The organism is Vibrio sp. Hep-1b-8 (genome assembly GCF_006124995.1).
GTDB lineage: Bacteria > Pseudomonadota > Gammaproteobacteria > Enterobacterales > Vibrionaceae > Vibrio.
Genome location: NZ_QEWN01000111.1, coordinates 1 through 57,671, shown reverse-complemented (window position 1 = coordinate 57,671; position 57,671 = coordinate 1). Strand labels below are relative to the sequence as shown.

The 57,671-nt window shown below is 44.7% G+C and carries 38 protein-coding genes and 3 pseudogenes (1 of these 41 running past the window's edge); 24 read left to right on the top strand and 17 right to left on the bottom strand.

Annotated features, from left to right (window positions below):
• From DA100_RS13410 to DA100_RS13390, 5 genes are all read left to right on the top strand, one after another.
• Positions 1-6,423, top strand: the 3' portion of a protein-coding gene (locus DA100_RS13410; protein ID WP_138972606.1) for a DUF11 domain-containing protein. 4,587 nt of this gene lie to the left of the window's left edge; the window shows 6,423 of its 11,010 coding nt (coding positions 4,588-11,010); its start codon lies off the left edge, out of view; its stop codon occupies positions 6,421-6,423.
• A 46-nt stretch (positions 6,424-6,469) separates the two neighbouring features.
• Positions 6,470-10,003 carry a hypothetical protein gene (locus tag DA100_RS13405; protein WP_138972605.1) on the top strand — a complete coding sequence of 1,178 codons (3,534 nt, stop codon included), beginning with the start codon at positions 6,470-6,472 and terminating at the stop codon, positions 10,001-10,003.
• Between the two features lie 15 nt (positions 10,004-10,018).
• Positions 10,019-10,909 (top strand): OmpA family protein, encoded by an 891-nt coding sequence (locus DA100_RS13400; protein ID WP_138972604.1) that lies wholly within the window; start codon positions 10,019-10,021, stop codon positions 10,907-10,909.
• A gap of 72 nt (positions 10,910-10,981) precedes the next feature.
• Positions 10,982-11,842 (top strand): mechanosensitive ion channel family protein, encoded by an 861-nt coding sequence (locus DA100_RS13395; RefSeq protein WP_138972603.1) that lies wholly within the window; start codon positions 10,982-10,984, stop codon positions 11,840-11,842.
• 253 nt (positions 11,843-12,095) lie between these two features.
• Positions 12,096-14,132: an EAL domain-containing protein gene (locus tag DA100_RS13390; protein WP_138972602.1), complete on the top strand. Its 2,037-nt coding sequence runs from the start codon at positions 12,096-12,098 to the stop codon at positions 14,130-14,132.
• Between the two features lie 67 nt (positions 14,133-14,199).
• Here DA100_RS13390 and DA100_RS13385 read toward each other — a convergent pair whose 3' ends face one another.
• Positions 14,200-14,541: a winged helix-turn-helix domain-containing protein gene (locus DA100_RS13385; protein WP_138972601.1), complete on the bottom strand. Its 342-nt coding sequence runs from the start codon at positions 14,539-14,541 to the stop codon at positions 14,200-14,202.
• 165 nt (positions 14,542-14,706) lie between these two features.
• Here DA100_RS13385 and DA100_RS13380 point away from each other — a divergent pair, with 165 nt between their 5' ends.
• Positions 14,707-17,457: a M16 family metallopeptidase gene (locus DA100_RS13380; RefSeq protein ID WP_138972600.1), complete on the top strand. Its 2,751-nt coding sequence runs from the start codon at positions 14,707-14,709 to the stop codon at positions 17,455-17,457.
• A gap of 32 nt (positions 17,458-17,489) precedes the next feature.
• On the opposite strand, the gene DA100_RS13375 is transcribed toward DA100_RS13380, so the two are convergent.
• The 5 genes and pseudogenes from DA100_RS13375 to DA100_RS13355 form a co-directional block, all read right to left on the bottom strand.
• The gene (locus DA100_RS13375) at positions 17,490-18,107 is read right to left on the bottom strand and encodes a triacylglycerol lipase (RefSeq protein ID WP_138972599.1); all 618 of its coding nucleotides are present in this window, start codon (positions 18,105-18,107) and stop codon (positions 17,490-17,492) included.
• A gap of 151 nt (positions 18,108-18,258) precedes the next feature.
• A complete protein-coding gene (locus DA100_RS13370) occupies positions 18,259-19,047 on the bottom strand; it encodes a PhzF family phenazine biosynthesis protein (protein WP_138972598.1) in 789 nt (262 codons plus the stop codon).
• Between the two features lie 159 nt (positions 19,048-19,206).
• Complete coding sequence (locus DA100_RS13365; RefSeq protein WP_138972597.1) at positions 19,207-22,056, bottom strand: FAD-binding and (Fe-S)-binding domain-containing protein; 2,850 nt, start codon at positions 22,054-22,056, stop codon at positions 19,207-19,209.
• 100 nt (positions 22,057-22,156) lie between these two features.
• Positions 22,157-23,296, bottom strand: a complete 1,140-nt coding sequence (gene lldD, locus DA100_RS13360) for an FMN-dependent L-lactate dehydrogenase LldD (RefSeq protein WP_138972653.1) — start codon at positions 23,294-23,296, stop codon at positions 22,157-22,159.
• 278 nt (positions 23,297-23,574) lie between these two features.
• Positions 23,575-23,835: pseudogene (locus DA100_RS13355) on the bottom strand (L-lactate permease); the annotation flags it as partial.
• Positions 23,836-23,988: 153 nt separating this feature from the next.
• Between DA100_RS13355 and DA100_RS13350 the strand changes: the two are divergent.
• Positions 23,989-24,888 (top strand): LysR family transcriptional regulator, encoded by a 900-nt coding sequence (locus tag DA100_RS13350; RefSeq protein ID WP_138972596.1) that lies wholly within the window; start codon positions 23,989-23,991, stop codon positions 24,886-24,888.
• Between the two features lie 110 nt (positions 24,889-24,998).
• On the top strand, positions 24,999-25,301 hold the full coding sequence (locus DA100_RS13345) for a hypothetical protein (RefSeq protein WP_138972595.1): 303 nt from the start codon (positions 24,999-25,001) through the stop codon (positions 25,299-25,301).
• Between the two features lie 377 nt (positions 25,302-25,678).
• Here the strand turns inward: DA100_RS13345 and DA100_RS13340 are convergent.
• Both DA100_RS13340 and DA100_RS13335 read right to left on the bottom strand, forming a co-directional pair.
• Positions 25,679-26,122, bottom strand: a pseudogene (locus tag DA100_RS13340) (ATP-binding cassette domain-containing protein); the annotation flags it as partial.
• Between the two features lie 13 nt (positions 26,123-26,135).
• Complete coding sequence (locus DA100_RS13335) at positions 26,136-26,630, bottom strand: hypothetical protein (RefSeq protein WP_138972652.1); 495 nt, start codon at positions 26,628-26,630, stop codon at positions 26,136-26,138.
• 206 nt (positions 26,631-26,836) lie between these two features.
• On the opposite strand from DA100_RS13335, the gene DA100_RS13330 reads away from it, so the two are divergent.
• Positions 26,837-29,197 carry an ATP-binding protein gene (locus DA100_RS13330; protein WP_138972594.1) on the top strand — a complete coding sequence of 787 codons (2,361 nt, stop codon included), beginning with the start codon at positions 26,837-26,839 and terminating at the stop codon, positions 29,195-29,197.
• Between the two features lie 48 nt (positions 29,198-29,245).
• Here the strand turns inward: DA100_RS13330 and DA100_RS13325 are convergent.
• Positions 29,246-29,428: pseudogene (locus DA100_RS13325) on the bottom strand (2-hydroxyacid dehydrogenase); the annotation flags it as partial.
• Between the two features lie 165 nt (positions 29,429-29,593).
• On the opposite strand from DA100_RS13325, the gene DA100_RS13320 reads away from it, so the two are divergent.
• The 6 genes from DA100_RS13320 (at position 29,594) to DA100_RS13295 (ending at position 36,402) form a co-directional block, all read left to right on the top strand.
• Positions 29,594-30,061 (top strand): GNAT family N-acetyltransferase, encoded by a 468-nt coding sequence (locus DA100_RS13320; protein ID WP_138972593.1) that lies wholly within the window; start codon positions 29,594-29,596, stop codon positions 30,059-30,061.
• Positions 30,062-30,122: 61 nt separating this feature from the next.
• Entirely contained in the window at positions 30,123-30,641 is a 519-nt protein-coding gene (locus DA100_RS13315; protein WP_138972592.1) for an NUDIX hydrolase, read from the top strand.
• A 211-nt stretch (positions 30,642-30,852) separates the two neighbouring features.
• A complete protein-coding gene (locus DA100_RS13310; protein ID WP_138972591.1) occupies positions 30,853-32,673 on the top strand; it encodes an extracellular solute-binding protein in 1,821 nt (606 codons plus the stop codon).
• A gap of 11 nt (positions 32,674-32,684) precedes the next feature.
• Positions 32,685-33,773: a microcin C ABC transporter permease YejB gene (locus tag DA100_RS13305; protein ID WP_138972590.1), complete on the top strand. Its 1,089-nt coding sequence runs from the start codon at positions 32,685-32,687 to the stop codon at positions 33,771-33,773.
• The gene (locus DA100_RS13300) at positions 33,773-34,807 is read left to right on the top strand and encodes an ABC transporter permease (RefSeq protein ID WP_138972589.1); all 1,035 of its coding nucleotides are present in this window, start codon (positions 33,773-33,775) and stop codon (positions 34,805-34,807) included. The genes DA100_RS13305 and DA100_RS13300 overlap by 1 nt, the downstream gene beginning before the upstream one ends.
• Before the next feature lie 2 nt (positions 34,808-34,809).
• A complete protein-coding gene (locus tag DA100_RS13295; RefSeq protein ID WP_138972588.1) occupies positions 34,810-36,402 on the top strand; it encodes an ABC transporter ATP-binding protein in 1,593 nt (530 codons plus the stop codon).
• 72 nt (positions 36,403-36,474) lie between these two features.
• Here DA100_RS13295 and DA100_RS13290 read toward each other — a convergent pair whose 3' ends face one another.
• On the bottom strand, positions 36,475-37,779 hold the full coding sequence (locus DA100_RS13290) for an insulinase family protein (protein WP_171052220.1): 1,305 nt from the start codon (positions 37,777-37,779) through the stop codon (positions 36,475-36,477).
• Positions 37,780-38,029: 250 nt separating this feature from the next.
• Positions 38,030-39,805, bottom strand: a complete 1,776-nt coding sequence (locus DA100_RS13285) for an EAL domain-containing protein (RefSeq protein ID WP_138972587.1) — start codon at positions 39,803-39,805, stop codon at positions 38,030-38,032.
• Between the two features lie 384 nt (positions 39,806-40,189).
• Between DA100_RS13285 and DA100_RS13280 the strand changes: the two genes are divergently transcribed.
• Positions 40,190-41,080 carry a LysR family transcriptional regulator gene (locus tag DA100_RS13280; protein WP_138972586.1) on the top strand — a complete coding sequence of 297 codons (891 nt, stop codon included), beginning with the start codon at positions 40,190-40,192 and terminating at the stop codon, positions 41,078-41,080.
• Here DA100_RS13280 and DA100_RS13275 read toward each other — a convergent pair.
• Positions 41,061-41,693, bottom strand: a complete 633-nt coding sequence (locus DA100_RS13275; RefSeq protein ID WP_138972585.1) for a response regulator transcription factor — start codon at positions 41,691-41,693, stop codon at positions 41,061-41,063. The genes DA100_RS13280 and DA100_RS13275 overlap by 20 nt on opposite strands.
• Positions 41,694-41,845: 152 nt before the next feature.
• Complete coding sequence (locus DA100_RS13270; RefSeq protein WP_138972584.1) at positions 41,846-42,631, bottom strand: transporter substrate-binding domain-containing protein; 786 nt, start codon at positions 42,629-42,631, stop codon at positions 41,846-41,848.
• Between the two features lie 107 nt (positions 42,632-42,738).
• On the opposite strand from DA100_RS13270, the gene DA100_RS13265 reads away from it, so the two are divergent.
• Positions 42,739-43,170, top strand: a complete 432-nt coding sequence (locus tag DA100_RS13265) for an RNA-binding S4 domain-containing protein (RefSeq protein ID WP_138972583.1) — start codon at positions 42,739-42,741, stop codon at positions 43,168-43,170.
• A 59-nt stretch (positions 43,171-43,229) separates the two neighbouring features.
• Here DA100_RS13265 and DA100_RS13260 read toward each other — a convergent pair whose 3' ends face one another.
• Positions 43,230-44,966 (bottom strand): methyl-accepting chemotaxis protein, encoded by a 1,737-nt coding sequence (locus DA100_RS13260; protein WP_138972582.1) that lies wholly within the window; start codon positions 44,964-44,966, stop codon positions 43,230-43,232.
• A gap of 81 nt (positions 44,967-45,047) precedes the next feature.
• Positions 45,048-49,004: a response regulator gene (locus tag DA100_RS13255; RefSeq protein ID WP_138972581.1), complete on the bottom strand. Its 3,957-nt coding sequence runs from the start codon at positions 49,002-49,004 to the stop codon at positions 45,048-45,050.
• 110 nt (positions 49,005-49,114) lie between these two features.
• Between DA100_RS13255 and DA100_RS13250 the strand changes: the two genes are divergently transcribed.
• The 5 genes from DA100_RS13250 (at position 49,115) to vctC (ending at position 54,025) form a co-directional block, all read left to right on the top strand.
• Positions 49,115-50,209 carry a two-component system response regulator gene (locus DA100_RS13250; protein ID WP_138972580.1) on the top strand — a complete coding sequence of 365 codons (1,095 nt, stop codon included), beginning with the start codon at positions 49,115-49,117 and terminating at the stop codon, positions 50,207-50,209.
• A 189-nt stretch (positions 50,210-50,398) separates the two neighbouring features.
• Entirely contained in the window at positions 50,399-51,310 is a 912-nt protein-coding gene (locus DA100_RS13245) for a siderophore ABC transporter substrate-binding protein (RefSeq protein WP_138972579.1), read from the top strand.
• Positions 51,311-51,381: 71 nt separating this feature from the next.
• Positions 51,382-52,317 (top strand): iron chelate uptake ABC transporter permease subunit VctD, encoded by a 936-nt coding sequence (vctD, locus tag DA100_RS13240; RefSeq protein ID WP_138972578.1) that lies wholly within the window; start codon positions 51,382-51,384, stop codon positions 52,315-52,317.
• Positions 52,310-53,260, top strand: coding sequence for an iron chelate uptake ABC transporter family permease subunit (locus DA100_RS13235; protein WP_138972577.1), 951 nt, complete (start codon positions 52,310-52,312; stop codon positions 53,258-53,260). The genes vctD and DA100_RS13235 overlap by 8 nt, the downstream gene beginning before the upstream one ends.
• A gap of 9 nt (positions 53,261-53,269) precedes the next feature.
• Positions 53,270-54,025, top strand: coding sequence for an iron chelate ABC transporter ATP-binding protein VctC (gene vctC, locus DA100_RS13230; protein WP_138972576.1), 756 nt, complete (start codon positions 53,270-53,272; stop codon positions 54,023-54,025).
• A gap of 37 nt (positions 54,026-54,062) precedes the next feature.
• Here vctC and cueR read toward each other — a convergent pair whose 3' ends face one another.
• Positions 54,063-54,455 carry a Cu(I)-responsive transcriptional regulator gene (cueR, locus tag DA100_RS13225; RefSeq protein ID WP_138972575.1) on the bottom strand — a complete coding sequence of 131 codons (393 nt, stop codon included), beginning with the start codon at positions 54,453-54,455 and terminating at the stop codon, positions 54,063-54,065.
• 344 nt (positions 54,456-54,799) lie between these two features.
• Between cueR and DA100_RS13220 the strand changes: the two genes are divergently transcribed.
• A complete protein-coding gene (locus DA100_RS13220) occupies positions 54,800-55,993 on the top strand; it encodes an acetate/propionate family kinase (protein WP_138972574.1) in 1,194 nt (397 codons plus the stop codon).
• A 467-nt stretch (positions 55,994-56,460) separates the two neighbouring features.
• Positions 56,461-57,069, top strand: coding sequence for a hypothetical protein (locus DA100_RS13215; RefSeq protein ID WP_138972573.1), 609 nt, complete (start codon positions 56,461-56,463; stop codon positions 57,067-57,069).
• Here DA100_RS13215 and DA100_RS13210 read toward each other — a convergent pair.
• Positions 57,050-57,671: IS3 family transposase (locus DA100_RS13210; protein WP_138972572.1), on the bottom strand; the 622-nt coding region annotated here is incomplete at its 5' end. The two genes, DA100_RS13215 and DA100_RS13210, sit on opposite strands and share 20 nt — an antisense overlap.

Sequence of the window (57,671 nt, the reverse complement as noted above, 5' to 3'; positions counted from 1 at the left end):
ATCTTTGATGATATTCAGGGAATCTCAACCGAATATTTCGATGGCACAACAGGTCCAGCATTTACGAGTTGGACGATCAATACCGACGTTGATGGTTCATCGCTGTCAAACGCGGGTTCTGTCGCCAACAACACCAATATAGATACGGTGTTTGACCTCGCTGCGAGCAGTTTTGAACCTTCAGGCACCTTCGTTAAGTACACGATTAAGGCGCATGTGTCGGATAAAGCGGTCGGATCCATACAAAATATTGCTAAGGTTGATGGTAAGCATAATCTCCCGTCAGAGAGGGTAGATATGCTGCCAGCCAATGTTGAAAAACTGCATAAATCCTACACGGATGCTAGTTATGCAACGCAAAAGGGAACCTACAACCATACTGTTGATGGGCAGAAAGTGGTTTACCGTCTGCGTCTTGAAAACAAAGGTAAGGGTACTGAGTACAACGCGAATCTGAGTGAAGAGTTTAGCAAGCTGAAATCAAAGCTCGCGCAAATTGCCGCAGGTCAACCAGACAACCAGCAGGGCGTGGTTTACCAACCTGCTACTTGGCTTGTCTCGGTTGCAAAATCTGATGAAGTGACGACCGATATTGGTTCATTCGTAGGTGGCACCGATGTGGATATTGATATTCCTAAGTTGTCGATTGCCGCCAATGGTTGGATTGATATTAAGATGGAATCCCGGATCCGCGATGATGCAGTGACTGCGGTGACCATTCAGCCTAAATACAATGGTGCTGGGTTTGGTAAGTCGCAAATCAATCCAGAAACATCGAATCTAGATGTCAGCAAAGAGATTGTATCGATTGGTGGTAGACCCTATTCGAATGGCGATACATATAAACCGGGCGAAGAAGTCATTTATCAGTTTACTGTCACCAATACGACGCCAGTGTGGCGCGACAATGCTGTACTGCGTGACCTATTATCGAACATTACCGTAGAAGTGCTCGGTGGCAATGTTACCCAAGCATTGTTGGACACTGAAATCACGCATACGATTTCTACAGGTTTAGATGGTGACATCGATACCTATCTACCTCCGTATGACAAAACAGGTGATCTCGACATCGTCGCTGATATTGCACCGAGAGAAGAGATTCAGTTCTTGATCAAGGGCACTATCAGACCAGACGCACTGGGTACCATTGACGCGAACCAAGCAACGGGTGGTAATCACCAAGTCGCAACACCAGAGATACCTCCAGTGGCTCCTGATCTCGTGTTCGAAAAACTGGTTACCAATACCACTGCGGATGGCAGTAGTTGTAGCTTCCCATCGAACAGTGGCAGCGGTTGTGAATACAATCCAGCTGGTCAGGTGAGTTACACCATTACGGTCGAAAACCGTGGTGAAGGTATTGCCAATGACGTCGCGATTATCGATAAGCTCAATGCCATTAGTACATCGACTGGTGCCAAAGCATTCAGTGGACTTTCGACCACCATCATTGAACAACCGAGTAGCGATCGTTTCTTTATTTCAGGTAACTACTCAGGCAATATGCCTCTTGATGCCACTTTCGACCTGATGCCAGGCGATAAAGTCGTGTTTGGTCTGATAGGTATTGTCGATGCCGATGCGACCGGTACCATCACTAACATTGCGAAAGTTGACAGTCAGGACTCGAACTCAATAGTACTTGGCCAAGGTGACGCCGATATTATCGCGGCTAAGTCGACTGATACTCCAAGTTACACGCCAGGTGGTGAAGTGCGTTATACCATGTACGTTGCCAACCGAGCCGATTCGAATGCAGATGTGCGTGTTCAAGATGAGATTTCGAAATTTACGGTACTGACCGCTGATGGTTCAATGCAGACCGCACTTAAATCTTGGACGACTAACGCAACGTTTGTGTCGAATATCAGCGCTGCGCACAACGATGCGAGTACCATTCAGACCAGCGGCGATATTGATGCCGTCGTCAAATTAGGTGCGGCCGGTACCGAGCCGACAGTGCTTAAAATCGAAGTGGTAGGTCAAGTTAGAGACGATGCGATTGGCAAGTTTGGTAACACGCTATACGTCGACAACAAACAGTACGATTTACAGCAGCATTTTATCTATCCTCAGCAAGGTGCTCTGACCGTCACGAAACAAGCTTCGCTATCTCCAGCGCTTTATGCGCCTGGTGATTCGATTGGCTTTGATATTGTGATTGAGAATACCGGCGCGGGTTATCTGCAAAATCTTCATGTTGAAGATATCGCGTCAAGTATCCGAGCGGATGTCGTGGACAGTTTATTGCCAGGTCGAGTGTTCAACTCATGGGATAGTGCAACCAGTTCGATCACCATCGTAGATCCTTCGGTAAGCAAAACAATTGTGATTGACCAATCGGCTTTTGATGCACCGGATGGGTTTAGTGGTGATTTCAATCTCGCCCCCGGCTCTCAGATTCAGCTTCATCTTGAAGGCACCGTGAATAGCAATGTGATCGGGGCCATTACTAACCAAGTGAGTGTCACCGCTGATGACGTCGACGGGGCTAACGATACGGCAACTTATTTGCCGATGGATGCGGAAGTGACCGTGTCGAAAACCGTCGATAAGAGTGTTTATCAGGCGCAAGATACCCTAACTTATACGCTAGTGTTGACCAATACACAGCGAGTATGGGCGACCGATGTGAAGGTTACGGACTTAGTTGATCGTATCAGTGCGGAAACGATCTACGGCAGTACGATATCAGTATTTGACCCAGCAACGATTGAAATTAGCGCCGTCTCTTCCAATGGAAACACCAGTTTGCCAGCACTATCGGGTAACTATATCGACAACACCATTGATATTGCGCCGCAAGACATTGTGACGATTACGATCAAAGGGCAACTCAAGCCTGAAATCATAGGCGAAGTGCGAAACGTCGTTCAGCTTGAATACGATGGTAAGACGCTTGAAGATGAAGCGATCAGTACGCCACTGACTCCAACGATTGAAGTCACAAAAGAGCCGCTCGATCCACTTTATACTCCGGGAATGGTTAACGGCTTTGAAATCAAAATCGTCAATAAGGATGCTGCCTTTGCCAATGACATAGTGCTGGAAGATTTGATTTCTGCGGTCATGGTATCGACAGCCGATGGCGTTGACCGACAAGCATTTAGTCGCTGGACAGTCAGTTACTCCGCTAACGATCCAATGACATCGGTGGATAAACGCAGTTACGCTTGGAACAGCGATATTAATGCGACGATTGACTTAGCGCCGAATGATACGATTACGTTTACGATTCAAGGCGAAGTCGATGCCAAAGCGATAGGTGATATCGTCAACACCGCCAAGGTGGCGTACGATGGCAAAAATTTTGAGCCGAGTGCCACGATTACGCCTAAGCCAGCAGATATATCGGTGACGAAAATCGCTGACCAAGAATTCTATCAGGCCGGACAGAGTGCACAGTTTGTCGTAACCATCACCAATGGCGGAGAAGGTTTCGCCAATGATGTGATCATCAAAGACATCATGAACGATGTCTTGGTCACTTTGGTTGATGGTTCGAACGGCACGGCATTTGAATCATGGACAGTGAAGACACAGTTGAGTGATGTCACTTCATCACTGACGTCTGTGCCTAGCGGCAACAATCCTGATATCGATACTATTGCAGACATTGCACCGAACAGCACGGTTACCTTTACGATAAATGGTACGGTCAACCGTTATGCAACGACGGATATTATCAACCAGGTAAGTGTGGAGTTTTCTGGTCAGCCAACGTTAAATGCAGAGGCGATCATCAAGCACCGCCCAGTATCTCTGACATTGGAAAAATACGTTGGTGAAACCGGAACTGAGACAGAAATGGCTTATGAACCGGGTAAAGAGTCTGTCTTCCGTGTCATTGTTGCTAACCAGAACGAGGCCTTTGTTGCTGGCATTCAACTGAAAGATCTCCTTGATTCAATGGTAGTGGATACCGTGAATGGGGCAAAAGAAGCTGCGTTTTCTAGTTGGAACATTGAAGTCAACAAAGGCAACGAGCTGACGACGATTTCCCCAGATCCTAGCGGAGACAACAAACAGGTGGATTCGATCGTCAATCTTGCGCCAAACGACACTCTTGAGCTGGTGATTAAAGGCACAGTGAATGAGTTTGCTAACGGACAGATTGATAACAAAGCATCGATGGTAATCAACAACAGTGGTCGCCCACAGCGTTCGACTGCCGTTGCAAGCCTAATCCCTGAACCAGATAACGTCGTGATCAGTGAATCAGCGGACAACCCAATCTATAAGGCAGGTCAAGCTGCGACATTCCGCATCACGCTAGTTAACGACAGTAAAGGTTTTGCCAACGATATCGTGCTGAGAAATGCGATTTCTCGGATGAAAGTTCCGACTAAACCGGACGTAACCAGCGGTGATCGTGAAGTTGTTAATGCCTTTACCGATTGGAACATCACTGCGACAAGCACCGACCCTAGAACCAACATTAATGTGGGTACATTGGCTGCCAATGATGACATTGATATCTCGGGTGATATTGCTCCGGGTGATACAGTTGAAATCGCGATCACGGGTACCATAGATGCTCGTGCTATGGGTGAAATTATCAACACAACGCATAAGATCGACGAGTCTCAATCTGCAACGCCGTCAACACGAAATGTGTCGGTTGAAACCGTCAGTGCGATGATCACTCCTCAAGCTGTCAGCTTTGCAATCGACAAAACCACAGATAAAGGTGAGAACGCTGAGTACACCAATGATGATTCAGAGCTGACTTACATTCTTCGTGTGAGCAATGAAGGATCGGCGACCATTTCTGGTGCACAAATGGTGGATGAAATCACTAAGCTGGTGGGGGCGAACGGCAATGCCTTATTTACCACTTGGAAAGGAACGATTGAAGAGTGGCCGAGTGGTCAGAAGAAAGGCGAGTTTACCGATAAAGATCTGATGCTTCCCGATGGAGCGCTTTCACTCGATCTGTTGCCTTACATGGGTAATGGCTATGTGATTAAGATTACCGGTGAATTGAACAAAGGCTTGGATGACAACATCACCAATACCTTTACTGTCACTGACCCTGCGACTGGCATTTCTGCATCGGATGATGTCACTATTCACGTCAAGAAGTTTGCTGACAATGAAGGTGAGTTGCTGGTGACCAAAGAAGCGCTGAAAACAGATGCGCAGGTCGGCGACGTTGTTGAGTATGAAGTGACCATCATCAACAACAACGAATCAGAATTTAAGAACGTTAAGCTAGTGGATCGTTACCCATCAGGCTTCGCTTATGTTCCTGGTTCCACAGAGATCACCAATAGCGGTCCTGATGGTCAGTTTGATACCAATGATGATGTCATCAACACGGATGATCCAGCTGTCACGAGCACGCTTACCTTTAATGTGGGTGATATGTTGGCCTATGGCGGTGCTGACAAGACCATCACGGAGCAAGTTCGTATTCGTTACCTACTGCGTGTGACTGTTGGCGCAACATTCGGCAAGTACGTCAACTCAGCGGTAGCAATGGCGCCACCTGAAGGTCAGGTGACGGGCGCTTTGGAAGAGAAATCAAACACCGCCACCGCGACGGTTGAAGTCATGCCAGATAAGGTATTCGACACGGCTTCTATCATAGGTAAAGTGTTTGAAGATCATAACAAAGATGGTTTCCAAGCTGATGCAACCGCATTCGAAGTAAAGTTGTCTGCGAACGTCAGTGACAGAGATTATATTGCCAACACCACAGTGATGATTCGTGATGGAAAAGAGCATCATCTTAAAGACCGTAGTCATACAAGAGGTGAGCATACGGGTAATGTCTATGGCGTGCAGGTTAATCAGGCTGGCGAATTTAAGCATAACTATGGGCATGCGGTCGAATCGAAAAAACAGTCAAAGCAGTTTGATTCGGTATTAGTGGCTGGTTATGAGATAGACGAGCTATATGGGATGTCTAAAAACCGTACCTTACCATCGAGCAACAAGGTGAGTTTCCAGCTTGAAACGAAGACCAAAGAGGGATTCAGCTTTAGCGTTATTACTGAGTCTGGAACGCGCCTAGTGTTTGATCGAGAGGGCAATATTAGTTCGAACCATGTTGGAGATAAGCAACAGGGGTTATCTGCTGAAAATCTTGATGTAACCAGAAACCTATTCAAAGATGGTGATCACTACTTGTGGGAAATCGTCATAGAAAACAAAGGGATCTATGAGGATGGCATCCCTGGTGTAAGACTACTCACAGTAGAAGGTATTGTGATAGAAACCGATCAGTACGGTCGCTACCATGTACCAGATCAGTGGGTTCTAGATAAAAAAGGTAAGAACTTCTTGGTGAAGGTTGATACCGATTCATTGCCGACAGGCATGAAAGTCATCAGCGAAAACCCAAGAGTACAACGGATCTCTCCCAACAAACTGACCAAGTTTAACTTCAGTGTCTCGGTAGAGGACAAAGAGTAATCGTGAATAACTATAACGACAAACAGACGCGATTGGCGGAATAATTATGAATAAATTCAAAATGACTCGTTTGGCAGTAAGTATTATGGCAGCCATTCCCATTATGGCAGTGGCAAAAGATACCAGTCAGTTGGAAAAAATCGACACAGATACCACGGGTATTGAGGTCGAAGTTCATCAACAGGAAGACAGCTCACGCATCTATCTCGAAGAGGGCGCTATTTGGGCTAGCCGAGATATTACCCGTTTTGAACCAGTACTCGATGTAAGTGTGAGTGATGAGCTAGAAGTTAAAGAGGGACAGTTATCTGACAAGGTTAACTTTACCGTCAGCTCAAACTACAGCTACTACATGCAACGCTATCAAATAGAGATTTTCCGTGGTCAAGACCGCAGCCTATCTCAGCCGATTAAGGTCATCGAAGGTACTGAGGTTGCGAACGATATTGATATTAGTTGGGATGGCTCGACCGACACTGATTATGCATTCGAAATCGGCAACCAACTGCAATTCAGGTTCAAAGCTTGGGATAAAGACGGCAACATGGACATCACGACTATCGGCGTGATTGACCTAGTACGCCCAGATTCTGAGGTGGATATCGATCGTAATCAGAGCGAAGAGCAATTGGCGCGAAGTTTTGGTCGTGCGCAGCTAATGCGGCATAACATCCCGACCAATTCGGGGTTGGCTAAGTTTATTGGTACCGGGCTTAAAGGTGTCGATAAAGTGGTGATTGGAGAAGATGAATTCGAAGTTGAAGATGGAGAGCTATACGCCGAGCAGTTCTTGCCTGCTGACGCCTATATTTTTCCAACCAAGGTCATCTTTGACAATGGCGATGAGCGCCGCTATCAGTTGTACGTGCGTATTCCAGATACCTACTACGCACAGGCAGGTTTGGCCGATATGTATATTGGTAAAAACCGCGTAACGGGTGATACCGGAGCATTGGGTGTCAATGACCAATATCAGGATGATGTTTACAACCAAGGACGTATTGCCTACTTCAGTCAGGGCAAGTTCGGCGATAAGTTACGTTTAACCACGCACTTTGATAGTAAAGATGGACAGATCAAAGACATCTTCAAGCATCCATTTGCTGCGGAAGACTCGTCTGTCTTCGACATTCTCGAAGACGATGATGAACTTTACTATGGTGATTACGGCGATGGAGCCAACATCCACAAGGTGGTGAACACTAAAGGTAAAGTATACTTCGATCTTGAGTACGATAAGTCTCGGGTAGTGTGGGGTAACTACAACACTGGACTGACTGGCACCGACAACAATGACTACAACCGTAGCTTGTATGGTTTTAAAGGAGATTATCGTACCCGTTCTACCACTAGGTATGGCGAAGATAGACTCAATATTGTTGGCTTCGCTGCGTCAGCAGACTCCTCTTTTGCTCATGATGAATTTCTCGGTACAGGGGGGGCACTTTACTTCCTACGTCATGGTGAGTTAGTCCCAGGCAGTGACAAAGTCTATGTCAAAGTCGTCAATAAGGACTCGGGTATATCAGAGCGAGAAGTACCACTTCAATCAGGCCGAGACTATGAAATCGACCCATATCAGGGCCGAATCATCTTGATGCGACCTCTGAACAACATCATTTCAGATAGCTTTGGCAGCGTGATTGATGACACACCAACAGACGGTTTTGAAAACTATCTTGCGGTCGATTATGAATACGTGCCAAGAGGCTCCGACGTTAAGGATTCATTGACTTACGGTGGTCGCGCTAAGGGCTGGGTAAACGACTACATTGGTATTGGAGTCAACTACGCAACTGAAGAGCGAGATGGTCAGAACTATCAGGCTTCGGGAACGGATCTGACGCTACGCGCAACAGAAGGGACATACATCAAAGCGGAATGGGCACACAGCGAGGGCCGTCAGACGGATTCAAACTTTGTCTCTTTTGATGGTGGTTTAACCTTTACCCCAGTGGGTGAAGACTTTGATGAGCGTAAAGGTGACTCGATACAGGTTAAAGGTGTTGCAAGCTTATACGACATTGCTCCGAACATTTTTGGTGCAGTGGGGAACGATGTTAAGGCTTGGTACAAATCGAAAGATGCGGGTTACAGCTATGCCAGCCAAAGTGACGATTTGGAGCAATTGTCATACGGAACCGAGTTGCGTTTACAAGCCTCCGATCGACTGAGCTTTGCGACGCGCTATACCTCGATTGAAGAGACAGAGCTCGATGGTACTAAGCAAACCGATACTCAGCAGGCTGAGCTTGAAGCTCAGTTTAAGCTGACCGATCACGTTAAAGTTTCGGCAGCAGCAAAACAAGTCGACGAGCTGAATCGTGAAAACGTAAAGGGTAAGGGTACCCTAGCGGGCTTAAGAGCTGACTATATCTGGGACAGTGACAACAGCGTATATATTAAAGGCCAGTCTACGGTAGATAAGACGGCTCAGTATGACGATAACGACAGTGTCTCTGTGGGTGCTGAATTCCGAGTGTTTGATGATCTCTCGTTGGGAGCGGAATACACCACAGGTGATCGCGGTGATTCGGCAGAGGCAACCGCAAGTTACGACATCACAGAGAATTACACCACCTATGTAACTTATACGGACGATAACTACGAAGGGCAAAATAACGTTGTCGTAGGGCAGCGTGCCGATTTGACATCCAATGTCGATTTCTATCAGGAAAATCAGTTTGTTAATGAGAACAACGGCAAAGGGCAGATTGACTCCTTTGGCTTTGGTTACGATATGAGTGACGACATTGATTTTGGTATCGGTTATCAGCAGGGTGAAATTGAGAAGAAAAACGACGTCGATCCGAGTAAACTAGAAATCACGGAACGTAAAGCGGTGACGTTCACCGCCAATATGGATATTGACGATGTTAACCTCAAGCATAAGATTGAGTACCGTGTTGATAAAGGCAACGAAAATGTCGATGTCAATAAGCGTAGGGTGGATCAGTTTGTTACGACCAACCGATACACTCAGAACTTAACCGAAGAATATACCTTGTTCGGCAAATTCAACTATTCGAAATCGATCAGTAAAGAGACCGATGAAACATTAGAGCGCTTCGTTGAAGTAACAGGTGGCCTAGCGTATCGTCCTATCTATAATGATCGATTAAATCTGCTTAGCCGCTATACGTATATTGCCGACAAAGATAATCTCGATCGTGATGTCGATTACAGCAATGAAGAGTCACATATCATCGAAGTGGAAGGTATCTACTCGGTAAACGCCAAAGTCGATGTTGGTGCTAAATACGCGCACAAAGATAAGAAAGAGGATTTTGAGCGTGCTTCTGGGAGCGTAGAAACGGTCGAAAGCAACATCAACCTATATGGTCTAAGCGCGTCCTACCATGTCATTAAAGAGTGGGATGTGACGGGCGAATATCACTGGAAAACCGATACGCTCAATGATGAACTTGAGCACGGTGCACTTGTTTCAGTGAACAAACATCTTTCTGACAACTTTAAAGTTGGTATTGGCTATAACTTCTCTGGCTTTGACAGTAACTTAGCCAACGATGATGACTACAATGCCAAGGGTGTCTTTATCAACCTTGTTGGTAAGTTATAGAGGATTAACATGACAATGAAACTCAAAACGCTCTTTGCTGTAGGTATGGTAATGGGGTTGGTCGCGTGCTCTACCGATACCTATGTAAGTAAAGAAAACATAGACAAGTTTGGTGATCCGCAGGTAGAGAAGTTCTTGATTCGAGAGTGTATTGTACCAGAGCGAGACATACGAATTGCCATGGCTTCCCATTTTGATTTCGACAAATCAGAGTTGAAACAACAGGATAAAGCATCAATCGACCAACTGATCTCAAGCATTGGTAAACTGCATGGTCAGATTGCGATTGTTGGCCATACTGATTATCAAGGCTCGGATGATTACAACGTTAAACTGTCCCTGCGTCGGGCTGAAGCGGTAAAAGCTTACATGCAAACTCAATTAGACCCCTCTCGCTACGATTGGGAAGTGAAGTACTACGGCGAGTCTAAGCCACTGGTTGAGGGGACGACAAAGCAGGCGAATGCCGAAAACCGTCGTGCGTATATTGTGTTTGAACAGACACAAACCCAGCAGGAAAATGCGTTTTGTCAGCCTCCACAACCAGAGCGCAAAGTCTTTGTCGCCATGACCTCTCATTTTGACTTTGATAAGGCGCAGCTGAATCCAGCCGATAAAATCTCATTGGATGAGTTTGCGAACAATTTAACTGGCTTAAATGGGCGAGTATTGATTGCCGGGCATACCGACTATCAAGGCTCAATCAGTTACAATGAGCAGCTCGCGCAGCGCAGAGCAGAATCGGTCATGCAATATTTGCAGACTAAGCTAGACCCAAGCCAATTTGTGTGGGAAGTTAAGTCTTTTGGTGAGTTGAACCCAGTCACTCAAGAGCAGAACCTAGATGCCAATGCTCTGAATAGACGTGCGTTTGTCGTATTCAAAGAGGGTGAGTTACCCAAGTAACTCATTCAATAAAACCAACTATTTAAAGGGGCACATTGCCCCTTTTTAACAATTACCAAGCAGGAGCAGAGCGTGGAGAAAGTACAAGCAGTCATCGATTTTCTTCTAACTCACAAATTGATGTTTACCGTGTTGATCATTGTGATGATCTCACTGGGTCGTCGGCTAATATTGTCACGGATACGTGGTGAGGTAGCCTTTGTGACAGAGAAACAGCGTAACTGGATGTCACGTACGAAAAACGGGTCATTCATCGTACTGGTCATGTTGCTGTTTATACTCTGGCAGTCGGAAATCAATGAATTTGCGCTCTCAGTCACCGCAATTGCTGTTGCGATAGTTGTGGCATCTAAAGAGATCATTCTCTGCTTCACTGGGTCAATTCAACGAGCCAGTTCGCGTTCATTTCGTATTGGTGATTGGATAGAAGTGGGTAAGATCTGTGGTGAGGTAATTGAACACAACATGATGGCGACGGTGATTCAAGAGATTGACCTCTATCATGGTCAGTATCACTACACAGGTAAAACGGCGACCTTACCTAACAGTATGTTCTTTACCTATCCGGTGAAAAACCTCAATTTTATGAAGCGCTATGTCTACCATGACTTCTCTATCGTCGTGCCAGATTTTGTGAATCTGTTTCCTCTTGTCCCTGAGATCTTGGCTAAAATTGATGAGCGTATTCACCACTTTAGCGAAGTTGCCAAACGTTATAACTCAATGATCGAAAAGCACGCAGGCGTTGATCTGCCAGGCTCAGAGCCGCATATTCATATCAATAGTGGCAGCACGGGTGAGCAAATCGTCCACTTTATGCTTTTCTGCCCAACGGATAAGGCGACGCATCTGGAACAAGAGATTAGGGCGGATTTTATGGCGCTTTATGAACAACGTTTTCCGTGCAATAAAAACGCACAGCAATCGGACTAAATAGCGTCAGCCTTGCTCGTTATGTGATCGGTTTAATTGCAATTGGTTGTCGTGTCGATAGATAACCTAGTTCGAGTTTTTTCGGAAAATGGAGTATGGTGCGCGCAATTGCCTATATGAGCTCGGTAGTCTATTCGGAGCTTTGTGCGCAGCTTACGGATACAAAAAATTTCATTAAGGAAAATGCTGCGTCAGGCAATGGATGCGCACCAAGTGCGTAAATTCTTTAATCTATTGGCTATTAATTTCCTTAATGAACACCTCTTTTATCTATCGCGTTTTTACCCGATTTTCGGAAAACGCTTATCTGAACGGCTTATGTAATGTCTTTGTGATGTTGCTGCCGGTTTCGCTGCTTTCTGCCTTTGCTATGCTCATTAGTAGTGGTCTGGCGGAGCTTGGTTTTCAATCCCAAGCAAACTATCTGATGTTTATTAGCAAACTTGTGTGGAAGCTCTTTCCAATACTCCTGCTAATTTACTATTCATTATTTTTAGCGCGTTTACATAACATCTCGCGTACCAATGTTATTACGCCTTCGCTGCTGATCTACGTCATCCTATCTAATGAGTGGGGATTACTTCATACCGGTTCGATTCTACCGGATAACTACCCGCTGGCGATCATTACGCCTCTACTCGTAGCTTTGACGGTAAAGCAGTTGACCCGACGAAGAGTCTACATGGAGTCTGGCTTACCGAATGTCGTCGATCAGTCGATCAACTTGATATTTGGCACGGTTTTGATTGTGGCCCTCTATGTTTCACTGGGGCATTACCTTGGTGGTGCATTTTATTCAATGTCTTGTGTGAAGGAGCTGGTTCCTACCATTGGTGTTGACTCGTTGCTTGGTGGTCTATGGTATGAGTTAGTACGAAATCTGTTGTGGACAATAGGTATTAACGGCCACATCTTACTCGCGGGTTACAAACAAGAATTGTATCAACTCTCATTAGATAGCTTCACTATGTATCAAATTATGGGAGAGGAACTGCCTATACTGACCAGCAGTTTCTACGATATCTATGCGGGAATCGGTGGAGCAGGCAACACGCTTAGCTTAGTGTTATGTATGTTGTTGTTCACTAAAAACAAAGGCTATCGCACCTTAGCTGGCGCGACGTTAATTCTGAGTATTTTTAATATCAATGAGCCTGTGTTGTTTGGCTTGCCTGTGATATTTAATCCCGTTCTCATCATTCCGTTTTTGATCACACCACTGGTGGCTATTCTAGTTGCTTACACCGCGACATGGATTGGGTTGGTCGCTCCGGTGTCGCAATTTGTTAGCTGGATGACGCCAACCTTGTTTAGTGGCTATCTGGCGACGGATGGCAGCATCAGTGGTGCCCTCCTTCAATTTGTCATCATAGTCATCGGCATGATGATTTATCTGCCATTTTTTAAGCAGATGGATCGAGTGTTGGGCAGTCATGCGGTGTTCTCAAAGGGTTCCTCGGATGAGTTTTTCAACTATCAAGAAGTGGGGAATAGCGGTGGTGTGATAGGTTTACTGCCTCATATGAGTGGCAACCTTCGAGCACAAAAGCAGATTAGTGATTTGCAACACGATGGCGAATTTGTTTTGTTCTATCAACCACAGATCGACAATAGCAAACACTGTGTCTCTTCTCTTGAGGTGCTGATTCGACACCGAAGCAAAGATGGCACGATAACGCCACCGAATTTTCTCGCCAATTTCGCTACATTGGGACTGACCTCAGAGTTAGATCTATGGGTTATCCGAAGAGCGTTACAAGAGGTTGCACCGCTGGCATCCAATAAGACATTCAAGATTTCGATTAACGTCTCTCCAGAAACGTTTCTTGTGCCTAATTTTGCTGAAATAGTGATTGAGCTAATCGAGAATAGCTCCTTGAACTATGAGCAAATTGAACTGGAGATCACTGAGGAACTGCTGATTCAAGATGAGCAGCGAACTTGGAGTGTTTTCACACAGTTGAGAGAGAAAGGCATTAGAATCGCGCTTGATGACTTTGGTTCTGGTTATTCCTCTATTGGTCACTTATGCAAGTATGAATTTGATAAGGTGAAAATTGACCGTTCATTAGTCATCAACTTAAAGCACAAAAACGGTCGAGAGATGTTCCGTTTAACCAGTGAGCTCGTGCGTATTACTGGAGCAGAAATTGTCGTCGAAGGTGTGGAAACACAAGAGGAGTTGGATTTTGTAACTCAACAAGGGATTGCGCTCATTCAGGGTTACTATTTCTACCAGCCAATGCCGTTTGAACAAGTTTGCCAGCAAGTGGTGATCTGCAATCACTGATGTTAGTGTTTACGAAAGGAGCCCTTATGGCTCCTTTGATTTTTTTGTGCTATTTCCATCGCAACCGTTAACTAAATACCATACCAAACAGACCAGAGAACTGCGCTAGCTCTGCCTTATTGACGCGATAGCAAACTTTGGGTGGGATAGATTGAGCTGTGATGAAATTTGCCTGCTTCAGGATGCGCAAGTGTTCAGACACGGTTGATTGTGCCAATCCAAGCTCAGACACCAAATCACTGTTCAGGCATCCGTCCAGTTTTTCGAGATTAAGTAGAATCTTCACTATTCTTACGCGCGCAGGGTGGGAGAGTGCCTTTGCTTGTGCGGCGAGTTTGAGTTCCTGTGCCAGCTCTTGTTCAGTAGATTTGAAAGCTTGCGCATTGACTTGACTGCATGAATTAGGCATCTGGACACACTTAAATAGTTAATCGTCGAATTGCGATAAATAATACGCACCTTATCTCAAATCTGCAACTCAATCAGAATATTACATTATTGAGAACGAATTATTTAATATTTCCATTTGCTTGGGATATATTTGAGCTGATTTTAATAATAATGAAGTATGGCTATGAGAATAATATTTTTTGCCCTAGCACTTTTGCTTGTCGGTTGTAGTCAACCTAAAGTTGAGGTCCCAATACAACAAGATCCACAATGGACAAGCGGACAGCTAGAAAACGGTGTTCGTTTCCACTTATATCCGATGGACGATGAGTCTGTGTCGATTCGCATGTTTGTCCATGCGGGTTCAGCTCAAGAGACTGTTCAACAAAAAGGCTACGCGCACTTTTTGGAACACATGGCGTTCAATGGTTCGAAAAACTTCAGCACCAATGACATTGTTAAACTATTTGAAAAGACAGGTTTAACCTTTGGCGCCGATATGAACGCTTATACTTCTTACTATGAGACGGTGTATGAGCTTGACCTACCTGACAATAAAGAGATCGAAACCGCGGTGATGTGGATGCGAGACATCGCGGATGGTTTGTCGCTTTCTCCAAATGAAGTAGAGAAAGAGAAAGGCGTTATTCAAGGTGAGATTCGTCGTTCTAGCCCAGAGCATAAATCGCTGGAAGGTAAGTATTACGATTTTCTAGTCAAGGGAACTCAACTGGATAACATCGACCCAGTTGGAAATCAGCAGTCAGTCGACGGTGCAACACCAGAGTCGATCCGAGCCTTCTACCAGACTTGGTATCAGCCTCAGTCTACTGAAATCATCCTGACAGGTGATATTGAGCTTGAGCAAGCCAAAGCATTGCTGGATAAGTACTTTGGTTCTTGGCAGCAAACGTCAAGCGCTAAACTACAAAGTAAGCAACATACCGAGCTGGTATTACGTGACTTCACCACTGAGGTTGGCGAATTTGATGCTCCAAGCATGAGCCTATTGGTTGAGCGTGGTCCAGCGAGCATCCGTTATCGTGGTCAACTGCATGAACAGTGGCTGGATGAAGTTGCACTACAGCTAGTTTGGAATCGCCTCGATGCTAAGTTCACTGAGCAGGCGGCACCCTTACAAAGTCTCTACTCATCGCCTTATTACCTGAATGAACGACGCTATGCGTTGCTTTCAGTGAGTTTCTCAGCACCGGACAGAGAGCAAGCACAGGCGTTGTTTAGTCAAACTCTCGCATCACTGCGAGACCACGGTGTCAGTGCGCAAGAAATCGAAAGGGTGATGGCTTCGTTTAATCAACTCGCGACTAATGTTGATTATAATTGGCAACAGCAGTCTCCAGTCGACTTCGCTAGTCAAATGGTTAATGTCATTTCACTCGGTGAGTCGACTCAGTCAAAGCAGGACTATAAGCAAAGCTTAGATGAGTTTATCCAGCTAGCTTCGATTGAGCAGATCAATATGACGCTGAAGGATTTGCTGTCGCAGGACTTTGCTATTGTACTTGGTGCCGATGACACCGCTGCGATTCCTGCACTTGAAAAACAGCTGCCAGAACTGCGCAAGCAAGTTAAACAACCGGGAGTTAAACCCCTTGCTTTAGCGACATCGGTATCAGAACTGGCTCAGCCTCAATCAAGCGGTACGATTGCAAATAAACAAATCACAGATACGGGCTTTACCGTTTGGACTCTATCCAATGGGGTTGAGGTGTGGTTTGAACAAGACGCCAATGCCGGTGACAACGTTCAGTTTATTTACGCAAGTGAAGGCGGCACTGCGGCACTCGATCCGAGTTTATACGCAGCGTCAGAGTTAGCAGTGGCTGCGATCTCACGCAGTGGTGTTGGTGAGTTTACTGGCTCCCAGTTTGATGCTTACCTTGGTCGCAACACGATTGAAGTCTATCCATTCATTGGGTTCAGTCATCATGGTATCGAGATAGCCTCTCCGAGAGCAAAACTTGCTGATGCGTTTAATGTCATGTTCAACATTGTAACCAACGCTAAAGTAGACAAGCGTCAGGTAGAAACCGTCGCTCGAGAAAGACTAGAGGAACTCAAGTCATACTTAGAGACACCTGTTGGTCAGTGGAATAAATCGATCAACGGTAACGCTTACTTAGCGGATAGTCGCCATCGTATGATCACCGCTCCTCAGCTCGCAATGGTGACAGACGTTGAAGTGCAGAAAGTCTATGAGCAGCTCTATGACTTTAATCGAAATAACAAGCTGGTGGTGATTGGTGATATTCAAGCGGAGGAGCTAGAGCCACTGCTGACTCATTTCATCGGTTCTATTCCTCTTCAGGATGCGCCACAAAGCTCTTATGCCGCTGGCTATCAATTGCAACCAAAGCCGCGTATTGATTTACCGTTAAATAATGAGCAAAACAGTTTCTATCTGTTGCGAGCAACCAACCCAAGTACGGTTGCGAGTAGTGTACGCACGGCATTTATCGATGACATGATCCAACGTCAGTTGTCAAAGCAACTGACCAGCTATGTTAGGGAAGAGCTCAGCCTCGATTATGCGCCAGATGCGTACAGTGTTTCTCAAGACAGGGAGCCAAGTACCGATTGGTTTATTGAGGCTCAGGTCGCTCCGAAAGATATCAAAAAGATCGATCAAGCGATAGATAAGGTGATAGATGACATGGTGCAGGGAATCAGTCAGCAAGACTTAGATCTGGTGGCGAAGCAGCTGTCCGTAGCGTTACAACCCCTAGATAATGATCCTGTGCAAAGACTCTGGTTCTATACCCGTTATCTTATCCATGGCTATGGGATAGAGGCATTGACCGATGTTGATGCGATGACGAAGTCTATCACTAAGCCAGAGTTTGAACAGAGGGTTAGCCAGGCCTTCGGTGAAGAGAGTATCAAGACTAAGTACACCCTAACACCGAAACCCTAGCCACAGAAAAGCAGCGAGTCATCGCTGCTTTTTTAATGGATAAACGCATTGTTCGCAATGAAATGATGAATTTGCTGCGGAACCAATGAGGTGTAGATTAGGCTGGTATGACTGCTGCGAATCTCTACATGGTCGGTCATACCTTCTATCTTGGTCTCATCGACGGTGACCGTTCCATCAGACATCATTTTATTATCCATCATCAGTAATGATCGCGCGCCAAGTGGCAGTGTTCCGGCGATGCATCCCAGTTTTTGTGGTTGATTCCACGTTCCTTCGTGTTGCGCCAACCCAAATGATGGTGAGTTTCCGAGGATGGCACTCATCCCCAGTTCTTGAATGCGAGTTACAATGGATGCGCCTTGCATCGGAGAGCCAATGGTGACGACATGTGACACCTGCTGTTGATCAAGTTGGCGAGCTTGTAGGTAGTGCTTAATGATAAGTCCACCTAGACTGTGCCCGACCAGAATATTGGGCATTTGCGTTGAAAGGGCATTATCGATAGCGTTAAAGACTTTATTCTCGTCAATCGCAACAGTGTTGTAAGAGAGAATTTTGGTGCGATAGCCTAAATCACGTAAGCGGTGACTCAAGGGCTGCATGACCATACCATGCATATACAGGCCATGTAAGATTATGATTTTCATAGAACTCCCTGTTACGAGATGTGCTAGATAATCTAACCATTTTCGACCAAGAAAAGCACCTAAAAAATATCAGATTGTGTAAGTATGTGGGGTTGGACGTTGAGATAAATACTGGCAGCTAATTGCGCATTAGCTGCCATAGATCGAAAGACTACGAGAAAATCTTTCCGTGAGAGTAAAGGACCGCATAGCCTGACACAATGACCCGATCATCTTCCACATGGCAGTATAAGATCCCCCCTCGTTTAGATGCTTGGTAAGCTTTGAGATTAGGTTTTGCCAATCGTTCAGCCCAAAGTGGTGCCAATCCAGCGTGTATGGAACCCGTAACCGGGTCTTCATCTCCTCCATTGGCAGGCCAGAAATAACGGGAAACAAAATCGTACTCATCTCCGGGAGCGGTTGCGACCACATCGTAGGGAGCCAATTGTTTTAGGTAGTGACTATTGGTTTTGAGATTAATGACGTCTTGTTCATTATCATAGATCGCGAAGTATGCTTGTTGATTTCGTAGGATCTCTGTTGGTGTGATCGATAGTCCTTCAAGAAGCAGAGAAGGAATCTCTTCTGCGCTAGGCGTGAGTAGAGGAAAAGCCATGCAGATACGACCTGTTAGATCACGATCGACGACGAGCTGGCCGACAGAGGCCGTTTCAAAACGCAGGATTTCACCTGCATTAAAATGATTGAATAACACATAGGCTGTAGCGAGTGTAGCGTGGCCACAAAAATCCACTTCACACAGTGGAGAAAACCAACGAATTTCGTAGTGGTCTTGTGCAATTTGCTTAGTGAAGGCAGTTTCAGAAAGATTATTCTCAGCGGCGATTTTCTGCATTAGCTCTGTATTTGGCCATTCACCAACGGGAACCACAGCAGCAGGATTCCCACTGTATTTTGTTTGCGTGAAAGCATCACATACAAAAATTTCATACTCCATCAACTACTCCTTATTGTCGGCTGATAGGTTCATCATCGAATTTGATTATGAACCTATCGCTGCCTCTAAGTCTGTGTAACAGTGTAGAGTTGAGAGTAAGATCTAAGTGAATGCTACTGAAGTTTCATTCATTATTGTTAAGTTATGTCTAAGCTCTGTTTATTGGGGAGAACTTACCTCATCCACTAAATAGAGTATTGACTGATATGCGATACCACTATGGTGGGACAAACCAATCTCACAGGTTCGACTGTTACTAAATCCACGTTGACACCCCTTTGGAACTTGCGCCTTAAGCGGATGAACCGCCGCTTGATTCAGCTCAGGAGTGGTAAAGCCCTTATCACCAGCCCAACCACAGCAAGATATATGCTCAGGGACGACCACATCGGAAACGCATGTTTTAGCCAGCGTGATCATGTCATTCTCTAACCCCATACGGCGAGAGCTGCACGTGACATGCAACATGACGGTTTCCTGCTTCGGCGTAATGGTGAGGTGGTCCAATAAGTACTTAGTGACGAAGCCCGTTGGCTCTAAGACTTCCAGTGGTTTTGTGAAATGCTCAATACTGCGTTTTGCGCACGGACTGGTGTCCATAAGTACTGGGTATTCACCTTCCAAGCTGGCTTTCCAAAGCGCATTCTCAAGTTGCTGCACTTTATTGCGTGCAATGTCGTTCATCCCTTTGCTGTCATAAGGCATACCACAACACTGGTCATTGAGTGATTCTGGGATAATCACTTCAAAACCTGCTTTCTTTATAAGTGACAATGTCACCTCTGTTAGTGAGCGCTGATCAGCTGCATCACTTTGCTGGCCCATCGTGCGTGATGCGCAGGAGGGTAGGTAGACCACTTTCTTATCCGAACGAACCAGCAGTTTCATCGCTTTATTGATGTTATGTTGATTGGCTTGTGGAGTTTCAGGTAGCCAAACAGGGGTTTTATTGTTGGCTAGCTTACGGACACCGTTGGTTAGGCTTGCCACGCTACTTTCTCCAATCACCTTAACTGCAATTTGATTTGCCTTTAAAGATGCTCGGGTTAGCGCCGTTGTGGTCGCAAAATGATCGGCTGTCCACTTAGCAATAGGGGTGAACTTGTTATATTTTGCTGTGCGTAGTTGTTTGACTAAGTCGCCAGTGTTAATCCCTACTGGACAGCGGTCAGCGCATAAACCTGTGGCTGCACATGTATCAATCCCCTGATATTCAAATATCTGTTCCAACTCTGTGGCGGCAGTGTCTTCTCCAACAGCACGTCGTTGCTGCAATTCGCGATAGAGAACAATTCGTTGGCGAGGGGATAGAGTTAGCGTACGTGATGGACAGACGGGTTCACAAAAACCACATTCAATACAGCGATCGACGAGTGGATCAGCGGCAGGCATCGGTTTGAGATTTTCAATGTGTGACTGAGGATTATCATTAATGATGACGCCAGGATTAAGCAATCCTTGAGGATCGAAAAGTGCTTTGATCTTTTGCATCAATTGATAACCAGCCTTGCCCCATTCCAGCTCGACATAGGGAGCCATGTTTCGACCAGTGCCATGTTCCGCTTTGAGAGAACCCAGGTATTTGACAGCGACTAACTCAGCCACATCATCCATGAAATTTCCATAGCGCGTGATCTCTTGTTGAGAATCAAAGCCTTGGGTAAAGACGAAGTGGAGGTTTCCCTCAAGCGCATGCCCGAATATGATCGCTTCACTGTAGGCATATTTATCAAACAGCGCTTGCAGGTCTCGTACGCCGTTTGCAAGGTTTTCGACTGGGAAAGCAACATCTTCAATAACAACGGTGGTTCCTACCTCTCGCACAGCACCAACTGCTGGGAACATACCTTTACGGATCCCCCATAGCGTAGCAACCGTCTTTGGATCGAGGGTGAATGGTACCGATTCAATGATGTGGTAATCGGATAGAGAATCCATAATTTGTTGGCATTGAGTATCAATGTCCGCTTGGTTACTGGCATGGGTTTCAACCAGTATCGCCGCCGCCTCAAGATCAAGGTGTTGGATAAACTCTGGCATACCAGATTTGTCTGCCACTGAGCGCAATGCTCGACCATCCATCAATTCAACCGCAGCGACAGGTGTGTGTGATAGCGTCGCGACAGCCTGACAGGCCTCTTCTATATCAGCAAACACCAACAGAGACGACGCTTTAAACTCATGTTCAATGACCGTGTTGTAAGTGATCTCTGCAATAAAGCCCAACGTACCTTCAGAACCGATCATTAAGTGCTCTAGCACCTCAATAGGGTCGTGAAAGTCGACTAAGGCATTCAGAGCATATCCCGTGGTGTTTTTTAAGCGGTATTTGTGCGTGATAAGTTCACGCAACTCTTGGTTGTGATGCGTTTGTTCGACCAGTTGACGGAGACCTTGAATGATATCCGGGCGGGTCGCATGAAACGCACTGATGCTCTCTTTGCACGAGGTATCAAGCAGTGTGCCATCACTAAACACCACTTTAATGGAATCAATGGTACGGTAAGAGTTTTGTGCGGTACCGCAACACATGCCACTCGCATTATTTGCCGCAATACCACCAATTTTGCAGGTATTGATTGACGCAGGATCAGGGCCAATTTTGCGCTTGAAAGGAGCGAGGTATTTGTTTGCATCTGCACCGATAACACCCGGTTGGAGCAAGATTTTATTGCCATTATCAATGATCTTATGCCCACGCCAATCATCCGTTAAGGTGATCAGTACAGAGTCAGAGACGGCTTGACCAGATAAGCTGGTGCCAGCGGCACGAAAGGTAAAATGAATGTTCATTTCACGGCAGCACTGAATGGTATAAATCACTTCATCGAGTGTTTTTAGGCGTAATACGATGCGTGGAACAAGGCGATAAAAACTGGCATCAGTACCGTAAGCGAGACGTTTAGCGTGTTGAGTAATGATGCGTTTTGGATCAATTTCAACCGCTAGCAGAGATTCTAACTGTTGATATAGGCCATCGCTATCAGACGGGTGAGTTTGGTTTGACATGTTGGCTTCCTTGTACATGCTGATGTCAATATTGTTGTTTTCTTTTCAGCAGGTTAAAGGTGCCACAGACAAAGGATTTTGGCTATGACACCTATCGTCATTATTTGATGTTGACCAATGAATCGCGACTGAGATCCTGAATGCTTTTGGCTCCAGTCAGAGTCATTGCGACGCGCATCTCTTTCTCGTACAGATCAAGTAGGTTTTCGACACCCGCTTGACCTTGTGCAGCTAGTGCATAGACAAAAGAGCGACCAAGCAATGTACAATCCGCGCCGAGTGCCAACATACGGACGACATCAAGACCTGTTCGTATACCCGAATCCACAAAGATTTTCAGGTCACCTTTAACCGCATCTGCGATGGTCGGCAAGGCTTTCGCGGTAGAGAGAACACCATCTAACTGACGACCACCATGGTTAGAGACAACAATCCCATCGGCACCAAACGTCACCGCATCCTTAGCATCTTGTTCATCGAGAATCCCTTTAATCACCATCGGACCATCCCAAAAGTCTCGAATCCACTCTAAATCTTTCCAACAGATTGACGGATCGAAGTTGTCACCAAGCCAGCCAATATAATCTTCAAGTTTGGTTGGTTCACCACGGTAGGTAGAGATGTTGCCAAGATCGTGCGGTTTGCCCAATAAGCCGACATCAAATGCCCAGCTAGGGTGGCGCATTGCCTGAAAAACACGACGCGCCGCTGCATTTGAACCACTCATACCCGAGTGCATATCACGGTAGCGTGCCCCTGGAACTGGCATATCAACCGTAAATACTAACGTCGTTACACCAGCGGCTTTGGCACGTTCTAGTACGTTTTTCATAAAGCCGCGATCTTTTAGTACATACAACTGGAACCACATCGGACGTTGAATTGCTGGGGCAACTTCTTCGATAGGGCACACCGAGACTGTCGACATGGTAAATGGGATACCTTTGTTGGCTGCGGCTTTTGCTGCCTGAACTTCACCGCGACGTGCGTACATCCCCGTCAGACCAACAGGAGCAAGGGCAATTGGCAAGGCTAATTTCTCGCCGAAAATTTCGGTATCGAGACTTAGGTCAGACATATTCTTGAGCACACGCTGCTTTAACGCTATATCAGCAAGATCTTCGGTATTCTTGCGTAGGGTGTGTTCGCCGTAAGAACCGCCATCAATATAATGGAAAAGAAACGGAGGCAGCTTGGATTTCGCAGCAGCACGATAGTCAGTTGAGGCAGAGATAATCATAAAGTCATTCCTATTAATCTTGTTGCAGCACCCTTTCTCTGAAGGGTTAGTGTGGTCAACATCTAAGTAAGGTGGCGTTAATACTCGTGAATTTGCTAGCGTTTTCACACTGGCAGGGGTCTTGTCAGGGAGAGTTGAGTATTAACGCCTTAGATCGATGAGTTAGTGCATTAGTGCATCAGTGATACGTAGGCCATATATGGCGACAAGACCAATGATGCCTGTGACAACTAAATAATAAATGGTTGGGAGAATCGTCTTACGCAATGTGGCGCCCTCGCGCCCGTATGTTTCAGCGTGTTTAGCAAGAATATTGCACCAAACACGATCCATAGAACGGAGACGGTGATACCCAGTCCTTGAAGTACAGAGGCGAGTACACGTGTGGTGGTCATGTCCCATGCGAAAAGCGCAATGACGACAGTTAGACCAAATGCCACGGGCATGGCGCGTTTTGCAGGCCAGTTGAGGCCCACCAGTAAAATGGCTGCCACCACAATTGGTGAGAAAGCCACGAGAGCTAGTATTGTTTCACTCATTGGTACGTCCTTTACATTCTCAATAAGGGCCTTCGCAGCCTCTTAGATTTTATATTTGTGATGATTTTGTTAATCGCTGGTGAATTTACCCCTTTATTTTTTGTTTATATAGGGAAATAATGAAAATAATTAATTCCAAAAGTGACATAATCAATGCGTGCAGATGACTTAATCCTGTTTTCTCAGGTCGTAGAATTAGGTAGCTTCAGTAAGGTTGCTGATATAAATAACCTTACAAACTCAGTAGTTAGCAAAAGAATCGCCAGATTAGAGGAAGAACTAGGTGTTCAGCTATTGTACCGAACAACGCGCAAATTAACGCTCACAGAAGCGGGTAAGGCGTTAACCAATGGTGCCAAAAATGTGAAACAGGCCGCGCAAGAGGCTATGGATGCAGTTTCAGGCTTTGGCGAAAATATCAGCGGACATATCAAAATGTCTGTCCCCTCTATCTCTGGCGACCTGATTTTGGCCGACGCGGTCGCAGAGTTTTGCAACTTGCATCCGGGGTTAACGGTAGATATGTCACTTGATAATCGCTTCGTTGATCTTGTTGAAGGGGGGTATGACTTAGTTATTCGAACGGGCTATTTAGAAGATTCGTCATTAATCGCACGCCACATATTAGATTCACAATGGGTAGTTTGTGCGTCACCGTCTTACATTGCTCGTAATGGCAAGCCTATCAAACCGCAAGATCTCACTCGGCATAATTGTTTTCAATACGCCTATCAAACGACCGGAGCGAGCGAGTGGGAGTTTAAGGCTCAGGATGACAATTATATTGTGAGAGTCAGTGGTAGTTTCTCAACGGATAACGCGACTGCACTTCGAAAAGCAGCGTTAGGTGGGCATGGTATCGCTTACGTACCTAGGTGCTTAGTGTATCACGATATACGTAACGGACAGTTAGTTGATCTGTTCCCCGAACAAGTCGGAAAGAGATTGGGTATTTATGCTGTTTACCCGTTTACCCGACAGCCCCCTAATAAAGTAAAGTTGTTAATAGAACATATTCGAACTCGATATTTGGCTATCTCACACTATTTCTAAATACATGCTCCTGCTTTTGTACGAAAAGTAGGATTTTTTTCTGATAGATTGCATCATTATTCATACACCCATTAATATGATGGCTACATGATTATTTTCTGGGGGCGTTTATGGATGATGTATTTAAGGCTCAACTGTCAGATAAAACTGATAGCGAAATTAAAAAGTACCGAGGAGAAGTTGTTTCTGAATATATTTCCTCAGAAAGAGTCGACTGGAAAAACAAGAAGTTTGTACTTGAACAGCAGAAAATTATCGATGAAATGCTTAACAGCGCCCCTACTAGTGATTTAGCTTTATCGATGATTTTATCAGAACTTACTACCAAACTCTCACTTTTACACACGTCTCTATCTGAGCTGAAGAAGCTGCAAGAGCAAGCGATTGAGTTGAGGGGGCAAGATGAAGACTGATGATATTGATGACAAAGTGTTATTGCTATATGAAGTTGTCGAACGAGCATTGAAAAATAATATTGAGTCCAAACGGCAGCCCGTCAAACACGAAATTAGACGGAAAATAGAACGCTTTCATGAAGAACTAGCACAGAGAAACGATATTGACTTTAATTGATTGGTGTTCGTTATATTTAGAAGTGTTCATCGAGGTATGAAAAAAATAAGACTCATAAACGTTGGGCTACTCGATTTCTTATACGTCAATAAAAACGCCGACGCATCCTTGCGTCGGCTTTTCGTCGGCGGCCAAACCGAATTATTTTAGTTTAGGCAGCATGAGTTGAATCTTCCAGTTCAAAAGAGGCGGCAATTAACTTCTTGGTGTATTCGCTTTGAGGGTTAGGTAAGTGAACTAAATCAAACAGTTCGAGGACTTTCTCTTTAGCCTGAGGGCGACTGACGCTTCGATGACAGAGTATGGCTTCAGCAACTTGAATACCGACACGCATAAATGGGTTAAGTGACGTCATTGGTTCCTGAAAAATCATGCCAATTCGATCTCCCCGAATGTCCTGCATATCTTGCTCAGACTTATCGAGCAACTGCTGATTCTCGAACACAATGCTGGATTGGGAGTGAACTAAAGCATTCTTTGGCAGCAACTGCGTTACAGCGTTGGTTGAAACGGATTTCCCACTACCGGATTCACCCACAATCGCAAGAGTTTCGCCTTGAAATAAGTCAAAGCTGATGTTTTTTACCGCATCAACCATCCCATCGTTGGTGGTGAAGCTAACTGACAGGTTACGAACCTCAAGAATCGGCATCATGGACATTATAATTTCCTTATTAATTAATGCAGTAAGCGCTTTCCATCGCGGTGTTGTGCTGTTTCAGTGTCGAGAAATAGTGGTGTGCTCTTTGTACATGCTCAAACTCCAGCATCCATTGGGCGCTGCGCTGAGCACTGCAAAATGCGCCTATGTGACGCAATAGATCTTCACACTGAATCTGGATGATGTGTTGAGTGGCGTAAACCAGTTCAAAAGACTCGATAGAGACAAACTGAAGGTGAGCATAAGTCTGGTTGAGGAGATCAAACGCTTGCTGATGCTGCCCCATCTTGTTGAGAATCTCTGACTGCGAGACTGCGGCATCTCTTAATCCAGTGATTAAGCACCTAAACTGACAGGGTTTAGTGTCTTCACTCCCCAACGCGTTTTGCAGGTGTGATGGTAAATGAGTGAGGACGATTTCATAAAGGTAGTGGGCTTCTGGCCAGTGTCCTTGCTCTAGCAATTGTTGTGCTTTTAGATAATGCGTCCAGCATTGCTGCAAATCCATGTCTAAATACTCCGCAGTCAGTAATAAGTTTAGCATTTAAATACAACTCATTAACGAATGCAAATAATTATCATTTAATCGTCTGTTTTGCATCTCGAATGGCGAAAAAATAAGCACTTAGACATGAATTAGTTGTAAGTCACTAAATTATAAATGAATCTAGCCTAAACTAGATTTTATAAAATCATAACAATAAGGATAGAGTGATGACGATTCAAAGACTTGAAGCCAATCAGCTATATCTACACGCTGAGTTAGAAAAATTGCAAAGCAAGTCGACAAAAGAGTTGGCGCCTATCGATGAGATTGTAGGTCAGGAGAGAGCTCAAAAAGCCGTCGAATTCGCGATGTCGATAAAAGAAAAGGGCTATAACATCTATGCTATTGGCCAAAATGGTTTAGGTAAGAGAACGATGATTTTGCGTTATCTTCACCGCCATCAGCATGATGAAAGCGCTTTGTTCGATTGGTGTTATGTCGCCAATTTTGAGGACATTCGTACACCACGTGTCCTTAAACTGCCATGCGGTGTAGGTAGCAAACTCAAGCATGATATCGAAAAACTGATGTCTAAGCTGGTCAATGCTATGCCATTAGCGTTTGACAATGAACTCTATTACAGCCGGGCTGATAAGTTGAAGAATCAGCTTGCAGCAAAGCAGGAAGCAGAACTAGAAGTTATCACCAAAGATGCCAAAGCCAAGGGCATTAGCTTGACCATCACGACTCAGGGTGATTATCAGTTTGTGGCGATGAACGGTGAAGAGCTTCACAACGAAGAGAGTTTTGATGCGCTGAGCAAGAAAGAGCAAGAGTATTTTGGTGAGACCATCGACGAGCTTGAGGTCAAATTAAGAACTATGGCTCGTCAGCTCACTGAATGGGAAGAAGCGTACACGGAAAAGATTAAGAAGCTCAACGATGAAGTGACTCTCGATGTGATTACCCACTTTATCAAACAGTTGAAGAAGGACTATTCTGGTTATCCGGCGATCAAGAGTTACTTAACCGAACTTCAGCAAGATATTGTTGAAAACGCGGATATTTTCCTAGAACAGAGCGCTGAGCAAGGGGAAGTTGCGAGTGCCTCTTTGGATAAGAAATTACCACGTCGATACAAGGTTAATGTTCTAGTAAGCCGTAAGAGTAGCGAATTTCCTATTGTGGTAGAAGAGAACCCTAACTATCACACCCTGTTTGGTTACATTGAAACGGCAACCTTCAAAGGAACGGTTTTCACAGATTTCTCACTTATTCGTCCGGGCAGCCTGCATAAGGCAAACGGTGGTGTGTTGCTAATGGATGCACAAAAAGTGCTAGAGCAACCCTATGTTTGGGACGGATTAAAACGCGCATTGCGGGCTCGTCAGCTAAGTTTTACATCATTAGAGAAAGAGGTGACACTGACAGGTACCGTCTCTTTGGATCCGGAACCAATACCGCTTGATGTTAAAATCATTCTGTTTGGCGACTACCGTACTTATCAGTTGCTACAACATTATGATCCGGAGTTCAGTGAGCTATTTCGTGTAACGGCAGACTTTGAAGATGAGATGAAACGCGATGCGGATTCTGAACTTCAGTATGCACGTTTTATCTCTAGTGTGGTTAATGATAATGGCATGCTTCACTGCGACCGTAAGGCGATTGCTCGCATCATTGAACATAGCTCTAGACTGGCGGGCGATCAGACTAAAATTTCGCTGCATTCGGCCAATATTGCTAATTTGCTGCGTGAATCGAACTATGTCGCGAAACAGGCTAATTCGAACATGATTCGTTCAAGCCACGTCGAAGAGGCACTGGCGAATCAGGAGTTGCGCATTAGTCGTTTGAAAGACAGTGTAATGGAAAGCTTTATCAACGGTACAACCTTGATTCACACAGAAGGTGTGGCAGTGGGACAGGTGAATGCTTTGTCGGTGCTGAGCACCAGTGAGTATATGTTTGGTGCGCCAAACAGAATCACCGCCACGACCTGCTACGGTGACGGCGAAGTGATAGATATTGAACGCAGCGTTGATCTCGGCGGAAGTATACACTCAAAAGGCGTTATGATCCTGACCGCTTATTTGTCCTCTGTCTTTGGCAAAACGGCGAAAGTACCATTGAGTACCACCATTACTTTTGAGCAATCATATGGTGGCGTTGATGGCGATAGCGCGAGTATGGCTGAGTTTTGTGCGGTGGTATCGGCTTTCTCCAAACAACCTAACCGGCAGGATATCGCCATTACTGGCTCAATGAACCAGTTTGGTGAGTCTCAGCCTATTGGTGGTGTAAACGAAAAGATCGAAGGTTTCTTTGATGTATGTACCATTAAAGGACGTAGCGATCAGCAGGGTGTGATTATCCCTCGCTCTAACATGCATAACTTGATGCTGCGACCTGATATCGTCAAGGCGGTAGAACGAGGTGAATTCCACATCTGGGCGATAGACCATGTCACCGAGGCAATAGAACTGTTTACCGGCAAGCCAGCTGGTGAACCGAGTGATGAGGGCAGTTACCCAATAGATACCGTTTTTGGTATCGCACAGGCGAAAATCAATGCATTGCGTAAGTAAATAACGACAAGAAAGAGCCCACAAATGGGCTCTTTCGTTTAGATGGGTTTAAAGTTCAATCACTTCATTACCTGAGGCAACGCCTTTCGCGAATGCGTCAATATTTCCCAGTGTTGTTTCGGCAATATTGCCAAGGGCTTCATGAGTCAAGAATGCCTGGTGACCAGTGAAAAGTACGTTATGGCATGCAGATAAACGGCGGAAGACATCGTCAACAATGACGTCATTCGATCAAACCTCTCAAAAGAGAAAAGGAGAGTAACAGCACTTATTGAATACCTAATTTACATGAAAATAAACCACGAATTTTCTGGGGGATTTGTTTACTTGCTAAATGATTTAAGTAGTTGATATATATAGTTTGAATGGATAGATATAGTGGAAGCGAGAGAGTAAATGATCCAACTAGCCCCGATGAAAAGCAGTGATTTGGAACAAGTGATGAACCTGAGGATAGAGAAAGAGCAGCTTCCTTATGTCGGCACTATTGAAGAAATATTACTTAATGCAGATGACAAGGTTCATCCCCATTTAGTTTGGCGACAAGAGAAGGTTGTTGGTATTTTTCTCATTGATACCACTTATGGGCAAAATTACGATTTTTCACCCTCTGATGCCGTTGGATTTCGCGCATTTTTAATCGATAGTGGTTCTCAGGGCAAGGGAATTGGCGCTAAGTCGATGTCGAAGTTGGCTGGATATCTCAGTGAACAATATCCTAATTTTGGCGCTGTTTATCTAACCGTTAATTGCAAAAATACGCCAGCGTACCAGTGCTATGTTAACAATGGTTTCAAGGATAGCAATCAATTATATCTGGGCGGCGCTGCGGGACCACAGCATATAATGTTCATGCCTCTATAGGGGTTATGTCGGCAGACTACTGGTGTTAGAATCAGGGCAAACTTTCAGTTGTAGTAAATTTATGAGACACCTCAAGACCACGATTCATCCTGACATAGACCATTTGGATGGCAAGATTATCTATAAGCGTAACGCTGCCCGAGCTATCGTGATTGATGGCGAAGACATACTCCTACTATACACCGAGCGTTATCATGACTATACCATCCCTGGAGGTGGTCTTGACGAAGGCGAAGATGTCATTGCTGGTATGGTTCGAGAACTCGAAGAAGAGACTGGCGCACAGAACATTCATGCCATCAAACCGTTCGGCATCTATGAAGAGTTTCGTCCTTGGCATAAAGAGGATGCGGACATCGTTCATATGATTTCACATTGCTACAGTTGCAAAATTGACCGCCAGTTAGGCGAAACCAATTACGAAGATTATGAAATCAATAATGGCATGAAAGCTGTGTGGAAAAATATTCACGACGCTATCGCTCACAACGAGAAGACAATGGCCGAAAGCCCTAAAAAGGGCTTGAGTATTGAACGAGAAACCTTCTTACTTCACTTAATCGTCAAAGAAATGCTTTAGGCTCATCTCCCAAGGCCTGCACATGCAGGCTTTTTAGGCGCTGAAAAGTTGTTTCTCTTTGTTAGCTATTAGTGAGTTAACATAATGCGCATTCAATTTAGCGCACAGAATTCTCATATTCTTTCTATACTTATCCAAGTAATTGAATTATTAATACTAATTAATATTATAGTAAACACAGCGATTCGGATAACGACTAAGGGATTAGTATATGAAGATGTTGATGCGCTTCGTACTAGGTGGACTGGTTGCCACAACAGCGAGCTTTGGATCTTATGCCAAAATAATCGAAACCACGACGCTAGTGGGATTTGGAGAAGCGAAATACGCGGAAGACTTTAAGCACTTTGACTATGTTAATCCGGATGCGCCCAAATATGGCAAAGTGACCTATGGTCAAGTCGGAACTTACGATAACTTCAATCGCTTTGCGTCGAGAGGCGTACCCGCAGCCGCCAGTGGCGAGCTGTACGACACTTTAATGTTTTCTCCTAGTGATGAGATTGACTCATACTACCCATTGATCGCACAAAAAGTTCGTTACTCCGATGACTACAGCTGGCTTGAGTTAGATATTAACCCAGCAGCTCGTTTTCATGATGGCAAGCCAATTACCGCTCATGACGTCGCGTTTACGTTCGATAAGCTCATGTCCGAAGGCGTCCCTCAGTACCGTATTTACTACCAAGATATTAAATCCGTTACGGCAAAAGATGATTTAACAGTCAGGATCGAAATGGCGACGCCAAATCGTGAAAAGATGTTCAGTTTTGCTCAGGGCACTCGTGTATTGCCCAAACACTTCTGGAGTGACAAGAACTTATCAGAGCCGCTATCTACCCCTCCAGTGGGCAGTGCAGCATACAAAATTACCGATTACAAATCAGGCCAGAGTGTCACTTACAGTTTAGTTGATGACTATTGGGCCGCTGATCTTCCCGTCAGTGTTGGGCGCAAAAACTTTAAACAGGTCCAATATGATTACTACCGAGACGACACGGTTATGCTTGAGGCATTTAAAGCGGGGGAGTTTGATTTTCGATTAGAGTCCTCGGCTAAGTTTTGGGCTAACTCCTACACGGGTGTCAACTTTGATAAAGGGTACATTACCAAGCAAGAAATCCTTCATCAAAAACCAGAGAGCACTCAAGCATTTGTATTTAACACTCAACGTGACGTATTTCGTGACCCTAGAGTTCGCGAGGCGCTCAACTACGCGATGGACTTTGAGTGGATGAACAAGAACATGTTCTACAGCCAATACAGTCGCACACGCAGTTATTTCCAAAATACGGATTATGAAGCGAAAGGTGTACCTTCCGAAGCCGAGCAGAAGATACTTGCTCCGTTTAAAGATAAGTTGCCTGAACGTGTCTTCACTGAAGAATATCAGCCACCAGTGACCGATGGTTCTGGTCGTATTAGGACTCAGATGCGGATGGCCTTTACGCTACTCAAAGAAGCGGGCTGGGAACTAAAAAACAAGGTTATGACGAACTCAGAAACGGGGCAGCCTATGGCCTTTGAGTTGCTGATCTACAGTCCAACCACGGAACGAATTGCGATACCAGTCCAAAAAAACTTACAGAGTATGGGTATCGATATGAAAATACGTACCGTTGATACCACCCAATACATTAAGCGACTTCGTGACCGTGACTTTGATATGGTGTCCTCATCTTACAGTGCTAACCCATATCCAAGCCCTGATCTGATGATTATATGGAACTCGAACTACATCGATTCGACGTATAACACCGCTGGTGTCACAGACCCTGTGGTGGATTTCCTTACTATGGAAATCGCCAAAAATCAGCAGAATCCAGACGTGTTACTCTCTCTAGGCCGAGCCTTGGACCGTGTACTGCAATGGAACTTTTATATCATCCCTCAGTGGTATGTAAGCAAGTATCGAGTGGCGATGTGGGACAAGTTTGAACGCCCAGAGATCTTACCTAAGTATGACTTAGGTGTTGATACTTGGTGGGTCTCAGAGTCAAAAGCGGCTTTGCTACCTGAAAAACGTCGATAGATGAGGGAATAATGGCAGCGTATATATTCAGACGTTTGTTGCTGGTGATCCCCACGCTTTGGGCGATCATTACCATTAATTTTTTTATCATACAAATTGCTCCCGGCGGTCCTGTCGAACAGGCGATAGCTCAATTAGAAGGGCACTCCTCAGGCATTATGGAACGCTTTTCAGGTGGCGGAAATGAAGTGGAACTCAGTGTCAGCGATGAAGCGGGGGCTACCGGATACAAAGGCTCTAGAGGCTTAGACCCTGAAGTCGTCGAAGCCCTAAAAAAACAGTTCGGCTTTGATAAACCGATCCATGAGCGTTACTTTGATATGCTCAAAAACTACGCTACGTTCAATTTTGGTGAAAGTTTGTTTAAGGGCGGTAATGTCATTGACCTAATTGTCGAAAGGCTACCCGTTTCGATATCGTTAGGCTTATGGAGTACGTTGATTATCTATTTAATCTCCATTCCTCTTGGTGTTCTTAAAGCGATTCATCATGGTAGCCGTTTTGATATTTGGTCGAGTGCTGTTGTTATTATCGGCTATGCGATACCGGGATTTTTGTTTGCGATCATTTTGATTATCCTATTTGCCAGCGGCAATTACTTTAGCTGGTTTCCACTGCGAGGACTGGTATCGAGTAACTTCGATCAACTGACATGGTATCAACAGATTGCCGATTACTTTTGGCATTTGGCCTTACCTATCTTCGCTATGGTGATAGGTGGTTTTGCCACCTTGAGCATGCTAACTAAAAACTCGTTTCTTGATGAAATCAACAAGCAATATGTGGTGACAGCACGTGCAAAGGGTCTCGATGAGCGTGACATCCTTTATAAACATGTCTTTCGCAACGCTATGTTGATCATCATCGCGGGTTTTCCTGCTGCTTTTATCAGTATTTTCTTTACTGGGTCGATGCTGATTGAAGTCATGTTTTCGTTGGAAGGGATTGGTTTGCTTGGCTTTGAATCGACCATTCAACGGGACTATCCAGTTGTATTCAGCTCACTGTACATAATGACATTGCTTGGTCTTGTGCTGAGCATCATCTCTGATTTGACCTATACCTGGGTTGACCCACGAATTGATTTTGAGGCACGTTGATGTTTCGTCGTAGTAAGAACCCGCTAAATCAGGCGCGATGGCAAAGATTTAAGGCCAATAAACGTGGCTTCTGGTCGATGTGGATATTCACAGTGCTATTTGCGATCAGCTTATTGGCTGAAGTCATTGCCAATGACAAGCCCTTGCTGGTGGAGTACAACAACCAGTGGTATTTGCCGATCGTCAATCAATATGCTGAAACTGAATTTGGCGGAGAGTTTGAAACCGAAGCCGATTATACCGACCCCTATGTGATCGAATTGATTGAGGATAAGGGCTATATTGTCTGGCCGTTGATTCGATTTAGCTACGATACTATCAATTTCAATATTGATGGTAGTGTGCCTTCAGCACCTGATAGCGTTAACTGGCTTGGAACCGATGACAAAGGACGAGATGTCCTTGCCCGTGTGATATATGGCTTTCGTATTTCGGTGCTGTTTGGGTTTGTATTAACGATCGTTTCAAGCATCATTGGTGTTGCGGTCGGGGCAACTCAGGGATATTACGGCGGTTGGCTCGACCTATTTGGTCAACGTTTTATCGAAGTTTGGTCAGGCATGCCGACCTTATTTCTACTGATTATTCTCTCAAGCTTTGTTGAACCGAATTTCTGGTGGTTGTTAGGCATCATGGTGGCTTTCAGTTGGATGAGTTTGGTTGGTGTCGTTAGGGCGGAGTTTCTGCGTTGCCGCAATTTTGATTATGTTCGTGCTGCGCAGGCGATGGGTGTCGATGATAAACGTATTATGCTCCGTCATATGTTGCCCAATGCTATGGTCGCCTCGCTAACCATGATGCCGTTTATTCTTTCTGGTTCAGTCACGACACTCACCTCGCTCGACTTTTTGGGATTTGGGTTACCGGCAGGCTCTCCTTCGCTGGGGGAACTGCTTGCACAGGGTAAGGCAAACCTGCAAGCGCCGTGGCTCGGCTTTTCTGCATTCTTTGTACTGTCTGTGATGCTAACCCTGCTTGTTTTCATTGGCGAAGCAGTACGTGATGCCTTTGACCCTCACCATCAAGGAAGATAACCATGAATCAAACGGTACTCACCATTGAGAATCTGTCGGTGGGCTTTGGGCAAAAAAATAGCATTCAGCAAGTGACTCACGATGTCTCTTTATCTATCCGTAAAGGGGAAACATTGGCGCTGGTGGGCGAGAGTGGTTCCGGCAAGTCGGTGACCGCCAACTCAGTGTTAAAGCTGCTGCCTAAAGGCTCATCTCATTACCTTAATGGCTCAATTGACTTTAATGGTGTCGATATTCTCTCGTGTTCTGAACGTGAACTTAGAGGCATTCGTGGTGGGCGCATTGGCATGATCTTTCAAGAACCAATGGTATCGCTAAATCCGCTGCATAAAATTGGCAAGCAGTTAGTCGAAACCCTCTCAATCCACCGTGGGATGAGAACCCGTCATGCAGAACCGCTGGCGATTGAATGGCTAGAAAAAGTAGGAATACGCCATCCAGAGCAAAAGATTTTGTCCTATCCGCACGAGCTCTCTGGCGGTGAACGTCAGCGAGTGATGATTGCAATGGCGCTAATCAATGAACCTGAACTGCTCATTGCCGACGAGCCAACAACCGCACTGGATGTTTCCGTCCAAGCTCAGATACTTGATTTGCTGAAAGAGCTCCAGCAAGAGTTAGGGATGGCGATGTTGTTTATCACTCATGACCTCAGCATTGTAAAGCGAATTGCAGACAGAGTGGCTGTGATGCAAGATGGCGCATTGGTTGAGGTCGGGGAGTGCCAACAGGTATTTAGTGCCCCAGAGCACCCATACACTCAGACACTGATTAACTCTGACCCGAGAGGTTTGCCGGCAAACATTGACGACAACGCAGAGCCTCTATTGAACGTCAAATCGTTGCGGGTTTGGTTTCCACTCACTGGTGGCATTTTTAAACGGGTGGTTTCACATATTAAAGCTGTCACCGATATGAATTTTACCCTTAAAAAGGGCTATTCTATTGGACTTGTTGGGGAGAGCGGCTCGGGTAAATCGACCACAGGAATGGCAATCCTAAAGCTGATAAAATCTGAAGGTTCAATCTCTTATCAAGGGTGCGAATTACAAGGTTTGGATCGTAAAGGTATGCTCCCTTACCGCAGTAAAATGCAAGTGGTTTTCCAAGACCCGTTTTCTGCGCTCAACCCAAGGATGTCGGTTGCTCAAGTTATTGGTGAAGGCTTACGAGTTCATCAGCAATATGACGAATCAGAAATTGATGCCTTGATATGCGAAGTGATGAGAGAGGTGGATCTTGATCCTGAAACTCGTCACCGTTATCCCAATGAATTTTCGGGGGGTCAACGTCAACGTATTGCGATTGCACGCGCGCTGATTTTGAAGCCAGAGTTTATTCTACTTGATGAACCGACCTCTTCACTGGATCGAACGGTACAAGCTCAGGTGCTTGATCTGTTAAAATCTCTGCAAGAAAAATATCATCTGACCTACCTGTTTATTAGCCATGATCTCAATGTCGTGAAATCTTTGTGTCACTACACCATTGTGATGAAGCAAGGACTCGTGGTGGAGCAAGGAGAGACGCAGGCTCTATTTAGTCATCCACAACAGGAATACACCCGCCATCTAGTTGAGTTGTCGAGTTTATGAATTTCCCGAGATAAGCTGGTAGCAAAAAGCCGCCATAATTGGCGGCTTTGTTCATCAATTGGGCAATTGTGATTAAAGAATCACAGCATCATCTTGAGACCAGATTTTTGCCAGCTCTTTACTCACATCCAACTCGTTGAGATGAGCTACATGGAAGTTGAGCAGATCAAGATCGTATGACGGTGCCGTATAGACTGAGCCAGAGTTGACTGCTTCGATCAGACGATCAGCTTGTTGCGCGGTGTAATCTGCATTTTGTCGACGAGTTTGACGCTGTAGCTGTTCACGAACTTGGCTTACCACCATTTCATACTCGGTCTGAGTAAAACCACTGGCAATGGCACGTTTAATTTCTGCTTGTACGATTTGTTGTGCCTTGCTGCGTTCATTAACGTCTAGATCCGTTAATCGAATTTGAGAGAGCAGCTTATGGTTAAATACAAGCTGATTATCAACCACAACTTTGGCTAATGAGTGCTGCTGTTGCAATGCATTCTCAATACGTTGTTCAAGCAACTTATTGGCTAAGGTTGCAATCAGCATATCTTTTCTTAACGCTTTGCTGTCTGTTTGGTTATGAACCGACTTCAAGCTGCTGATTGATACTGAGGAATCATTGGCGACAGACTGAGCCGTGACTGGCGTGGCGGTAAAGGCAGCTAGAGAGTGAGTTGATGCGCTCTTGTTTGCTTTCCAGTCTGCGAAACTTTTGTCAATCAGATTCGCTGCTGAGCGAGGACTAACCGCACCAGCAATGGCCACAGTAATGTTCTGCGGTATATATTGTTGAGCTTGAAAATCATGCACTGAGGAGAGAGGGGTATCGGCCAAAGTTTCCGCATCGAGTGCTGACCAGTGCTGATCAACCGCCAACGGCTGTAACTGTTTTGCTGCGATAACTTGGTCAATATCTGTTAGCGACGATTGACCTTTTACCAGTAATTCTGAAACTTGTGATGTTTGGATCTGTGTTGTTAACCCAGAGCGAATCAGGTCAAGCGCACGACCAATGTCTGCATCGGTGCCATGAGCAAGATCTAGGCTGAATACCGTTTGCTGATAACCAGAGGTTGCAAGCCAGTCTGTACCTGAAATTGAGTTCAGTGCGGTAATTCTTGCTAGTGGGTAGTCGGCCGGCTCTTGTGCAACCCCAGATCCCACTCGTACGCGAATCGACACTTCATCGCTGGTCTTGGTGGTCGGTAGGATGATGTAACGTAGGCCGTTTTCCAGCTGCGCGACTGAAGTGCGAGCTGGTAGTTGAATATCTGTGTGCTCAAACCATAGCGCGCTATTGCTTGCAGCAGAAGCGATTGGCGAAAACATTAAAGATGCAGATAGAGCTGCACTGAACAAAGTACGAATCGAATTAGACACTTATTACTCCAGAAACAATGAATTTGATATCTCTGTGTCCTGAGAGCTCGATGTAAAAACATCGGACTCCGTGTATGTCTATCCATGAACTCGAAGCTGAGCTTCGTAACACGTCGCTGCCAGTAAATCGCGATCCAGCGAGGCAATGGAACATCTCATTATTAAAACGGTAAGATTTTCTACAACTAAAGTTGATTAGTCAAATTGAATTATGATTTGAGTGAATATATCTCATAGCTGAGACGTTCGATTAGACGGTCGTATAGTGGCTAGCGCTGGCGATAGAGAGGGGTTTTGAAAACCAATAGCCTTGTAAATAGGAAGCGCCCATATCGGTGAAGACCTTTTGCATCGCGGCATTTTCAATACCTTCTATCACGATATCGATATTGTAAGTGGTACAGAGCTTAGTGATGAAAGAGAGGTACTCAAAGGTGACGGGGTTTTCCATTGAACGCCATGCAATGGATTTATCGATTTTGATTTGCGACAGAGGCAAATCGAAAAAGCTGTTTAATGAACTATAGCCGGCGCCAAAATCATCAAGCGATAACTGAAAGCCTAAGCCATTGAGGCGATGTAGCTGGGCAATCGCACTTTTATTGTCGTCCAGTATGATGGTTTCTGTTAACTCAAGTACAATGGAGCTTGCGGAAACATTGTGTTTATCGATTAACTGTTTGAGTTCGTCTGGAAATTGCTGGCTAAGTAACTGCAAAACAGAGACATTGACGTTGACTTTAATCGACTCTGTGTGGGTCTGCTGGTATTGGTTGATGAAGCGACACGCCTCGTCAAATACCAAATAGCCCAGCTCACTAATTAAGCCTTTTCGTTCAGCCACACTAATGAACTCGTCAGGATAAATTTCACCGTGCTGGCCGCTTTTCCAGCGTACTAAGCTTTCAAAGCTTGCAACGACATTGTGTTTAGCACAAATGATCGGTTGGAATTTGACGGACAGCTTGCGCTTTTTGATTGCGTTGCCAAGTTCTTGCTCGATATAAAAATGCCGGTCAACCTGATTTTTGGTGTTTCCGGCATAAATACGAATGTAGTTGTCACGCTTAGTCGCTGCGTATTGACTGGTTTTTGCAGCAACTTTGACCAACTCATCGACGGCTAACTTATCACAAATATTGGGGTAGATGCCGATGCTAATGTCGGTCGTGTATAGGAAATCGATGGCTTTCACTGAGTCTTGATAGGCTTGACACATCCGCTGAGCAAGGTCTTTTAGCTCACTGTTGTCGTACTTACCCTGCACCAGAATGGCAAAGTCGTGTGATTGAATCCGGTATATATCGACAAATTGGTCTGGGAACTCACCTAAAATCATCGTTAAGTGAGAAAGTAGATTGCGCATTATCTGCGAACCATAAAGCGTTTGGTCTGATCGAGCATTGCCTGCTTGAATATAAACAAGGTGGTGTGACTGCGTTGTGACTCCCTTGATGTTTTCAAGGTCAAGAGCAAGCTTTTGCTCGTTGGACAGTCCTGTAGGCCCATCACGCAAGGAAGATTGCTGCACATAGGTTTCCATGAGTTTTCTGTCGGAAATGTCTTTGTGGCAACCAATCATAAAGCGATGCCCTTTTACCGTTTTGGTGATGGCGGTACCTTCCAGCCATGTGTATTGACCGTTAGTACAGCGCACTCGATATTCGACGGTGACACGAGACTCATCTTCTTGAATATGCTCGTCGACGCGTTCAGACAAGGCGACTTTGTCGAGGGGATGGACAAGATCAAGCCAAGTTTGTAGGCAGGTATGCCCTGACTCAACACCAAATCGGGCGTAAAATGATGGGTTATAGAAGCAGACATGTTCGGTATCAGACATATAGAAAATACCGTCATTCAGAACGTCTACCACATGTTGAAAATGATTATCCATCAATTCATCTAACTCGGCACCACTTAGGATGCTCGGCTGATGTGAATCTGACTCAGCCGTTTCGACACTAATCTCTGAGACAAGTGTGATTCTAGGACGCGGATTGATGCTTTTCATTGATTGTGACATTTGTGGCTTAGTTACCTATAAGACCATTGCTCGGTCAAATCTATATTCTATAAAATTTCTTTCTTACGCATATTTTCAGTAATACATGAAATTAAGATGAATCTCTAGCAGATGGCTCGCAATAATTGTCAATAGATCAAAAACGTTGGCTTGCGTTGGCAACATAACCAAAAAATAGTGACGGTTTGATTGATTGCATGCTAGTGATGACAAAGTGCAGGCTTGTTTGCTGAAAAGACCGCATTTTATTTACAAATAGGCGCTATGCAGAGAACATAAGTAGCTGTTTTTATGATTTTCCCTCGCTATACTGACGGATAAATACAATATAGAGACCTAATTGCAGTTTGGTCGAAGAGTCTGCATTGGAGCACTGGATACACTATGAAATCACAGCTTGATCTTAATCTTCTTAAAGTACTTCCGCTGCTTGATAAACACCGTCAATTGAAACCGGTTGCGAAAGAACTGGGGAAAACAGAAAGTGCGGTGAGCAAGTATTTGGCCAAACTCAGAGAGCAACTAGGCGATCCGCTGTTCGTCAGAGGGGCGTTTGAATTCGAACCGACCGAATATACAACCAATTTGCTGCCTAAAATTACCGCAGGTCTTGATATGATTGATGAGGCGGTACAGCGTGAAGAGTTTAACCCTGCCTTATATGATAAAAGTATTTCGATAGCTTTACCCAGTCTAGGCCAGTCATTAGTGGGAAAAGCCTTGTTGCTGGAGCTGATGGAAATTTTTCCCAAGGCCAAGATCAATATCACTACTTGGAATGAAACATCGATCACCGACATTCTTGATGAACGGTTGGATATCGGGGTTCAGTACTTCAACGAAGAGCTAACCAAAACGATTTTTCAGCATCACTTAGGCAAATACAAAGGGGCAATTATTTGTGCCAAGCCTTATGCCGACAGGTCATTAGAAGAAAAGCTGCGCATGCCTTATATCATGATGGAGCTGAAAGGTTGGCAAGATACCAAAGCAGTGACAAACAAAGCATTGGAAGAGCAGGGAATAGAAATCAACACCTTTGCGACGGTAGATAATATCACCTGTTTATTTGATGTTCTTGAGTGTACTGAGTGCGCAACATTACTCCCTTATACAAACCACACTCAGTTGCATGAAAAATATTGCGTCACTGCGCTCCCTGATCATTTGCAGATGAAGCATCCGCCGTCAGTGGTTGCCAATTACAAATTGGTCAACCATGGTAATCCGCTCCATCAACTCTTAGCGTCTAAGGTCAAGCAGCATCTTTTCTAGCTTCATTAAGGTCGATATGGATGTGTTGTTGAATTCGCATCAACTCTACAATGGAATCGACCTTATATTTATCTAAAATTCTTGCCTTATAAGTACTGATGGTTTTTGAGCTTAGTGACAGCATTTCAGAGATCTTCTTGTTGCTGTAGCCTTTAATCAGATAATTGAATACAACAGTTTCTCGCTTTGACAAAGTGGTATTGCGCTTCTTAAGGTTATCTGCTTTTTTGAATACAGAATGGCCACGTAATACGCTTAGCATTGCCTCTTTGAGCACTAGAGTGTTTTCTAATTTAGAGACGTAACCATTAGCCCCTAACAATTTTGCTGTTTCTGAATACATCGGATGCTTATTACTCGAAACAAATAAAATGCGTCCAGTGTATCCATATGCTCGTGCGCGTCTTACAAATTCGAATCCATCAGAGCCTTCAAGATCGACATCAAGCACCACCATATTAATGTTATGATTTCTGACCAACTGTATTGCAAACGTTGCTGAAGGTGCCTGCAAAACCTGCACATTTGGGATGGTCTCGTAAAGCAGTTGAGATAGCGCTTCGCGCATAATTGGTTGACTATCAATCACTAACGTATGAGTTGAGGACATCATTTTACTTTCTCGCTGTTATTCTAATCAATGATGCTTCCGTGCCTCCAAATCCGATGGTGCTAATGTAAGATATAACTGACGGAAAAGGGGGAAAGCGACACTTTCCAGTACGGAAAAACTGTCATGGCAGGGTTAGTTAAGTCAATTAATCGTTATAGCTCTAAATATTTTTTGAGGATCTCATCTATGGTTCCATCCTCTTTGAGATATGTGATGATGGTGTTAAGTTGTTGAATAAATTCATCTTTGTAAGGGTATTTGTCTGGCGATTGATTGGTGAATCCAACATAGCCTTGTTCACTACTCACAGAGTTACCTAATTGCATTTCCCAGGAGGAATTAATGATGCCTTCTTCACGTAACAACTTGACTTCCCAAAGAATTGACAGCCGATCGTTTAAGTAACAGTCAATACGATTCTTATACAGATTGAGGACATTGTTGCGATTGCCTTTGGCTTCGATAAGTTTAATGGTTCCTTTTTTAACCTGTTGCCAGAATTCATTTCCACCTAACGCGAAAGAATCGTTTACGCCGACGGTTAAACCAAGGTAATCATCAGGCCAGATATTGAGTTGCCGGTCTTTTACGCGATCTGGCTGACAGTAAACCACGACTTCTTCGTCAAGGATTGGGTGTGAGTAAGGAGAGATGTATAAGCGTTGATCTGGGTAGTAGTAAGGGGGAAAAAGCGCAAACCCTTCTCCGGTTTCTAACAACTTCAACCCTCTTTTCCAAGGAACGGGTGAAACTTTGATTCGATATTCCGGCATTCTCTCAAAAGCGGCTGATAGAATATCCACGTAGATTCCTCTAAGCTCACCATCGACCGAATAACTGTATGGTGGGTATGAGTCATCGCCGTAAACAGTTACGGAAGTAGGGGGATAGTATGCCCAACAGGCGTTGCTTAAAAGAGCGATTATTAGCCATCTCAAGACGACATCACCTTAGCGTTGTTCTTTCTATAGTTAACTTTAGTTTATTTATCGCCGCTGAGAGATTAGACTTTCATTTTTATTAGTGAATGACCGCAAGGTATGGTATGAGCCAGGATTACGAGCAGGGCGAAGAAATCGAAATTGAAGCGATAGGTATTGAAGTATCGTCACAGCCAATTGAGCTGTATAAAGTGTTTAAAATCGCTAACCTTGTTGGTGGCGGTGGTGAAGCAAAGCACTTGATAGCGGAAGGTTATGTTGCGGTAAATGGTGAGCTGGAAACTCGCAAACGTCGTAAGATGTATGACGGTGATTTGTTTGAATTCAATCAGGAATACTATGTCGTGATCTGTGATGCGCCTGTAACAGAACCTCAAGAGAAGCCAGCTAAGGTCGAAAAAGTGCCGCAGCCACTTAAGTCTCAGCCAAAGAGCCAGAGTAAAAAAACGCCAAAAAACAAAGATAAAGTGAAAAAGGCAGAGTCTAAACCTGCGAAAAAAAGCGGTAACGGACGTTCCTCAATCGACTTTTTTTAAGGTTTGATTGATGAGTAAAGGGCCCACAGGGCCCTTTAAAAATAGAAATCGTTGAGCAATCAAGTGCGAATATGGGCTATCACTTGATTCAGATCTTCGACGTTTTGCTGCAAGTCGACAACAATCGGTTGTAGCTGGTTGATTGCCTCGCTCATGTCAGACGAAAGGTTTTTGATGTTGGCCAAATTACCAGATATTTCACCACTGACGGCGAGTTGTTCTTCAGTGGCGGCGGCAATGGAGGTATTGAGCTTGTGTATTTCTGCCGCCGAGCCTTGAATAGTACCGAGGGCTTCATTGGCAACGCTCATGTTTGAGCGTGTCGACTGCATCTTGTCAGCACTGCTGTGAATCGTGACGGTCGACTCTTTGGCTTTCTCTTGTAGTGTTGAGATGATGCTTTCGATTTCTCCCGTCGAGTCTTGGGTTCGCTGGGCTAGGGAGCGAACTTCATCGGCAACCACTGCAAAGCCTCGTCCTTGTTCACCGGCGCGCGCCGCTTCGATTGCCGCATTGAGCGCCAGAAGGTTTGTCTGCTCGGCTATCGCCTTGATCACGTCCAGAACATTCCCGACATTATTTGACTCTTCGGCAAGTTGTTGAATGATATGTGAGGTATTAGTGAATTCTCCCTCTAGTTGAGTGAATTCATTGGATGTCTTATCAAACACTTCTTTACTCGTCGATGCTTCTTTTTCCGCGCTCCCTGCATACTGTTCGGCCATATTGGTGCTCTCGGCAACATTGGATAACGCCGTGGTCATCTCTTCCATGGCTGTCGCCGCGATCTCCATTTCTTGGTTCTGTTGGCCTGCCATATCAATGTTGCGTTGAGTGATGGATTGAATCGACTGCGAAATGGTCGAAATAGTGGCGTTAACTTGATTGATTTTGCTGATGGTTTTCGCGTAGCTCTCTAGGACTTTGTTAATCGTGTTCCCAATGATGCCGAGTTCGTTATTGCTCTTATCGTCGACACGAAGGGTGAGATCAGAGTTGGTATCGACTTGTTTCAATAAGGTCGCCATTTGGTCTATCGGTTTTACCACGCGGCGATTGACCAATACATAGCCAATCATTGCGATAACAAATACAGCGATCAATGAAATATTACCTATCAAAACGGTGGTTTGAACTTCTTGAGCTGCCATCTCAAACTGTCGATTGGTTCGCGCTTCGAGTTCTTGAAAAAACGTATCGATAGGTGCCATGATCTTGGCTTTCTCTTGATGATATTCCTTACTATGCAAAAGTGCCGCGGCCATTGCTAAGTCGGGTTCTCCCTTTTGGGTATAGTTGCCTGAGCTATCCGGATATAGCCCTTTAACCGCGTTCATCGCTTTGACTTCCATGTTGACCAGAGCATCTGAGTTTTGCTGTGCTTGTTTTAACAACTTGAATTCAGATTGGGTGAAGCCTAGATTTTCCATCATCTGTTGCAGAGATATTCTCTGGCCGTCAGGTTTTGGTTTCTGTCCATAGTTCAACACTAAGTCCCAATAGATTGTGTGATAATTTTCTGGGCGTGGTTTTTGGCCGTTGCGGATAGCCAGAATGTCCATATACATTTTTTCGTAGGCATCATCAGCAGTTAGGACATAGGTGCGGCCTAAACGAGTTAAGTCATCAGAGCTTTGACGTAATTCATCAGCAGCTTGATAGGACTGGTAACGAACTTGTGCCATATCATCCACTTTCTGCAATAGGCCGTTAAGCTGAAAAACGGTGATGACACTGATGATAATGCCTAAGGCGATGACCCCAAACACCAGCTTCATTGTATTGTTAATGTTCATTGTATTGATCCCTTTTTTACGATGAATCAACTGACGTTGTTTTATAACTTAAGGTTACTGCTCTTTACCTGTCATTATTTGTTATGGTTTAGGGAACTGGTCAAGCAGCTGTTTGGCGAATTCAAATTCAAATCCTTCAATAGCATCAATGAATTGAAGCTTCTGCTCTTTGGTCCAAATCCCGAATTGCTGGGTATCTTGAACTATGCTCAGCGCCTCAACATCATACGCTTCCACTAAGCTGACCAAACGTTGGTAGAGTTCGATTGGATCGGTCTCTGTTTTCACCTCGCTTGGTGTCCGATTTGCATGCCACTGTGCCAATTCAGCGTTTAGCTTTTTAATCAACTCTGCGCACACTTTCAGCTCGCCCAGTGCAGACTTATCTTGTTCTCGGATGCGGCGTTCCATATTAGCCGCAAGTTGAGAGACAAGTTTGACTCCTAAGTTAGCCGAAGATCCTTTTAGCGAGTGGGCCATTCGAGCCGCCATGTCCCAATCTTCTTTGTCAATGACTTCTTTAAAGATAGATAACTCTGTGTTTTGCATCTCTAAGAATCGACCTAAAATGTTCAAATAACTCTCTTTGTCACCGCCAATATCATAAATGGCTTGCTCAACGTTGATGCCCGATAGGCTAGGCAGTTCAGAATCAACGGCGGGAGAGACGTTTTTTTCTTCTTGTAACAATTCATCGTTCGGTTGCTGTGATGACAGATATTGAACCAGAGCTTGATAAAGGTTGTGCACATTGATAGGTTTAGCTAGATGAGAGTTCATGCCTGCATCTATACAGCGTCTAACATCACTCTGCATGGCATTGGCGGTCATGGCGATAATGGGGAGATTTTGCCATTTTGGATTGCGTCTGATCTGTTCAGTGGCAGAGATACCATCTAAGACCGGCATCTGCATGTCCATAAGAACCAAGTCCACCGCTTTTTGTTCAAGAATGTCGATCGCTTGTTGACCATTTTCAGCGGTCACTACACTGAGATTCGTACCGTTGAGTAGACCTAAAGCCACTTCTTGATTTACCTCGTTATCCTCAACTAATAGCACGGTTTGTCCATCAAATACGGGCTTTTCGAGTTGATTAGCATGATGGTTGCGAGTGGCTTGTTCAATGCCAAAACTGTTCATGATTGCATCGAGAAGGTTGGAAGGATTGACGGGTTTTACAATCAGAGAATCAATAAGTTTTGACGTCGTTTGGTCTAACGAAATTTCACGACCGTAAGCGGTGACGAGGAAACGTTTTGAACGTTCGAGTAGCCGTTCTTTTTGCGCAGTTTGTAGAAGTTCAACGCCATTTAAACCAGGCATGTTCCAGTCAACGAATAGTAGGTCAAATTGGCTTTGTCGCATTTCATCAAGCGCTTCAAAACCGTTACTTACCGCTTTGGCTTCGAAGTGCATCGCACTTAGCAAGGTGACTAAAATATTTCGGGCGGAGTCGTTATCATCAACTACTAAGGCTCGCTTACCAGCCAGTCCGGCGATAGGCTTGGATATATCACGCATTTTGGCCTCTTGCAGGCCACATGTGATGGTAAATGCGAACGTTGAGCCAACACTTGGAGTACTGCTGACACTCAATTGCCCACCCATCAACTCAACCAGTTGTTTGCTGATACTGAGTCCCAGACCTGTCCCGCCAAACTGCCGAGTGATGCTGCTATCCGCCTGAGAAAACGCATCAAATAGATGGTTAATTTTATCTTTGTCGATGCCAATGCCAGTATCCTTGACCACAAAATGAAGAACCACCTCGCGTTCGGTGACTAATTCACGACGTACAGACACAACCACTTCGCCTTGTTCGGTAAATTTAACGGCGTTGCCACACAGGTTTACCAGCACTTGTCCTATTCGGAGTGGGTCGCCAATCAAACCAACGGGAACTTGAGGGTCAATATCGAGTAGAAATTCGATTTTTTTCTCTTGTGCTTTAAACGATATAACATTGATCAGGTTTTCAAATACCTCATCCAAACTAAAGTCGATGGCCTCTATGTTCAATTTACCCACTTCTATTTTCGAGAAGTCGAGGATGTCATTAACTATGCCAATCAGGTTTTTTGCAGATTCATTGATGCGAGTTAAATATTTCTGTTGGGCGGGATCGAGTTCAGTATTCAGTGCAAGGTGAACCATACCCAAAATACCGTTCATTGGTGTACGTATCTCGTGGCTCATATTCGCTAAAAACTCACCTTTAGCACGGCTCATCGCATCGGCAGTCTCTTTAGCGTCACGGAGTTCGGTTTCCATCTGCTTACGTTCAGTTAGGTCAAGTAAGATGCCGACAATTCCGGACACCTTGCCTTGGCTATTACTGAACGACGCTTCGCACACGAGCATGTCGCGTTCCTGTTGGTGTTTGTCGAGTAGAGATAACTCGTAGTTTCTACTTCCTTGCTGGAGAAATAACTCCTGATGCGTATCGTTAAAGCACCGCGAGGCATCTTGTTGGCTAAATACTTCTAAGGGGGTTTTGCCAACAATATCTTGCATTGGCAAGCCACATAACTCGCTGAACTTGGCGTTGACGGTCAGGTATTTGCCTTGTGGAGACAGGCAGTACATCGGGTTGGGGGTCGCATTTAAGATCTCTTGGTTGAGCTGAGATTGTTCCAGTACTTTTTGTTCGGCTTTTCTCTGTAGTTCGATGTTTTGGCTCAGTTGGATGCTGACGGCCAAATCATCGAGCATTTGAGTCAGCCACCGATACTGGATTTCATTTAATTCACTGATGGTACCGACTTCGAGTAAGGCGACAGGTTGTTCGTTAACACAAAGAGGGAAGTAGTAGAGTTCATTGAGTTCTAGGCTGCCACCGCTGACTGGCATGGTGTATTTGCCCGCCAGCGCTGTCATGCTGTAGGGCTTACCGGAAAGAAGAACGCTTAACTCCGTAGAACTGGTGTCTGAAATATGGCTCGCTTGTGTTCCATCGTAGCCAGCACCTGCCACTCGAACTAATTGATTATCTCGATACAAGGAGAGACCGATTTGTTGTATTGGAAATTGATGGAGAAGAAACTGGGTCACTTCTTGGCATAGGTCGAGTGTCGATTGACTGGTTCTCAGGACAATATTGAAGTCTTTGAATAGCGTATTTTGATTGAGTTGCTCTGTTATATGATGAAAAACGACGTTCAGACTATCGATGAAATGTTGCAGTTCCGCATAGGCTTTTTGAGTAATAGTAAAGGCATAGTTTTTCTCTTTGACTTGATGAACCACCGTTTTTAATAAACGACTGACAGGGCTAATGTAGAGGTGCCACAGCAAAGCGAATGAAAGAGCGATTGACGCCAGCAATATGGTCATTAATGTGAGATACATATTCCGGTATTCGAGTGCTTTTCGGTCGAAGTTATTGATACTGTTTTCAATTCGATAAACGATCGCTTTGTGAGCAGAACCTACGGCTCGCATGATTTTGGCTTTTTCGGCAAAGTATTTTTTGCTGTACAGCAGTGACTGTGCGTATTGAAGATCGGGTACACCGGTGTCTATTTCTTGCCCTTGTTCGAGTATTTTTATCCCTTTAACCGCTAGAAAGGCTTCACGCTCAAGATTGACTAAGCCATCTGACAGCAAGAGAGCGCTTTTGAGTTCAAGAAATTCAGCCTCAGTGATGCCAGAATCTTTCAATCTGGTGAGCTGTGGAGTACTTTGCCCATCAATGGTTGAGGGGAACGACTCGGTTGAATTTGCTACTAAGTCCCAGTATTCATATTCATTGCCTATCGGCAGCGCCGCTTCGCCATTGCGCACGGCAAGGACTTGATTAAACATTTCTTCCCAACGCTCATCACCTGTCACTGCGTACGCTCTGGCAAATTTTGTAAGGTGATCTGAGCTTTGTTTGAGTTCTTGTGAAAGTCGGTAGAAGCGATGTAAGTCATTTAGATAGGTGTGACTTTGTAAACGCAGTTCTGAAACTTTATCCGCAACCACAGACATGGTCACAGCGCAGGCTCCCATTATTAGGAAGAGCAGCATAAATAGTGTGCGAATTGAACGCATTGATTTCCTCCCTGAGTAGATAGCAGTGCAAGTAACAACGACTTGTCTATAGTTATTTATAAGCTTACCTATTGTTATTCTAGTCTACAAAATGTTTTGGGAAATTTCGTATGGCCATTGAAAACCTGAGTGACTGCACAGTACTGATCGTTGATGACTGTGCTGACAACCTAGCGTTTATGGCTCAAGGGTTGAAAGGGAGTTACCATGTAAAAGCGGCCAAGAGTGGGGAGATGGCGCTTAATATCGTTGAGAATTTCGCTATCGATCTGGTTTTACTCGATATCGTTATGCCAAATATTACTGGATATGACGTTATCCGAGCGATCACCAGTAATCACAGTACACGTCATATTCCAGTGATATTTCTTACAGGAAAAAGCTCTCCTGAAGATGAAAAACTAGGATTTGAACTTGGGGCGGCTGACTACATTCATAAGCCCGTCAGCATACCTTTATTGCGCTCACGGGTGAGAACTCATCTGCAAAATAAGCGCTCAAAAGATATTCTCCTCAGCCAAAATGGGTACCTAGAGAAAGAAGTCCTCAAGCGCTCCTATGAACTTGACAGAATGCAGGATGCGGTCGTTTTTGCCCTCGCAAGCCTCGCTGAAACTCGAGATCCTGAAACAGGCAATCATATTTTGCGTACCCAGCACTACGTAAAGCTCCTAGCTGAAAAACTCGCTGAGAAATCTCAGTACAGTGAATGGCTGACACCTAAGGTGATTGATACCTATTTCAAGGCAGCACCACTTCACGATATTGGCAAGGTAGGAATTGTCGATTCGATTTTACTCAAACCGGGAAAACTGACCGATGAAGAGTTCGAAATCATGAAAGGGCATACGACACTGGGATTGATAGCTTTGGAGAAGGCAGAGCAGTTGTCAGGTGCCCGCAATGATTTGATCACGGTAGCCAAAGAGATCGCCTATGGTCATCACGAAAAGTGGGATGGTTCAGGGTACCCAAATCACTATAGTGGTGAACAAATTCCACTCAGCGCTCGTTTGATGGCGCTAGCAGATGTCTATGATGCGTTGAGATGTCGGCGTGTATATAAAGAGCCAATGACTCATCAAGACGCCAAAAATATCATCATGCAGGGGGTAGGGAGTCATTTTGACCCCCAGGTGATTGATGCCTTTATAGAGCAAGAAGATCGATTTATAAAAATCGCCCAAGAATTTGGCGATGGGTAACCCGTCCCTGAGTCAACAGGACGAGTTTGATACTTTAGCGTCGAGTTTGTGGGATTCACTGATCAGCCTGACTTTTCTATCAGCGTGCAAGCTTACAATTCTTTGATAAATGTAAAAAACGTAAATCAGAGGTACATGGTTACAAATCTAAATGATAATGTATTGCATTTGTAATTATGGAGTCTAACAATGAAATTGTCTGCCGTTGCGCTGCTAGCCAGTCTAACTGTATTTGGTGCCAGTGCGAAAATGGTCGAGGTACAACACGCTCAAGGTATAACCAAGCTTGAATCTAATCCTGAGCGAGTGGTGGTGATCGGTCTTGGCGCACTTGATACAGTTAAAGCACTGGGCGTTGAACCTGTGGCACTGTCTACGGTAAGTATGTTCCCTGATTACCTTGCTGAATATCGAGATTATCAATTTGTGTCAGCGGGCAGTCTTCACGAGCCAAACTTTGAAGTGATATATACCCAGAAACCCGATCTCATTATTGTGGGTTCACGTGCAGCACCAAAGTACAAAGAGCTATCAGAAATTGCGCCGACTATTGTTTACGATATCGATTCAAAGCAGGGGTACTGGGCGAGTACCAAACAGCAGTGGCGTAATCTAGCAAAAGTTTTTGATAAACAAGAGATTATTGAAAGCAAAATTGAACAAGTTGAACAACAGATCAACCACATTCGTACGGCTAACCAAAGCAAACAACTTGACGCGCTGACAGTGATGAGTGCTGGTGGCAATATTACAACCTTTGGTTTTCAGTCTCGATTCTCGGCTATCTATAGTGACTTCGGATTCAAAGAGACCGTTGAAGGAATTAAAGAAAGCCGCCACGGAGACTTGGTGTCTTACGAATTTATCAGCCAAAAGAATCCCTCCACATTGTTAGTAGTTGATAAAGATCTACTGATCAACAAAGGCAAGGGCAGTACCGTTCAACGAGATTTTGAAAATGAACTCGTGAAATCGACACAAGCTTACCAGCAAAAACGGTTGGCTTACTTAGACATTAATGCGTGGTATTTATCTGTTGCGGGTATCCGAGCAACTGAGCAAATGATCGCTGACGTTACGTCTGTATCAGCAGCAAACTAATCACCAAAAACTATAACTATTAATCAGCCTCGGGCGTCGTCGCCTGAGGTTTTGTGCTGATGAGGCCAAAAGTGAAAAAGATATTGCTGATACTGATTGTTTTAGGTATCGCGTCACTATTTGTTGGGGTTGGGAAACTGACCCCTTCTTTGTTGTTTGCTGGAGATAGTCAAAGCTGGCAATTGTTAATAACCAGCCGTATTCCACGTTTGATGGCTGTATTGCTTGCTGGAGCAGGGCTTAGTATTGCTGGATTGATCATGCAGCAAATTAGCCAGAATAGATTTGCTTCACCTTCAACCTCGGGAACGGTCGAGTGTGCAATGCTCGGCTACATGTTGAGTCTGGTTTTATTTGGTAACGGGCAACAGTTATGGCTGATTTTCGCGGTCTCGATGGCAGGAACCTTGTTGTTTGTTCAGTTTATTAATCGAGTGCAATTTAAGAACGCCATATTTGTCCCGTTAATAGGTCTCATTTTTGGTAACGTGATCAATTCACTGGCAACGTTTATCGCCTACAAATACGACGCCTTACAAAACCTTTCTAGCTGGACTATCGCCAATTTTGCCAATTTGCTCCAAGGTGACTTTGAGCTCCTTTATATCGCCATACCTGTGGCTATTCTCAGCTATCTATATGCGACACGAATCTCCGCGGTTGGACTTGGTAAGGATTTTGCGACCAATTTAGGCCTCAATTATCAGCAAGTTTTGGTGTTAGGCGTTCTGCTTGTTTCGGTAATGTCGGCAACGGTTGTGATGATCGTCGGTATGTTGCCATTCTTAGGTTTGATTGTGCCTAACTTGGTGAGCCAATTCTGTGGGGATAACCTGCGTAAGAATATTCCAATTACCGCGTTGCTTGGCGCATTAATCGTCCTTTGCTGCGATTTAGCAGGACGACTGATCATTTTCCCTTATGAAATTCCTATTTCGACCATCATCAGCATTCTTGGTGGCTCAGTGTTTATTTACTTTATTCTTAAGGGGCAAAAAAATGCGTGATAGCTATAAGTTAATTGCTGTTGCGTTTAGCTGCATCTTGCTGTGTGCGATGTTTATTAGCATCGGGCTTACCAGTGATAACTATCAATACTTTTTGTCTCGTCGAATCCCTAAAGTGCTGGCAATGGTGGCGGCTGGGATAGCCATTGGTCAATCGGCATTGGTATTTCAAACTATCACTCACAACCGTATTTTGACACCAAGTATTATGGGGTTTGATTCCCTTTATATGTTTACTCAGGTATTGGTGGTGGTGATATTTGGTGGCATGAGTAGCATTGCTCTCAACGCATACATCAACTTTAGCCTGTCGGTATTAGTGATGATGGGCTTTTCTTTGCTCTTATTTACGTTCTATTTTAAGGGCAAGAGCCACAATCTAATGGTGCTTCTGCTACTTGGCGTGATACTTGGTCAATTGTTTAGCAGCATTTCTTCATTCTTTACCATGCTTATGGATCCGAATGACTTCGCCAGTGTGCAAGCCAATATGTTCGCCAGCTTCAACAACATTAAAGTTGAATTGGTGTACTACTGCTTGCCACTACTCACGGTGATCAGTATTGCGCTCTATCGGCTTAGTCGTGTGTTAGATGTGCTCTGGCTTGATAGAGATAACGCCACTAGCCTAGGTGTCGATGTTAAGCGAGTTACTATGCAAGTTCTCGTTTTAAGTGCAGCGTTGATAGCAATATCGACGGCATTGATTGGTCCTATTATGTTCTTTGGTCTGCTGGTGACCAATTTAGCAAGAGAACTGTTTTCTTCTTACCAGCACAAGATACTCATTTGTGGCGTGTCTTTGCTATCTATCGCTCTACTACTTAGTGGTCAGTGGATTGTTGAGAACCTATTTGATTTCTCAACCACGATTAGCGTGGTGATCAACTTTGTCGGCGGTATCTATTTTTTAACCATGTTGCTGCGCAACAAGATTGTTTAGGTCTTCCCTATGATTTCATTAAAAAGTCTTACCAAAATGTTTGGCCAGTTCACAGTCGTTGATAGCGCCAGTGCTGACTTTGATAAAGGGCAAGTAACATCAATCATTGGCCCCAACGGTGCAGGGAAAAGCACCTTGTTATCTATGGCGAGTCGTTTAGTGCCGAAAGATCAGGGTCATGTCATGATTGATGGTAAAGAGGTCAGCGAATGGGACTGTCGGGAGCTTGCAAAGAGGCTAGCAGTGCTGCGCCAGTCGAATAACATAACCATGCGCTTTACCGTAAGAGAAATGGTTTCATTTGGTCGTTTTCCTTACACTCAAGGTAAACTAAATCAGGATGACGCGTTGATTATCGACAAAGCGATCGAGTATCTCGACTTAAGCGACATTCAGCATAAGTATCTGGATGAACTGAGTGGTGGGCAACGCCAATTGTCATTTATTGCGATGGTCATGGCACAGGATACGGACTATGTTTTCCTGGATGAACCACTCAACAATTTGGACATCAAGCATTCATTACAAATCATGAAGAACATCAGACGACTGGCTTATGAAATGAACAAGGCGGTAGTTGTTGTGATTCATGACATTAACTTTGCCGCGTGCTACTCAGACATCATCATCGCTCTCAAGAAAGGGCGAATTGTCGCTCAGGGGAGTGTGGAGCAAGTGATTCAGGCCGAGATCTTAGAAAGTATTTACGAAACACCGTTTAACATCGTTGAAGTTGGCGGTAAACGTATGTGTGCCTACTATTAAGCCCAATCAATGTTGAATAAGCCTCGTGTTACGAGGTTTATTCAGCTTTGGTGAGATCTTCGATAATAGGGCAACTACTGCCTGAGTCGCCTGGACATGCAGACACCCACTTTTTAAGTTGACGTTCGATCTCTTGGAGTTCACGAATCTTGATTTCCACTTCGTGCAGTTTTTCTTTCGCTTTTGCCTTCACTTCGCTGCTTTTGCGATTGGAGTTGTGCGCTAACTGAACCAACTCCTTGCATTCAATCAAAGAAAATCCAGCGTTTTTCGCTCTAGAAATCAGATTGAGTTCCTGAATATGCTGATCTGAATACTCACGATAGCCAGACTCGCTTCTGTGTGGAGCAGTGATGAGCCCTTTATCTTCATAGAGACGAATGGATTTGCTTGATAATCCGGTTAGCTTTGATACAGCACCAATATTCATTGTGTTCCCTTAGTGAGTTAGGCACGGCTAATTCTACTTTGATCCTGTTTTACTATGTTTGTTCGTCAAAGGCTAGCCAACAGCAACAAGTGGCCTGAGATATACGTGGCAATCGATACCGTAAAACAGAGCGGGATGACGAATAATTATCCCAAAATGACAAAAAACACATTAATTTTTGATCTCAAATTAAATAGCCATTTGCGATAGATCAACAAAAGTTTGTTTGTTTTGTTGAATAAGTATAAATAAAGTTGAAACATTCAAAAAATATTGAATAATAGAACCCACAAAACTATAGAAGTGTGACGCTTCATCAATCAGTCTGAAACAGGAACATATCCATGTCGAACACATTTGTGCTGGTCATTAACTCAGGTAGCTCTTCATTAAAATTTGCCGTTATCGACTCTCTGTCGGGTGAAGCAATTGTTAGCGGTCTGGGCGAGTGCTTTGGCTTGCCGGAAGCTGTAATCAGCTGGAAGTACAATGGCGAAAAAACCGAAGAAGCCATAGATGCACCGGACAACCACCACCAACACGCGATTAATCGTATCGTTGCTCTAATAGATACATTAGGGTTCAGCAATGATTTAGTGGCCGTTGGCCACCGTATTGTGCACGGCGGCGAAAAATTCACTTCGACAGTACGTATTGATGACGAAGTTCTAGCAGAAATTGAAAGCCTGTCAGACCTAGCTCCGCTCCACAACCCAGCTGGCGCGCTTGGAATCGAAGCATCTATGAAAGCTTTCCCAAGCTTGCCACAGTTTGCTGTGTTTGATACGGCTTTCCACCAAACAATGCCACAGAAAGCGTTCACTGGCGCAATCTCTAACGAGCTATACAAAGAGTACGGTATTCGTCGTTACGGATTCCACGGTACGAGCCATTACTTCGTTAGCCGCGAAGCAGCTAAGATGCTTAACAAACCAGTGGAACAAGCAAGCTTTATCTCTGTTCACTTAGGTAATGGTGCGTCTGTATGTGCGATTGAAAATGGTCAATCAGTGGATACATCAATGGGCTTTACACCGCTAGCAGGCTTAATGATGGGCACACGTTCAGGTGACCTTGACCCAGGTATCATTGAGTTCCTAATGAAGAAGGGCTGGAGCCAAGAGAAAGTATTCGAAACTCTGAACAAAAAATCAGGTTTCCTAGGTGTCTCTGGCCTGACATCCGATGCACGTGGCATTTTAGAAGCAATGGAAAACGGTCACGAAGGTGCCAAGCTTGCGTTTGAAGTATTTACCTACCGCGTAGCAAAATACATTGGTTCATACTTGATCCCGCTTAACCACTTAGATGCAATTATCTTTACTGGTGGCATTGGTGAGAACTCTCTTCCTATTCGCCGTGAGATTCTGAAAAACCTAAACCTACTTGGTTTTATCGAAGACGAGAAGGGTAACGAAGACGCACGCTTTGGTGCAGCAGGCATTATTGCTAAGTCAGAGATACTAAACGCAGTGGCTATGGTTATCCCAACCAACGAAGAATTTGTGATTGCCCAGCAGTCTGTTGAATTGCTTTAATTGCATTTAAAATCAAATAGATAGAAGCGAGCTTTGTGCTCGCTTTTTTTGTGCTCATATGTTGGATAGGCCATCGCTAGCAGCGCCTGACGGCACCTCCATTACTCGCTCTATTGACTTCTGTAGTTCATTTTTGTGCCCTTAAGTCTGCAAGGTTCGTGTTGACTTGTTTTTGCCCCTTTTTCATTTAGAGTTGTTGCTCATAACAATTCTAATCCTGCTCGTTTGACCAAATTTATCTAATACCCTTAATATGCGCATATCTATATGCCATTAGTGGCACCCAATCAACCTTTTGACCTATCTTCGCTATTACTGCTAAAAAGGTAAGTCGTGAGAGATAGGTGGGGTGAAGTGAGTATGTGGCACTATAAAGAGTAGTAATTTAAGTACGGTAAACTCGAAGTGAACCTTGGGGTCATACCAATTTAACTTATAACAATGTCTGCAAACCCAAAGGTAGCAAGGTGATACAAGATTTCAATACATTGTCCTCAGACTTTAGGCTTTATGATTTGTTTGGAGATGCTAGCAACTCTAGTGTTACCCAAATTTGGGTTTTAGAGATCGAACGCGAAAATGCTAGCGAGCTTCGGTTTCTTTACGGCAGAACATTGCCCGGAACCTTCCAGTCAAATGAATGGAACGGCAAGAATACCAAGATGACACCATTGTATGAAAAATGTTCTGTCAGAATTCATACGTTGACATTGCATACATCAGCCGAAAAGCTCAAGGTATTCCTCCAAAGCTTCATCGACGGCTTCTCTCTTCATGAGGCGAGTCAACATGCAGCTCTCACACTAAGTGATAAGCTGAACGCCAAGATCGGTTCAGTCATCTTCGGCACCAACCCTTGCGTGCGCCCAGTAATGCATCTGCCAACACGAGATGACTTTCCTTTGCAAACCAAACGCCTAAGCCCTACCAGCTATGCGAGCGTCGACAGCTGTGCTGTTTTTCCAGAAGAAAAGCCCAGCATTTTCACTGTCCCCGAAGGAAAAGATCGTCAGGTTGCCGAGACAGTTTGCAATGCACTGTGTAAACCTCCCCTAATTAGTTGCGCCCATAATTAGAGGTTTCGGTTTGTTCATTCTTCATTAAATATTCCCATGGTGTCATATCGTTGAGGGCATCATGGGGACGTTCTTCGTTGTATTCTCGTATCCAGTTTTCTGTTAGCTCACGCACTTCATTCAAGGTTCTGAACACATACATATCGAGGATCTCTGTGCGATACGTACGGTTAAATCGTTCGACATAGGAGTTCTGAGTCGGTTTGCCTGGCTGGATAAATTCCAGCTTGATATCATGCTCCTCAGCCCAAGTCGCAAGCGTCACAGAGATGAACTCTGGGCCATTATCCATTCGCAACTTTTCTGGATAACCTCGCCATGCAATGATTCGTTCAAGCACTCGAACCACTCGTTGCGCTGGGAGGCTTAAATCCACTTCGATAGCGAGTGCTTCACGATTGAAGTCATCCACTACGTTGAAGGTTCTAAATCGACGTCCGCACTGTAAGCTGTCACTCATAAAGTCAATCGACCAACACTGGTTAGCTACCATAGGCACATTAAGCGGCTCAGGCGAACGAGTTGGTAAGCGTTTTTTCGCTTTACGACGCCTATTGAGTTTGAGTTCGCAGTAAATCCGATATATCCGTTTATGATTCCAG

Coding starts and splice junctions, on each gene's coding strand:
- DA100_RS13405 (WP_138972605.1), top strand. CDS start 6,470: ATGAATAAATTCAAAATGACTCGTTTGGCAGTAAGTATTATGGCAGCC.
- DA100_RS13400 (WP_138972604.1), top strand. CDS start 10,019: ATGAAACTCAAAACGCTCTTTGCTGTAGGTATGGTAATGGGGTTGGTC.
- DA100_RS13390 (WP_138972602.1), top strand. CDS start 12,096: ATGAACACCTCTTTTATCTATCGCGTTTTTACCCGATTTTCGGAAAAC.
- DA100_RS13385 (WP_138972601.1), bottom strand. CDS start 14,541: ATGCCTAATTCATGCAGTCAAGTCAATGCGCAAGCTTTCAAATCTACT.
- DA100_RS13380 (WP_138972600.1), top strand. CDS start 14,707: ATGAGAATAATATTTTTTGCCCTAGCACTTTTGCTTGTCGGTTGTAGT.
- DA100_RS13375 (WP_138972599.1), bottom strand. CDS start 18,107: ATGAAAATCATAATCTTACATGGCCTGTATATGCATGGTATGGTCATG.
- DA100_RS13370 (WP_138972598.1), bottom strand. CDS start 19,047: ATGGAGTATGAAATTTTTGTATGTGATGCTTTCACGCAAACAAAATAC.
- DA100_RS13365 (WP_138972597.1), bottom strand. CDS start 22,056: ATGTCAAACCAAACTCACCCGTCTGATAGCGATGGCCTATATCAACAG.
- lldD (WP_138972653.1), bottom strand. CDS start 23,296: ATGATTATCTCTGCCTCAACTGACTATCGTGCTGCTGCGAAATCCAAG.
- DA100_RS13350 (WP_138972596.1), top strand. CDS start 23,989: ATGCGTGCAGATGACTTAATCCTGTTTTCTCAGGTCGTAGAATTAGGT.
- DA100_RS13345 (WP_138972595.1), top strand. CDS start 24,999: ATGGATGATGTATTTAAGGCTCAACTGTCAGATAAAACTGATAGCGAA.
- DA100_RS13335 (WP_138972652.1), bottom strand. CDS start 26,630: ATGGATTTGCAGCAATGCTGGACGCATTATCTAAAAGCACAACAATTG.
- DA100_RS13330 (WP_138972594.1), top strand. CDS start 26,837: ATGACGATTCAAAGACTTGAAGCCAATCAGCTATATCTACACGCTGAG.
- DA100_RS13320 (WP_138972593.1), top strand. CDS start 29,594: ATGATCCAACTAGCCCCGATGAAAAGCAGTGATTTGGAACAAGTGATG.
- DA100_RS13315 (WP_138972592.1), top strand. CDS start 30,123: ATGAGACACCTCAAGACCACGATTCATCCTGACATAGACCATTTGGAT.
- DA100_RS13310 (WP_138972591.1), top strand. CDS start 30,853: ATGAAGATGTTGATGCGCTTCGTACTAGGTGGACTGGTTGCCACAACA.
- DA100_RS13305 (WP_138972590.1), top strand. CDS start 32,685: ATGGCAGCGTATATATTCAGACGTTTGTTGCTGGTGATCCCCACGCTT.
- DA100_RS13300 (WP_138972589.1), top strand. CDS start 33,773: ATGTTTCGTCGTAGTAAGAACCCGCTAAATCAGGCGCGATGGCAAAGA.
- DA100_RS13295 (WP_138972588.1), top strand. CDS start 34,810: ATGAATCAAACGGTACTCACCATTGAGAATCTGTCGGTGGGCTTTGGG.
- DA100_RS13285 (WP_138972587.1), bottom strand. CDS start 39,805: ATGTCACAATCAATGAAAAGCATCAATCCGCGTCCTAGAATCACACTT.
- DA100_RS13280 (WP_138972586.1), top strand. CDS start 40,190: ATGAAATCACAGCTTGATCTTAATCTTCTTAAAGTACTTCCGCTGCTT.
- DA100_RS13275 (WP_138972585.1), bottom strand. CDS start 41,693: ATGATGTCCTCAACTCATACGTTAGTGATTGATAGTCAACCAATTATG.
- DA100_RS13265 (WP_138972583.1), top strand. CDS start 42,739: ATGAGCCAGGATTACGAGCAGGGCGAAGAAATCGAAATTGAAGCGATA.
- DA100_RS13260 (WP_138972582.1), bottom strand. CDS start 44,966: ATGAACATTAACAATACAATGAAGCTGGTGTTTGGGGTCATCGCCTTA.
- DA100_RS13255 (WP_138972581.1), bottom strand. CDS start 49,004: ATGCGTTCAATTCGCACACTATTTATGCTGCTCTTCCTAATAATGGGA.
- DA100_RS13250 (WP_138972580.1), top strand. CDS start 49,115: ATGGCCATTGAAAACCTGAGTGACTGCACAGTACTGATCGTTGATGAC.
- DA100_RS13245 (WP_138972579.1), top strand. CDS start 50,399: ATGAAATTGTCTGCCGTTGCGCTGCTAGCCAGTCTAACTGTATTTGGT.
- DA100_RS13235 (WP_138972577.1), top strand. CDS start 52,310: ATGCGTGATAGCTATAAGTTAATTGCTGTTGCGTTTAGCTGCATCTTG.
- vctC (WP_138972576.1), top strand. CDS start 53,270: ATGATTTCATTAAAAAGTCTTACCAAAATGTTTGGCCAGTTCACAGTC.
- cueR (WP_138972575.1), bottom strand. CDS start 54,455: ATGAATATTGGTGCTGTATCAAAGCTAACCGGATTATCAAGCAAATCC.
- DA100_RS13220 (WP_138972574.1), top strand. CDS start 54,800: ATGTCGAACACATTTGTGCTGGTCATTAACTCAGGTAGCTCTTCATTA.